Annotated in this window: 68 protein-coding genes (1 of these 68 running past the window's edge); 55 read left to right on the top strand and 13 right to left on the bottom strand. The window is 42.2% G+C overall.

The genetic code is table 11. The features are described from left to right. The 27 genes from rplC to rplQ form a co-directional block, all read left to right on the top strand. Window positions 1-581: the 3' portion of a 50S ribosomal protein L3 gene (gene rplC, locus JMY06_RS08320; RefSeq protein ID WP_201527795.1), read on the top strand. The gene continues 58 nt to the left of window position 1, outside the view; the window shows 581 of its 639 coding nt (coding positions 59-639); the start codon falls outside the window, past its left edge; its stop codon occupies window positions 579-581. A 14-nt stretch (window positions 582-595) separates the two neighbouring features. Continuing rightward, the gene (gene rplD, locus JMY06_RS08315) at window positions 596-1,198 is read left to right on the top strand and encodes a 50S ribosomal protein L4 (RefSeq protein ID WP_201527796.1); all 603 of its coding nucleotides are present in this window, start codon (window positions 596-598) and stop codon (window positions 1,196-1,198) included. Then, window positions 1,195-1,545, top strand: coding sequence for a 50S ribosomal protein L23 (gene rplW, locus JMY06_RS08310; protein WP_201527798.1), 351 nt, complete (start codon window positions 1,195-1,197; stop codon window positions 1,543-1,545). The genes rplD and rplW overlap by 4 nt, the downstream gene beginning before the upstream one ends. An 11-nt stretch (window positions 1,546-1,556) precedes the next feature. Next, window positions 1,557-2,387, top strand: a complete 831-nt coding sequence (gene rplB, locus JMY06_RS08305) for a 50S ribosomal protein L2 (protein ID WP_201527800.1) — start codon at window positions 1,557-1,559, stop codon at window positions 2,385-2,387. 11 nt (window positions 2,388-2,398) lie between these two features. Beyond that, window positions 2,399-2,674, top strand: a complete 276-nt coding sequence (gene rpsS / locus JMY06_RS08300; RefSeq protein ID WP_079690993.1) for a 30S ribosomal protein S19 — start codon at window positions 2,399-2,401, stop codon at window positions 2,672-2,674. Between the two features lie 10 nt (window positions 2,675-2,684). Continuing rightward, the gene (rplV, locus tag JMY06_RS08295) at window positions 2,685-3,014 is read left to right on the top strand and encodes a 50S ribosomal protein L22 (protein ID WP_201527802.1); all 330 of its coding nucleotides are present in this window, start codon (window positions 2,685-2,687) and stop codon (window positions 3,012-3,014) included. A gap of 3 nt (window positions 3,015-3,017) precedes the next feature. After that, complete coding sequence (rpsC, locus tag JMY06_RS08290; protein WP_201527804.1) at window positions 3,018-3,740, top strand: 30S ribosomal protein S3; 723 nt, start codon at window positions 3,018-3,020, stop codon at window positions 3,738-3,740. 3 nt (window positions 3,741-3,743) lie between these two features. Next, entirely contained in the window at window positions 3,744-4,157 is a 414-nt protein-coding gene (gene rplP, locus JMY06_RS08285) for a 50S ribosomal protein L16 (RefSeq protein WP_201527805.1), read from the top strand. Further along, window positions 4,157-4,354, top strand: coding sequence for a 50S ribosomal protein L29 (rpmC, locus tag JMY06_RS08280; RefSeq protein WP_201527806.1), 198 nt, complete (start codon window positions 4,157-4,159; stop codon window positions 4,352-4,354). Before rplP ends, rpmC begins: the two co-directional genes overlap by 1 nt. Continuing rightward, complete coding sequence (rpsQ, locus tag JMY06_RS08275; RefSeq protein WP_201527807.1) at window positions 4,351-4,626, top strand: 30S ribosomal protein S17; 276 nt, start codon at window positions 4,351-4,353, stop codon at window positions 4,624-4,626. Before rpmC ends, rpsQ begins: the two co-directional genes overlap by 4 nt. Window positions 4,627-4,808: 182 nt before the next feature. Beyond that, window positions 4,809-5,177, top strand: a complete 369-nt coding sequence (rplN, locus tag JMY06_RS08270) for a 50S ribosomal protein L14 (protein ID WP_201527845.1) — start codon at window positions 4,809-4,811, stop codon at window positions 5,175-5,177. An 8-nt stretch (window positions 5,178-5,185) separates the two neighbouring features. After that, window positions 5,186-5,503 (top strand): 50S ribosomal protein L24, encoded by a 318-nt coding sequence (rplX, locus tag JMY06_RS08265; RefSeq protein WP_201617864.1) that lies wholly within the window; start codon window positions 5,186-5,188, stop codon window positions 5,501-5,503. A 21-nt stretch (window positions 5,504-5,524) separates the two neighbouring features. Continuing rightward, a complete protein-coding gene (gene rplE, locus JMY06_RS08260; protein ID WP_201617863.1) occupies window positions 5,525-6,061 on the top strand; it encodes a 50S ribosomal protein L5 in 537 nt (178 codons plus the stop codon). A gap of 12 nt (window positions 6,062-6,073) precedes the next feature. After that, on the top strand, window positions 6,074-6,379 hold the full coding sequence (gene rpsN, locus JMY06_RS08255; protein WP_201527810.1) for a 30S ribosomal protein S14: 306 nt from the start codon (window positions 6,074-6,076) through the stop codon (window positions 6,377-6,379). Window positions 6,380-6,390: 11 nt separating this feature from the next. Then, window positions 6,391-6,789, top strand: coding sequence for a 30S ribosomal protein S8 (rpsH, locus tag JMY06_RS08250; protein WP_201617862.1), 399 nt, complete (start codon window positions 6,391-6,393; stop codon window positions 6,787-6,789). Between the two features lie 227 nt (window positions 6,790-7,016). Further along, the gene (gene rplF / locus JMY06_RS08245) at window positions 7,017-7,550 is read left to right on the top strand and encodes a 50S ribosomal protein L6 (protein ID WP_201527814.1); all 534 of its coding nucleotides are present in this window, start codon (window positions 7,017-7,019) and stop codon (window positions 7,548-7,550) included. Between the two features lie 11 nt (window positions 7,551-7,561). Further along, complete coding sequence (gene rplR / locus JMY06_RS08240; protein WP_068034619.1) at window positions 7,562-7,912, top strand: 50S ribosomal protein L18; 351 nt, start codon at window positions 7,562-7,564, stop codon at window positions 7,910-7,912. Window positions 7,913-7,914: 2 nt separating this feature from the next. Next, complete coding sequence (gene rpsE / locus JMY06_RS08235; protein WP_201527818.1) at window positions 7,915-8,430, top strand: 30S ribosomal protein S5; 516 nt, start codon at window positions 7,915-7,917, stop codon at window positions 8,428-8,430. Window positions 8,431-8,450: 20 nt separating this feature from the next. Then, window positions 8,451-8,630 (top strand): 50S ribosomal protein L30, encoded by a 180-nt coding sequence (gene rpmD, locus JMY06_RS08230; protein WP_201527820.1) that lies wholly within the window; start codon window positions 8,451-8,453, stop codon window positions 8,628-8,630. Further along, window positions 8,630-9,070, top strand: coding sequence for a 50S ribosomal protein L15 (gene rplO, locus JMY06_RS08225; protein WP_201617861.1), 441 nt, complete (start codon window positions 8,630-8,632; stop codon window positions 9,068-9,070). The genes rpmD and rplO overlap by 1 nt, the downstream gene beginning before the upstream one ends. Before the next feature lie 19 nt (window positions 9,071-9,089). Then, entirely contained in the window at window positions 9,090-10,421 is a 1,332-nt protein-coding gene (gene secY / locus JMY06_RS08220) for a preprotein translocase subunit SecY (protein WP_201527846.1), read from the top strand. 61 nt (window positions 10,422-10,482) lie between these two features. Further along, on the top strand, window positions 10,483-10,599 hold the full coding sequence (gene rpmJ / locus JMY06_RS08215; RefSeq protein ID WP_201527823.1) for a 50S ribosomal protein L36: 117 nt from the start codon (window positions 10,483-10,485) through the stop codon (window positions 10,597-10,599). A gap of 259 nt (window positions 10,600-10,858) precedes the next feature. Continuing rightward, window positions 10,859-11,215 carry a 30S ribosomal protein S13 gene (gene rpsM / locus JMY06_RS08210; protein WP_201617860.1) on the top strand — a complete coding sequence of 119 codons (357 nt, stop codon included), beginning with the start codon at window positions 10,859-10,861 and terminating at the stop codon, window positions 11,213-11,215. Between the two features lie 20 nt (window positions 11,216-11,235). Beyond that, a complete protein-coding gene (rpsK, locus tag JMY06_RS08205; RefSeq protein ID WP_201527825.1) occupies window positions 11,236-11,625 on the top strand; it encodes a 30S ribosomal protein S11 in 390 nt (129 codons plus the stop codon). A 48-nt stretch (window positions 11,626-11,673) separates the two neighbouring features. Beyond that, the gene (gene rpsD / locus JMY06_RS08200) at window positions 11,674-12,315 is read left to right on the top strand and encodes a 30S ribosomal protein S4 (protein WP_201617859.1); all 642 of its coding nucleotides are present in this window, start codon (window positions 11,674-11,676) and stop codon (window positions 12,313-12,315) included. A gap of 100 nt (window positions 12,316-12,415) precedes the next feature. Beyond that, the gene (locus JMY06_RS08195; RefSeq protein WP_201527827.1) at window positions 12,416-13,423 is read left to right on the top strand and encodes a DNA-directed RNA polymerase subunit alpha; all 1,008 of its coding nucleotides are present in this window, start codon (window positions 12,416-12,418) and stop codon (window positions 13,421-13,423) included. Between the two features lie 19 nt (window positions 13,424-13,442). After that, window positions 13,443-13,802, top strand: coding sequence for a 50S ribosomal protein L17 (gene rplQ / locus JMY06_RS08190; RefSeq protein ID WP_201617858.1), 360 nt, complete (start codon window positions 13,443-13,445; stop codon window positions 13,800-13,802). Between the two features lie 163 nt (window positions 13,803-13,965). Here rplQ and JMY06_RS08185 read toward each other — a convergent pair whose 3' ends face one another. Both JMY06_RS08185 and JMY06_RS08180 read right to left on the bottom strand, forming a co-directional pair. Then, window positions 13,966-14,586, bottom strand: a complete 621-nt coding sequence (locus JMY06_RS08185; RefSeq protein WP_201617857.1) for an L-threonylcarbamoyladenylate synthase — start codon at window positions 14,584-14,586, stop codon at window positions 13,966-13,968. Between the two features lie 388 nt (window positions 14,587-14,974). After that, on the bottom strand, window positions 14,975-15,739 hold the full coding sequence (locus JMY06_RS08180; protein WP_201617856.1) for an elongation factor P hydroxylase: 765 nt from the start codon (window positions 15,737-15,739) through the stop codon (window positions 14,975-14,977). A 189-nt stretch (window positions 15,740-15,928) separates the two neighbouring features. Here JMY06_RS08180 and JMY06_RS08175 point away from each other — a divergent pair, with 189 nt between their 5' ends. From JMY06_RS08175 to lysM, 6 genes are all read left to right on the top strand, one after another. After that, entirely contained in the window at window positions 15,929-16,525 is a 597-nt protein-coding gene (locus tag JMY06_RS08175; protein WP_201617855.1) for a YceD family protein, read from the top strand. Between the two features lie 408 nt (window positions 16,526-16,933). Next, window positions 16,934-17,116 (top strand): 50S ribosomal protein L32, encoded by a 183-nt coding sequence (rpmF, locus tag JMY06_RS08170; protein ID WP_201529707.1) that lies wholly within the window; start codon window positions 16,934-16,936, stop codon window positions 17,114-17,116. A gap of 368 nt (window positions 17,117-17,484) precedes the next feature. Next, on the top strand, window positions 17,485-18,450 hold the full coding sequence (gene fabD / locus JMY06_RS08165; RefSeq protein ID WP_201617854.1) for an ACP S-malonyltransferase: 966 nt from the start codon (window positions 17,485-17,487) through the stop codon (window positions 18,448-18,450). Next, window positions 18,450-19,178, top strand: coding sequence for a 3-oxoacyl-ACP reductase FabG (fabG, locus tag JMY06_RS08160; protein ID WP_201529711.1), 729 nt, complete (start codon window positions 18,450-18,452; stop codon window positions 19,176-19,178). The genes fabD and fabG overlap by 1 nt, the downstream gene beginning before the upstream one ends. 269 nt (window positions 19,179-19,447) lie before the next feature. Continuing rightward, window positions 19,448-19,684, top strand: coding sequence for an acyl carrier protein (gene acpP, locus JMY06_RS08155; RefSeq protein WP_201529713.1), 237 nt, complete (start codon window positions 19,448-19,450; stop codon window positions 19,682-19,684). 295 nt (window positions 19,685-19,979) lie between these two features. Next, entirely contained in the window at window positions 19,980-20,489 is a 510-nt protein-coding gene (gene lysM, locus JMY06_RS08150) for a peptidoglycan-binding protein LysM (RefSeq protein WP_201529715.1), read from the top strand. Between the two features lie 141 nt (window positions 20,490-20,630). On the opposite strand, the gene queG is transcribed toward lysM, so the two are convergent. After that, the gene (gene queG / locus JMY06_RS08145) at window positions 20,631-21,827 is read right to left on the bottom strand and encodes a tRNA epoxyqueuosine(34) reductase QueG (RefSeq protein WP_201617853.1); all 1,197 of its coding nucleotides are present in this window, start codon (window positions 21,825-21,827) and stop codon (window positions 20,631-20,633) included. Window positions 21,828-22,005: 178 nt separating this feature from the next. Between queG and JMY06_RS08140 the strand changes: the two genes are divergently transcribed. Further along, window positions 22,006-23,760 carry an NAD(P)H-hydrate dehydratase gene (locus JMY06_RS08140; protein WP_201617852.1) on the top strand — a complete coding sequence of 585 codons (1,755 nt, stop codon included), beginning with the start codon at window positions 22,006-22,008 and terminating at the stop codon, window positions 23,758-23,760. Between the two features lie 62 nt (window positions 23,761-23,822). On the opposite strand, the gene JMY06_RS08135 is transcribed toward JMY06_RS08140, so the two are convergent. After that, the gene (locus tag JMY06_RS08135; RefSeq protein ID WP_227672246.1) at window positions 23,823-24,251 is read right to left on the bottom strand and encodes a DUF4124 domain-containing protein; all 429 of its coding nucleotides are present in this window, start codon (window positions 24,249-24,251) and stop codon (window positions 23,823-23,825) included. A gap of 957 nt (window positions 24,252-25,208) precedes the next feature. On the opposite strand from JMY06_RS08135, the gene JMY06_RS08130 reads away from it, so the two are divergent. The 8 genes from JMY06_RS08130 to JMY06_RS08095 all read left to right on the top strand — a co-directional run bounded on the left by JMY06_RS08130 (window position 25,209) and on the right by JMY06_RS08095 (window position 32,943). Continuing rightward, a complete protein-coding gene (locus JMY06_RS08130) occupies window positions 25,209-26,921 on the top strand; it encodes an acetolactate synthase 3 large subunit (RefSeq protein WP_201529733.1) in 1,713 nt (570 codons plus the stop codon). Continuing rightward, window positions 26,921-27,418: an acetolactate synthase small subunit gene (ilvN, locus tag JMY06_RS08125; RefSeq protein ID WP_201529721.1), complete on the top strand. Its 498-nt coding sequence runs from the start codon at window positions 26,921-26,923 to the stop codon at window positions 27,416-27,418. The genes JMY06_RS08130 and ilvN overlap by 1 nt, the downstream gene beginning before the upstream one ends. 116 nt (window positions 27,419-27,534) lie before the next feature. Further along, complete coding sequence (ilvC, locus tag JMY06_RS08120) at window positions 27,535-28,551, top strand: ketol-acid reductoisomerase (protein WP_201529723.1); 1,017 nt, start codon at window positions 27,535-27,537, stop codon at window positions 28,549-28,551. A 286-nt stretch (window positions 28,552-28,837) separates the two neighbouring features. Next, complete coding sequence (locus JMY06_RS08115; protein WP_201529725.1) at window positions 28,838-29,263, top strand: hypothetical protein; 426 nt, start codon at window positions 28,838-28,840, stop codon at window positions 29,261-29,263. 372 nt (window positions 29,264-29,635) lie between these two features. Further along, complete coding sequence (locus JMY06_RS08110; protein ID WP_201529727.1) at window positions 29,636-29,848, top strand: cold-shock protein; 213 nt, start codon at window positions 29,636-29,638, stop codon at window positions 29,846-29,848. Window positions 29,849-30,093: 245 nt separating this feature from the next. Continuing rightward, window positions 30,094-30,681: a DUF421 domain-containing protein gene (locus JMY06_RS08105; RefSeq protein WP_201529729.1), complete on the top strand. Its 588-nt coding sequence runs from the start codon at window positions 30,094-30,096 to the stop codon at window positions 30,679-30,681. Between the two features lie 420 nt (window positions 30,682-31,101). Continuing rightward, window positions 31,102-31,851, top strand: coding sequence for an electron transfer flavoprotein subunit beta/FixA family protein (locus tag JMY06_RS08100; RefSeq protein WP_201529420.1), 750 nt, complete (start codon window positions 31,102-31,104; stop codon window positions 31,849-31,851). A 159-nt stretch (window positions 31,852-32,010) separates the two neighbouring features. Then, the gene (locus tag JMY06_RS08095; RefSeq protein ID WP_201617851.1) at window positions 32,011-32,943 is read left to right on the top strand and encodes an electron transfer flavoprotein subunit alpha/FixB family protein; all 933 of its coding nucleotides are present in this window, start codon (window positions 32,011-32,013) and stop codon (window positions 32,941-32,943) included. 152 nt (window positions 32,944-33,095) lie between these two features. Here JMY06_RS08095 and JMY06_RS08090 read toward each other — a convergent pair whose 3' ends face one another. Then, on the bottom strand, window positions 33,096-33,899 hold the full coding sequence (locus tag JMY06_RS08090; protein ID WP_201617850.1) for a TrmH family RNA methyltransferase: 804 nt from the start codon (window positions 33,897-33,899) through the stop codon (window positions 33,096-33,098). Window positions 33,900-33,966: 67 nt separating this feature from the next. Continuing rightward, entirely contained in the window at window positions 33,967-34,950 is a 984-nt protein-coding gene (locus JMY06_RS08085) for a class 1 fructose-bisphosphatase (RefSeq protein WP_201617849.1), read from the bottom strand. A gap of 399 nt (window positions 34,951-35,349) precedes the next feature. Here JMY06_RS08085 and JMY06_RS08080 point away from each other — a divergent pair, with 399 nt between their 5' ends. From JMY06_RS08080 to JMY06_RS08070, 3 genes are all read left to right on the top strand, one after another. Further along, entirely contained in the window at window positions 35,350-36,426 is a 1,077-nt protein-coding gene (locus tag JMY06_RS08080) for an aspartate carbamoyltransferase catalytic subunit (protein WP_201529428.1), read from the top strand. 120 nt (window positions 36,427-36,546) lie between these two features. After that, window positions 36,547-37,758 carry a dihydroorotase gene (locus JMY06_RS08075; RefSeq protein WP_201617848.1) on the top strand — a complete coding sequence of 404 codons (1,212 nt, stop codon included), beginning with the start codon at window positions 36,547-36,549 and terminating at the stop codon, window positions 37,756-37,758. A 1-nt stretch (window position 37,759) separates the two neighbouring features. Further along, on the top strand, window positions 37,760-38,317 hold the full coding sequence (locus JMY06_RS08070) for a DUF2127 domain-containing protein (protein WP_227672248.1): 558 nt from the start codon (window positions 37,760-37,762) through the stop codon (window positions 38,315-38,317). A gap of 146 nt (window positions 38,318-38,463) precedes the next feature. Here JMY06_RS08070 and JMY06_RS08065 read toward each other — a convergent pair whose 3' ends face one another. The 3 genes from JMY06_RS08065 to JMY06_RS08055 form a co-directional block, all read right to left on the bottom strand. Beyond that, complete coding sequence (locus JMY06_RS08065; protein WP_201617847.1) at window positions 38,464-39,741, bottom strand: cation:proton antiporter; 1,278 nt, start codon at window positions 39,739-39,741, stop codon at window positions 38,464-38,466. A gap of 154 nt (window positions 39,742-39,895) precedes the next feature. Then, window positions 39,896-41,539 (bottom strand): DUF2254 domain-containing protein, encoded by a 1,644-nt coding sequence (locus JMY06_RS08060; protein ID WP_227672245.1) that lies wholly within the window; start codon window positions 41,537-41,539, stop codon window positions 39,896-39,898. Between the two features lie 87 nt (window positions 41,540-41,626). After that, entirely contained in the window at window positions 41,627-43,168 is a 1,542-nt protein-coding gene (locus tag JMY06_RS08055) for a YihY family inner membrane protein (protein WP_201617846.1), read from the bottom strand. Between the two features lie 246 nt (window positions 43,169-43,414). On the opposite strand from JMY06_RS08055, the gene JMY06_RS11820 reads away from it, so the two are divergent. After that, window positions 43,415-43,564 carry a hypothetical protein gene (locus JMY06_RS11820; protein ID WP_227672244.1) on the top strand — a complete coding sequence of 50 codons (150 nt, stop codon included), beginning with the start codon at window positions 43,415-43,417 and terminating at the stop codon, window positions 43,562-43,564. Window positions 43,565-43,674: 110 nt separating this feature from the next. Beyond that, on the top strand, window positions 43,675-44,124 hold the full coding sequence (locus JMY06_RS08045) for a hypothetical protein (RefSeq protein ID WP_201617872.1): 450 nt from the start codon (window positions 43,675-43,677) through the stop codon (window positions 44,122-44,124). A 158-nt stretch (window positions 44,125-44,282) separates the two neighbouring features. Here JMY06_RS08045 and JMY06_RS08040 read toward each other — a convergent pair whose 3' ends face one another. Then, a complete protein-coding gene (locus JMY06_RS08040) occupies window positions 44,283-45,035 on the bottom strand; it encodes a DUF3108 domain-containing protein (RefSeq protein WP_201617845.1) in 753 nt (250 codons plus the stop codon). Between the two features lie 449 nt (window positions 45,036-45,484). Between JMY06_RS08040 and JMY06_RS08035 the strand changes: the two genes are divergently transcribed. Both JMY06_RS08035 and groL read left to right on the top strand, forming a co-directional pair. Beyond that, window positions 45,485-45,775: a co-chaperone GroES gene (locus tag JMY06_RS08035; RefSeq protein ID WP_201529440.1), complete on the top strand. Its 291-nt coding sequence runs from the start codon at window positions 45,485-45,487 to the stop codon at window positions 45,773-45,775. 178 nt (window positions 45,776-45,953) lie between these two features. After that, the gene (gene groL / locus JMY06_RS08030; RefSeq protein WP_201617844.1) at window positions 45,954-47,597 is read left to right on the top strand and encodes a chaperonin GroEL; all 1,644 of its coding nucleotides are present in this window, start codon (window positions 45,954-45,956) and stop codon (window positions 47,595-47,597) included. A 136-nt stretch (window positions 47,598-47,733) separates the two neighbouring features. Here groL and yaaA read toward each other — a convergent pair whose 3' ends face one another. Then, window positions 47,734-48,534 (bottom strand): peroxide stress protein YaaA, encoded by an 801-nt coding sequence (yaaA, locus tag JMY06_RS08025; RefSeq protein WP_201617843.1) that lies wholly within the window; start codon window positions 48,532-48,534, stop codon window positions 47,734-47,736. A gap of 273 nt (window positions 48,535-48,807) precedes the next feature. On the opposite strand from yaaA, the gene JMY06_RS08020 reads away from it, so the two are divergent. From JMY06_RS08020 to JMY06_RS08005, 4 genes are all read left to right on the top strand, one after another. Beyond that, window positions 48,808-49,344, top strand: coding sequence for an acyl-CoA thioesterase (locus JMY06_RS08020; protein ID WP_201529446.1), 537 nt, complete (start codon window positions 48,808-48,810; stop codon window positions 49,342-49,344). 102 nt (window positions 49,345-49,446) lie between these two features. After that, a complete protein-coding gene (gene iscX / locus JMY06_RS08015; RefSeq protein WP_201617842.1) occupies window positions 49,447-49,656 on the top strand; it encodes a Fe-S cluster assembly protein IscX in 210 nt (69 codons plus the stop codon). Window positions 49,657-49,711: 55 nt separating this feature from the next. Next, window positions 49,712-50,212: a GyrI-like domain-containing protein gene (locus JMY06_RS08010; protein ID WP_201617841.1), complete on the top strand. Its 501-nt coding sequence runs from the start codon at window positions 49,712-49,714 to the stop codon at window positions 50,210-50,212. A gap of 143 nt (window positions 50,213-50,355) precedes the next feature. Continuing rightward, on the top strand, window positions 50,356-51,018 hold the full coding sequence (locus JMY06_RS08005) for a hypothetical protein (RefSeq protein WP_201617840.1): 663 nt from the start codon (window positions 50,356-50,358) through the stop codon (window positions 51,016-51,018). Between the two features lie 86 nt (window positions 51,019-51,104). Here JMY06_RS08005 and dapE read toward each other — a convergent pair whose 3' ends face one another. Next, the gene (dapE, locus tag JMY06_RS08000) at window positions 51,105-52,349 is read right to left on the bottom strand and encodes a succinyl-diaminopimelate desuccinylase (RefSeq protein ID WP_201617839.1); all 1,245 of its coding nucleotides are present in this window, start codon (window positions 52,347-52,349) and stop codon (window positions 51,105-51,107) included. A 98-nt stretch (window positions 52,350-52,447) separates the two neighbouring features. After that, window positions 52,448-53,215, bottom strand: coding sequence for a 2OG-Fe(II) oxygenase (locus JMY06_RS07995; protein WP_201617838.1), 768 nt, complete (start codon window positions 53,213-53,215; stop codon window positions 52,448-52,450). A 161-nt stretch (window positions 53,216-53,376) separates the two neighbouring features. Here JMY06_RS07995 and JMY06_RS07990 point away from each other — a divergent pair, with 161 nt between their 5' ends. Continuing rightward, window positions 53,377-54,252 (top strand): 23S rRNA (adenine(2030)-N(6))-methyltransferase RlmJ, encoded by an 876-nt coding sequence (locus JMY06_RS07990; RefSeq protein WP_201617837.1) that lies wholly within the window; start codon window positions 53,377-53,379, stop codon window positions 54,250-54,252. A gap of 10 nt (window positions 54,253-54,262) precedes the next feature. Beyond that, complete coding sequence (gene pssA / locus JMY06_RS07985; RefSeq protein WP_227672243.1) at window positions 54,263-55,186, top strand: CDP-diacylglycerol--serine O-phosphatidyltransferase; 924 nt, start codon at window positions 54,263-54,265, stop codon at window positions 55,184-55,186. Window positions 55,187-55,421: the final 235 nt, after the last annotated feature.

Genomic DNA, 55,421 nt, shown 5'->3' with positions numbered 1-55,421 from the left:
GCGCGTCTATCCCTGTAACAGTGATTGAGGTCGATGCAAACCGCATTACTCAATTAAAGAATACTGATGTTGATGGCTATCAAGCCATTCAAATTACCACAGGTACTCGTCGTGACAGCCGCGTAACCGCAGCACAAAAAGGTCATTTCGCAAAAGCTGGCGTTAAAGCCGGTCGTGGTGTTTGGGAATTTCGTGCCAATGAAAGCGATCTTGAAGGACGCGAAATTGGTGGTGATATCCTAGCTGACCTATTCGAAGAAGGTCAGATAGTCGATGTCACAGGACAGAGTAAAGGTAAAGGCTTTCAAGGCGGCGTAAAGCGTCATAACTTTAGCATGCAAGATGCCACCCATGGTAACTCAGTGTCTCACCGTGCCCTAGGTTCTACTGGTCAAAACCAGTCACCAGGTAAAGTGTTCAAAGGCAAAAAGATGCCAGGTCAGATGGGTAATAAGCGTGTCACAGTTCAAGGCCTAGAAGTGGTCTCGGTTGATGCCGAAAAAGGATTACTTGTCATCAAGGGTGCTATCCCAGGCGCCACCGGTGGCGATGTCATCGTACGTCCGTCAATCAAAGCCTAAGCAAGGGGATTAACGTGGATTTAAAAACAGTTACAGGGGCGGCGGTTGAGCTTTCTGATACGGCTTTCGGTCGTGAATTCAACGAAGCATTAGTGCATCAAGTCGTCACCGCATATCTTGCTGGTGCTCGCCAAGGTACACGTGCACAAAAAACCCGTGCCGAAGTTTCAGGCGGTGGCATCAAGCCATGGCGTCAGAAAGGTACTGGTCGCGCTCGGGCAGGCTCTATTCGTAGTCCAATCTGGCGTGGGGGCGGTCGCACATTCGCGGCAAAACCACAAGATTGGTCACAGAAAGTTAACCGCAAAATGTATCGCGGTGCTATGCAGTGCATCCTAGCCGAATTAATACGTCAAGAGCGATTAATTTTGGTTGAAGACTTGACTCTTTCTGCACCTAAGACCAAAGAGCTGATCGCGAAGTTAAATGAATTAAATGCACCTCGTGCATTAATCATTACTAAAGACGTTGATGAGAACTTATACTTAGCTGCCCGCAATATTCCACACGTCAATGTACTTGGTACAAACGAAGTGGATCCAGTGAGCTTGATCGCTTTTGATAAAGTGATCATGTCAGTCGAAGCTGCGAAACAATTTGAGGAAGCACTAGCATGAACAACGCAAGACTTTATCAGGTCTTAAGAGGGCCTGTATTCTCAGAAAAATCTCAGATGCTCGGTGACTCACTTGGTGTGCAAGTATTCAAAATCGATACTAATGCTACTAAGTTAGAAGTCAAAAAAGCAGTTGAGTTAATGTTTGAAGGTGTTGAAGTCATTAAAGTAAACACTTTGAATGTTAAAGGTAAGACAAAGCGTTTTGGTAAAAACATCGGCCGTCGTAATGATTATAAAAAAGCCTATGTCACCCTAAAAGCTGGTCATGATGTACAAATGGCTGATGCTGGTGAAGAGGTAGTTGATACTACTGCTTCTACTAGTGAAACAGCGAACAACGAATAAGGATAACACTCATGCCTATCGTAAAAGCAAAGCCAACATCACCAGGCCGTCGTTTTGTTGAAAAAGTAGTGCATCCACACCTGTATAAAGGTCGTCCGTTTACAGCACTTCTAGAATCAAAAAGCAAGTCAGGTGGTCGTAACAATAATGGCCGCATTACTACCCGTCATATTGGCGGCGGTCATAAGCATCATTACCGTATTGTCGACTTCAAACGCACCAAAGACAATATTCCAGCAACTGTAGAACGTATTGAATACGATCCTAACCGTACTGCACATATTGCCTTGCTTAAGTATGCTGATGGCGAGCGTCGTTACATTATCGCTGCTAAGAAGCAAGCAGTTGGTGATACAGTATTATCAGGTGAAGCGTCTCCAATTCGTCCAGGTAACTGTCTACCGCTTAAAAACATTCCATTGGGTACTGTGATCCATAATATCGAACTTAAAATCGGTAAAGGTGCACAGATTGCTCGTTCAGCGGGTGCAAGCGTTCAGTTATTAGGTCGTGACGGTATTTATGCGATTCTTCGTTTACGTTCTGGCGAAACTCGCCGCGTACACGTCAATTGCCGTGCTGTTATTGGTGAAGTCTCTAATACTGAAAACAACTTGAAATCACTTGGTAAAGCCGGTGCTTCACGTTGGCGTGGTATTCGTCCTGCCGTTCGCGGTGTGGCGATGAACCCTGTTGATCACCCACATGGTGGTGGTGAAGGTCGTGTTAAAGGTCGTCATCCAACCAGCCCTTGGGGTCAGAAGTCTAAAGGACTTAAAACGCGTCATAATAAGCGTACTGACAGTATGATCATCCGTCGCCGTCGCGCCAAGAAGAAATAAGGAAGAATTTCATGCCTCGTTCATTGAAAAAAGGTCCATTCATAGACGCGCACCTGTTTGCCAAAGTTGAGAAAGCATTAGATACCAACTCACGCAAACCCATTAAAACTTGGTCGCGCCGCTCAATGATTCTGCCCCAAATGGTTGGCCTGACTTTATCTGTTCACAATGGCCGTACTCATGTACCGGTTATCGTAAGCGAACAGATGGTTGGTCATAAACTAGGTGAATTTGCTCCGACTCGTACGTATCGTGGTCATGGCATTGACAGAAAAGCTAAGAAATAAGGTGCTCACCATGGAAGTAACTGCAAAATTACGCGGTGCCGCCATATCGGCACAAAAAGTTAGACTCGTTGCTGATGAAGTTCGTGGCAAATCTATTGAGCGTGCTTTGGATATCCTGACGTATAGCAATAAAAAAGGCGCTGTGTTTGTTAAGAAATGCCTTAACTCAGCCATCGCCAATGCCGAACATAATCATGGTGTAGATATTGATGACCTAAAAGTCTCAACCATCTATGTCGATGAAGGCATCACGCTAAAGCGTATCCTACCACGTGCTAAAGGTCGCGCTGACCGTATAAGTAAGCGTACCTGTCACATTACTATAAAGGTAGGAGAATAAGTTATGGGTCAAAAAGTACATCCAATCGGAATTCGTCTTGGTATTGTCAAAAAGCATAACGCAAACTGGTATGCTAATCCTAAACAATACTCAGAATACCTAATTAACGACATTCAAGTACGCGAATATCTACGTAAAAAGCTAGATAAAGCGATGATCAGCAATATCATGATTGAACGTCCTACTGGTGCCGCTAAGATTACCATCGCCACCGCGCGTCCTGGTATCGTTATCGGTAAGAAAGGCGAAGATATCGAAAGACTTCAAAAAGAATTGACCAAAATGATGGGCGTACCCGCTCAGGTCAACATTGAAGAAATCACATCTCCTGACCTTGATGCTCGTCTGGTAGCAGACGGTATCGGAAGCCAGCTTGAACGCCGTGTTATGTTCCGTCGTGCGATGAAGCGCGCCGTACAAAACAGCATGCGTTCTGGTGCTAAAGGTATTAAAGTTGAGCTGTCTGGCCGTCTTGGCGGTGCTGAGATTGCTCGTACTGAATGGTACCGTGAAGGTCGTGTGCCACTGCATACGTTCCGTGCTGATATTGACTATGCGTCAATACGTGCGGAAACGACTTACGGCACCATCGGTGTAAAAGTTTGGATTTTCCGTGGCGAAATACTTGACGGTATGAACAGCGTATACAATCCCGTCAATGAAGATAAGCCTCGTGCGCCAAAACGCCGTGGTCGTGGAAACCGTCGAAACTCAGACAGAGGTTAAACTATGTTACAGCCAAAACGTACCAAGTTTCGTAAAATGCAGAAAGGTCGTAACACTGGGCTAGCTCATCGTGGAAGCACCGTTGCATTCGGACAAATTGGTCTAAAATCTTTGACTCGCGGTCGTATGACAGCGCGTCAAATTGAAGCAGCACGTCGTACCATTACTCGTAAAATTAAGCGTGGTGGTAAGATTTGGATTCGCGTATTCCCAGACAAGCCTATTTCTAAAAAACCATTAGAAGTGCGTATGGGTAAAGGTAAAGGTCCTGTAGAATATTGGGTATGCGAAGTCAAACCTGGTAAAGTGCTATATGAAATTGAAGGGGTCTCAGAAGAGCTTGCTCGCGAAGCCTTAACGCTTGCTGCAGCAAAACTGCCCTTTAAAACTACCATTGTTAAGCGGACGATAATGTAATGAAGATCAGTGAATTACGTGATAAATCATTAGAAGAACTGACCCAGTTACTTGATGAAAAGCAACTTGATGCTTTCCGTATTCGTATGGCTAAAGCAACTGGTCAGTTGGGGAATACCCATGAAGTCAGAGTCAATCGTCGTACGATTGCTCAGATTCAGACTTTGATTAACGAGAAACAACGAGGCGACTCATGAGCGATAACGATCAAGCAACTACCAACACTAGCGTATTGACAGGAAGAGTTGTCAGCGACAAGATGGACAAGTCCATCACGGTTTTGATTGAGCGTCTTGTTCGTCATCCTTTGTATGGCAAACAGCTTCGTCGTTCTACAAAAATTAAAGCCCATGATGAAAACAATGTTTGCCAACAAGGCGACCTTGTCCGCATCAAAGAAACGCGTCCAATCTCAAAAACTAAGTCATGGACTTTAGTTGATGTGGTTGAAAAAGTAGAGAAAATCTAAGTAAATTGCATTAAAAGCCAGAAGCTGTTAGAATAGCCGACTTTTTGAAGATGCTGATTGCGCCGAGCGTAGATCATTCACATTCAGAGTAAATAGCGGTTATTTATATTAAAATGCCGCCTACTCATACTGTGCTAGCGGCAGCAACTGGTTTTTATTGCTCATACGTGTGGAGTAACGCTATGATTCAGGTTGAGTCAATGCTGGAAGTTGCAGATAATAGCGGTGCAAGGCGAGTTCAGTGCATTAAAGTACTGGGTGGCTCTCATCGTCGTTATGCATCAGTCGGCGACATCATTAAAGTAACGGTTAAAGAAGCCATTCCTCGCGGTCGTGTCAAAAAAGGCGACGTGATGAATGCGGTAGTTGTACGTACCAAAAAAGGCGTTCGTCGCTCTGATGGTTCTGTGCTACGTTTTGATGACAATGCTGCAGTATTGTTGAACCAAAACAACGCGCCGATTGCAACTCGTATTTTTGGACCGGTAACTCGTGAACTACGTGGTGATCAGTTTATGAAAATTGTATCCCTAGCACCAGAAGTATTGTGAGGTAATCCATGTCAAAATTACGTAAAGGCGATACAGTCGTTGTGATTGCTGGTAAAGATAAAGGCAAGCAAGGTACTGTACAAGCTGTAAAAAATGATCGTATTAAAGTTGAAGGCATTAATATTGTCACTAAACATCAGAAGCCAAATCAGGCAACTGGCGTTGAAGGCGGTATTCTTAAGCAAGAAGCTTTTCTGCATATCTCAAATGTCGCAATTTTAAATGCGCAAACCCAAAAAGCAGACCGTATTACTTATCAGTTCAACGAAGACGGCAAAAAACAGCGTGTCTATCGTTCGAACGGTGAAGTCGTGGCGACTGCGTAAGACACTAAGGGTGTAATGGTAATGGCAAGATTAAAATCTTTATATAATGATAAACTAAAGCAGCAAATCAAAGAAGAGCTTGGTTTAGATAATGTGATGCAAGTGCCTAAAATCACTAAAATCACACTTAACATGGGTGTAGGCGGCGCGTCTCAAGATAAGAAATTGCTTGAAGGTGCAGTAGCTGATATGACCGCGATTGCTGGTCAAAAACCTGTAGTCACCAAAGCGCGTAAATCAATTGCTGGCTTTAAGATTCGTGAAGAATGGCCAATTGGTTGCAAAGTAACGCTACGCGGTGAGCAAATGTACGAATTTTTAGATCGTCTCATTGCCGTTGCAATTCCTCGTATTCGTGACTTCCGCGGTTTTTCACCTAAAGCCTTTGACGGTCGTGGTAACTACTCATTGGGTATCAAAGAACAAATTGTATTCCCGGAAGTAGAATTTGACAAGATTGATCGTATCCGTGGTATGGATGTGACTATCACCACGTCAGCTGCTACTGATGATGAAGGTCGTGCTTTGCTTAAAGCATTCGGCTTCCCATTCAAATAAGGTAAAGACGTTATGGCAAAAAAAAGCATGATTAATCGCGAATTGAAGCGCGAAAAAGCAGTCGCTAAATACGCTGACAAGCGTATGAAGCTAAAAGAAACTATCAGTGATATGAATGCAAGTGACGAAGTGCGTATGGACGCGATGTTAGAGCTTCAAGGCCTACCACGCAACTCATCGCCAGTTCGTCTACGCAATCGTTGTGCTATCACAGGTCGTCCTCATGGCTACTTCCGTAAGTTTGGCTTATCGCGCAATATGCTGCGTGAACGAGTCATGCAAGGAGATGTGCCTGGTGTTCGTAAAGCAAGCTGGTAAGGAGTAACTACATGAGTATGCAAGATACCGTTGGGGATATGCTAACCCGTATTCGTAACGCACAAATGGCTAATAAAGTATCCGTAGCTATGCCAAGCTCGAAACTACGTAAATCTATCGCTGATCTATTAGTCAGTGAAGGTTATGTGGCTAATGCTGTTGTTAATGCTGAAGAGAATAACAAAGCAACGCTATCTATTGAGTTAAAATATTTCGAAGGCAAAGCTGTCATCGAAACTATTCAACGTTTTAGCCGTCCTGGTTTACGCCAGCATCGCGGCAAAGACGCTATCCCTACTGTCAAGCAAGGTATGGGTGTTGCTATCGTATCTACCAGCCAAGGTATCATGAGCGATCGTGCTGCTCGCGCTGCTGGTATCGGTGGCGAAATCGTTGCATTTGTTGCTTAAACTGCAGTTTGTTGCTTTAAGTAATGAGACGATAGAGTCTATTTGTACCCTGTTAAACTTACTTGAATCTTATAGAAATTCATTGTAAGTTTAACCTTATTCAAACACGTAGTAATTTCATGAAAATTGGTTAGTGTTTGACAGGGTCAATTGTGCTAAACTAGCAGGCTTTTTAGCCTGTTAGTTTTTTCGCTAATAACAGTTTTAATTTTTTAAGGAATATTCCTATGTCTCGTGTGGCTAAAGCCCCAGTGACGCTGCCTAACGGCGTAAGCGTTACTTTGAACGATCGGCAGGTCGAAGTGAAAGGCAAGAACGGTAATTTGTCTTTACGCCTGCATGATTTGGTCGAGCTGAAACAGGAAGATGATGTTGTCACTCTCTCACCTACAGCCGATTCAAAAGAAGCCATGATGCATACTGGCACCATCCGCGCTCTATTAAATAATTATATTATAGGCGTGAACGAAGGCTTTGAAAAACGTCTTCAATTGATCGGTGTTGGTTATCGCGCACAAGTTACTGGCAATAAAGTAACCTTAAACGTTGGTTACTCGCATCCAGTAGAATATACGCTACCTGAAGGTGTATCAGCTGAAACCCCAACGCAAACTGAAATTGTTTTGAAATCAAACAATAAACAGCAGCTTGGTCAAGCAGCGGCTAAGATCCGTGGTTTCCGCCCACCAGAGCCTTATAAGGGCAAAGGTATTCGCTATAGCGACGAACATGTGATTCGTAAAGAAGCTAAGAAAAAATAAGGTGAGTTGAAATGTTTGATAAAAAAGCAGCTCGTCTGCGTCGAGCTAAGAAAACCCGCGCGCATATCCGTTTTTTAGGCGTTCATCGTTTAACGGTTAATCGCACACCAAAGCACATCTATGCCCAGATTATCTCTCCGAACGGTGGTGAAGTGATTGCTCAGGCATCTACCTTAGACGGCAGCTTGCGTTCAGGCGCTACTGGTAATGCTGATGCAGCGACGTCTGTAGGCCAAATGATCGCAGAACGCGCAAAAGCAGCTGGCATTACTAAAGTTGCCTTTGATCGTAGTGGTTTCAAATATCATGGTCGAGTAAAAGCTTTAGCTGAAGCAGCTCGCGAAAATGGATTGGAGTTTTAATCATGGCTAGAAATGATAAAAATGATAAAAATGAACAGACTGACGGTCTAGTAGAACGCTTGGTTACCGTTGATCGCGTTGCTAAAGTAGTCAAAGGTGGTCGTATCTTCTCTTTCACTGCTTTAACAGTAGTAGGCGACGGGAATGGTCGTGTTGGTTTTGGTCGCGGTAAAGCACGTGAAGTGCCAGCTGCTATTCAAAAAGCTCTAGAAGCTGCCAAGCGCAATATGATTACTATTGAGCTTAACGATGCAACTTTGTTTCATCCTATCAGCGCACGTCATGGTGCAAGTAAAGTCTATATGCAGCCTGCGTCTGAAGGTACTGGCGTAATCGCTGGTGGCGCAATGCGTGCCGTATTAGAAGTTGCTGGTGTCAAAGATGTTTTGACTAAATGTCATGGTTCTACCAACATGGCTAACGTTGTACGTGCAACATTCAATGGTTTACGTGATATGTCAACTCCAGAAAAGATGGCAGCCAAACGTGGTAAATCTGTAGACGAAATTTTGGGCTAACTTAGACTAGGTGAGTTACGATGAAGACAATGAGAGTCACTCAATTAAAATCAGGTGCCCATCGCCTCAAGAGCCACAAAGCGAGCTTGAAAGGATTGGGTTTACGCCGTATCGGTCATACCGTTGAAGTTGAAGATACTCCTTCAACCCGTGGCATGGTACATCGCGTCAACTACATGGTAAAAGTGGAGGAAGCGTAATGGGACTTAGATTAAATGAATTATCACCAGGTGTTGGCGCAAAGAAAACTGCCCAACGTCGCGGTCGTGGTATCGGTTCAGGTCTTGGTAAGACTGGTGGTCGTGGTGTAAAAGGTCAAAAGTCACGTTCAGGTTCTAGCATCCGTGCAGGATTTGAAGGTGGACAAATGCCACTATATCGTCGTCTACCAAAATTCGGCTTTACCAGTAAAATGGCAATGACGACTGCAGAAGTCCGTTTGTCTGAACTGAACAAAGTTGAAGGCGATGTAGTTAGTGTTGCAACGCTAAAAACCGCAAATCTTATTCGTCACGATATGAAGCGTGCTCGTATTATTTTGTCAGGCAATGTCACTAAAGCTTATACCTTCCAAGGTGTAAAAGTGACCAAAGGCGCCAAGCAAGCAATCGAAGCTGCTGGTGGTAGCATCGAGGAGTAGTATCGTGTCAAAGCAATCGATGTCATCGTCTGGTATTCCGCTCAACCCTTTTGCATTTATACGTAAGTATGATGAGCTTTGGTCGCGCTTACTGTTTTTGATCGGCGCATTGATTGTTTATCGTTTTGGGTCACATATTCCAGTACCGGGAATCAATCCGGTTAATCTGGCTGATTTGTTCTCACGCAACGAAAATACTATCTTGAGCATGTTTAACATGTTCTCAGGTGGTGCGCTTGAGCGAATGTCTATTATGGCGCTTGGCATCATGCCGTATATTTCAGCGTCGATTATAGTGCAGATGATGTCAGCAGTATTGCCATCGCTTGAAGCTCTCAAAAAAGAGGGTGAAGCAGGGCGGCGTAAACTGAACAAGTATACCCGTCAAGGGACACTTGCTTTAGCACTGGTACAGTCATTAGGAATGTGTGCTGGTCTCATCAGCCAGAATCTTACTTTAACTGCCGGTCTTACCTTTTATATCCCAGCCGTTACTTCATTAGTAGCGGGTGCTATGTTCTTAATGTGGCTTGGTGAGCAGATTACAGAACGCGGTGTGGGTAACGGGATCTCAATGCTGATTTTTGCCAGTATTGTTGCCGGTACGCCAGGTATGATTTCGCAGTCTATCGAACAGGTCAATCAAGGTCAGATGAACTTGATTGTGTTATTTATATTTGTAATATTGGGTGTCGCAGTTACTGCAGGTATCGTTTATATTGAGCGTGCCCAGCGCCGTGTCCCTGTAAACTATGCACAAAAGCAACAGCAAGGTCGCAAAATATACGCTCAGCAGCAGTCACATTTGCCGCTGAAGATTAATATGGCAGGGGTTATTCCTGCTATTTTTGCCAGTTCGTTGTTGTTGTTTCCGGCAAGTTTGGGACAATGGGTGGGTCAATCAACAGATCCTACTTTTATACAGAAAATACTACAAAATATGGCATTGGTGCTGTCGCCAGGACAGCCGTTATATTTAGTTCTGTTTGGCGCGATGATTATTTTCTTTTGCTACTTTTATACGGCATTAGTGTTTAGTCCGCGTGAAGTTGCTGAAAACCTTAAGCGTAGTGGTGCGTATATCCCAGGTATCCGCCCGGGACAACAAACACAGCGTTATCTCGATCATGTATTAAACCGGCTGACGTTTATCGGTGCGATATATATGACAGTTATTTGTTTAATGCCGATGATTGTCCAGTCGTCATTTGGTGTGCCGTTTCATTTAGGTGGTACGTCACTACTGATTATGGTGGTTGTGGTAATGGACTTCATATCGCAGATACAGGCGCATTTGATGACCCATCAATATCATGATCAGACGTTAATTCAATCGCCCACGCAATCTTAAATACTTAGTTTTATAAATACTTAATTTTAAATGATTAGGGCGATTTTCCAAGGAGCATGTGATGAAAGTCCAAGCATCAGTTAAGAAAATTTGTGGTAGCTGCAAAGTGGTACGCCGTAAAGGCAACGTGCATATTATTTGCACCGCAGAACCTCGCCACAAACAGCGTCAAGGTTAATCAATATTTAGTACAGGACATTATGTCTGGACTATAAATTGAATTAATACTTGAAAAATAACGGCGGATGCGATATCATCCGCCACTTGCCGTAGTTCATACTGAATTTTTTATAATTTGAAATCATCAGTCAATTTGCGTAGCAAGATGGCATGGTAGTAATAATAATAAAAAATTAGGTATTAACAGCAAAAAATCTGAATAACAACGCATTATTGATTATTAATAATGTTTGTTTTTCTTTAATGGAGAGAAATCAATGGCTCGTATTGCCGGCGTCAATATTCCGGATAATAAGCATGCTGTTATTTCACTAACTTACATCTTTGGCGTAGGTCGTACCACTGCTCAGAAAATTTTAGAAGCAGTTGGCATTGCCCCTACTACTAAAGTCAGTCAGTTAGATGATACACAGTTGGATGCTATCCGTGCACAAGTTGCAAACTTTACGACTGAAGGTGATCTTCGTCGCGAAGTATCAATCAATATCAAGCGTTTAGTTGACCTAGGTAGTTACCGTGGCATCCGTCATCGTCGTAACTTACCAGTTAGAGGTCAGAACACCAAGAACAACGCTCGTACTCGTAAGGGTCCGACACGCCCTCTCAAAAGATAATTAACTTAGGAAGCTAAAAGATGGCTAAAGACACTCGTAGTCGCAAGAAAGTGACTCGTCGTTCAGTATCGGAGGGCGTAGCCCATATCCATGCGTCTTTTAATAACACCATTGTTACGATTACCGATCGTCAAGGTAATGCACTGGCTTGGGCCACCTCAGGTGGACAAGGCTTCCGTGGTTCACGTAAATCTACACCATTTGCAGCGCAGGTTGCAGCTGAAGTCGCCGGTAAAGCGGCTCAAGAATATGGTGTTAAGAATATCGATGTTTTGGTCAAGGGACCAGGACCGGGTCGTGAGTCTGCGGTAAGAGCACTAGGTGCATTGGGTTATAAAGTTAACAGCATCTCAGATGTAACCCCAATTCCACACAATGGTGTACGTGCGCCGAAAAAGCGCCGCGTCTAATATTAAAGACGAAGCTTTTCGTCCCAAAGGCTTACAGGAGACATAAATATGGCCCGCTATATTGGACCAAAACTTAAATTATCGCGTCGCGAAGGTACAGACTTAGGTCTTAAGTCTGGCGTTAAACCTTATGACGTAAAAACGAAGAAAGCTGGGCGTCCGCCTGGTCAACATGGCGTTAGCCGTAATAAGACTTCAGAATATGCATTACAGCTGCGTGAAAAGCAGAAAGTGAAGCGTATTTATGGTGTGTTAGAACGTCAGTTTGCTAACTACTATAAAGAAGCCGCTCGTAAGCGTGGCGCTACTGGTGAAAACTTATTGGCTATGCTAGAAAGTAGGCTCGATAATGTGGTATATCGCATGGGCTTTGGTTCAACACGCGCCGAAGCACGTCAACTAGTTAGCCACCGCACTGTTATGGTAAAAAGAGCCGGACGTGATGAGTTTGTTCGTGTGAACATTCCATCTATTCAGCTGCAAGATGGTGATGTCATCGCTATCCAAGAGAAGTCTCGCGAACAGCTACGTATTAAAAACGCTATTGAACTGGCGACACAACGTGGTATTCCAGAATGGCTAGATGTTGACCACAGCAAGTTGCAAGGCACGTTTAAACAAGCGCCTGATCGTATTGATCTGCCTGCTGAAATTAACGAAAGCTTGATCGTTGAGTTGTACTCTAAATAACTGACGTTACGACTGATTTTAATACTGATGTGAATAAATATTGATATCAGTAAATATAAGTAACGTTAATTAAACCAGTTAAATAAATCGAGGTGACATCATGATGCTAAATGCAACTGAGTTTCTAACGCCGAATGCCATTAACGTGGACACGGTCAATGAAACGATTGCGAAAGTCACGCTCGAACCGTTAGAACGCGGCTTTGGACATACCCTCGGGAATGCCTTACGTCGTATCTTGTTATCTTCATTACCTGGTGCTGCAGTCATTGAAGCTGAGATTGATGGTGTTGACCATGAATACTCAACGCTTGAAGGTCTGCAAGAAGACGTACTTGACCTACTTTTAAATCTAAAAGGCTTGGCAATTACTCTTCATGACCAAAATGAAGTATTTTTGACCTTAGATAAACAAGGTCCGGGCACCATTACTGCCGCAGATATCGCGTTACCGCATAATGTCGAGATTATCAATCCAGAATTGGTATTGGGTACATTAAGCGACCGTGGTCATCTTAAGATGCGTCTGCGTGTAGTTATGGGTCGTGGATATGAGCCAGCAAATCAGCGCCGTGAAGATGGTGACACCAAAGCAATTGGTCGCTTAAAGCTTGATGCAAGCTTTAGTCCAGTGCAACGAGTCGCTTATCAGGTTGAGAACGCACGTGTAGAACAACGTACCGATCTTGATCGTCTTATCGTCGAGCTTGAAACTAATGGCACTATTGATCCAGAAGAAGCAATTCGTAAAGCAGCGACTATTTTGCAACAACAGATTTCTATCTTTGTTGACCTAGAAGCTGAAGAAGCGCCTGAGCCTGTGAAAGAAAAAGAAGAGGTCGATCCGGTGCTATTACGCCCTGTGGACGATCTTGAACTAACGGTTCGCTCAGCCAACTGCTTAAAAGCTGAAAACATTTACTATATCGGTGATTTGGTCCAGCGTTCAGAGACTGAACTACTTAAAACCCCAAATCTTGGTAAGAAATCATTAACGGAAATCAAGGACGTACTATCGTCTAAAGATTTAGAGCTCGGTATGCGCCTAGATAATTGGCCACCCGCTGACTTACGTGTTGATGATCGTTTCTCTTATCGTAGCCGTTAAACTTTAAGGATATTTGACCATGCGCCATCGTAAGAGTGGAGTCAAGCTGGGTCGTACCGGCAGTCATCGTAAAGCAATGTTCCAGAACATGACTAACTCGTTATTTGAGCATGAACTGATTAAAACAACATTGCCAAAAGCTAAAGAATTGCGCCGCGTTGCTGAGCCGCTAATCACTATGGCTAAAGACGACAGCGTTGCTAATCGTCGCCTAGCATTTAGTCGTATGCGTAGCAAATCTATGGTAGGTAAACTATTTGGCACGTTAGGTCCTCGTTACCAAACGCGTCCAGGTGGCTATCTGCGCATCGTAAAATGTGGTCATCGTGACGGTGATAATGCGCCCATGGCTTATGTAGAATTAGTTGATCGTGACTAATCATGTACGCTATCTGTATTTTGCATAAAAAAGCTCCAATAAATTGGAGCTTTTTTATGCGTTTGATATTTAAAATATTAATTATCAGCATTAATTATTAGTACCGTACTTTTCTTTTATATCAATTATCTACTCATGCTAATTTTCTCTATAACAATAACATCTATAATAATAGTGAGCTTACATCAGCGGCGCCTTGTCTAATAATCGTAGGCTGACCGCTGGTCATATCGACGATAGTAGTAAGCTTAGTAGTCTTGATACCGGCATTGATTAAGGCGTCTATTTGATTGCTCAATAGCTCTTCAATATCAAATGGGTCATCTATTACATGGTCATGCATAGGTAGTATCAATGAACTGGTCAAGATGGGCTCATCCATCGCTGTTAACAATGCTTGGGCGATAGGATTACTGGGTACACGAATACCAATGGTCTTTTTCTTAGCATGAGCCAGTTTCTTCGGTACATCTTTAGTTGCGTTTAAAATAAAAGTGATGGGCGCTGGTGTATGTGCTTTCAGCTGCTTAAACTGAACATTGTCTACTGCCGCATAAGTAGCAATCTCGCTTAAATCGCGGCATAGCAAGGTAAACTGATGCTTATCATCAAGTTCGCGAATTTGTTTAAGCTTATCGAGAGCATCTTTAGCTCCTAGACGGCAGCCAAAGGCGTAGCTGGTATCGGTAGGATAAATAATCAGCTTATCATTGCGCAGCAATTCAGCCGCTTGTTCGATGAGGCGTGGCTGTGGATCTTCCGGATGAATATAAAATGTTTGCATAATGAATCCTTATTTCATAAGTTTTGATTGTTTTATTAGTCTTATATTCTCGGTGCTGTACTTTTATCGTTATCAATTAGATATTGATATTAACGTTGCGAGTGTTATTAAATATATCCTTTCATTTTTTCATTTGCCAATATAAATATTGGCTACACCTTTAGTATAGCGATAAGTGAGAGAGGGGATATAGTAGTAAGGCGTTACTATTGTAGGGAAACGTTAATAGTAGGGAGTCATTAAATAGGTTAAACGAGATTAAGCAGATGGCAATTTGATATAGTGCTTAGCTTGCAGATGCAATTGTTTATACCAGTAAATTGTTATTAATAAAGCACCGTTAGTAAATCAATCTTATTAACTCTTCATTAGTAAACTATTATTACTATCAGCAAATCATCAACAATGCTCGTAACAATGTTTGTGCATCATTAGGCAGGGTTTGCGGTCTGGTAATATAATGGGATGCTTGCTGATAGACGTCCTTGGCAAATGTGCTGTGACTGGTATCAAAATCTGCAAACAAGTTGTCCTGTGAGACCTGAAAGGTGCGCTTACAGGCAAGAGTAAATAAACATTCTAAAGCTTGGGGTCTAATCTCTACGCGTTCAAAGGTTTGCTGCTGAGCACTGCTACGACCATCAGGAGCATACCAGTAACCAAAGTCCGCCAGCTGCCTGCGTGTACTACCTGCTACGCACCAATGGCTCGCTTCGTGCAAGGCACTGGCAAAAAAACCATGAGCAAACTCAACACGTGCAGGATGACCATTATAAGCAGGAAAGTATTCTGGTTCATGCTCACCGCGAACCAATTGCACATGATGCTTAGCGAATAGAGTATTAAATAGGTTCATTAGCCAGTCAGTAGCTGCTTGCTCGCTATGGTCAACTAGAACATCACCATTTATATTGTTTATACCGTCTGTAATGGCACTGTCACTATTTTTTTGTTCTTCAGCTTGGTCACCGTTAGTCAATTGCTGCCATTGTGGTTTTAAATATTCTAGATACTCCTCTACCTGAGCACCTGCCGACCCATCAGACTCATTTGTTGCTTTATTATTCAACTTAATCAGACGTTGCAATAATAATTCCTTATTATTGCCAACGAACAAGGTAGTGAAATCAGGAGAGGTATTATTAGACATCATAAATACAAAAGTAACCGAATAAAAAATGAGTTTATTAACATAAGGTTTTATTGCTTTAACCGTGAATAATAAGACTATTCACGCTGCTAGATAACAAAAATATTAACATACTAGGGCTAGCGTCATACTGAGGTTTCCGTTAATATAATAGCCAATATTATACACCGTTTCTGACTAATGAGGTCGCGTATGTCAAGCACTCCAGCCAGCCAGCCATCAGCTATTCACGATGATGTTACTCAAGCGTCTAACTCAGTAATCATGCCTGAGCATATTTCTTTAGACAAGTGGGCTGATAGTGGTTTTGAGTGGACAGGTGAAGTGGCGCCAACGTCATTTGAACGTCTAGTCACCCAATTGACCACAGAGCATGAACAGCCAAATCTGCAAGTTGAGACGGATCTATATCGCCGCAATAATGTCCTACATCTCGCCTTTAAACTCACAGGTGAAGTATGGCTCACTTGTCAGCGATGCTTGCAACCTATCGCCATCGACTTAACAGATGATTATGATATTGCACTATTAGATAATGATAGCCAAGTGCGCTTGGTCAATGAAGAACAAGATTATTTGTTACTAGATGAGATAGTTAGTGATCAAACTCCTGAGCGTTTATTGCCATTTAAAAACCTAATTGAAGATGAGATATTACTTAAGGCACCTATGGCGCCGAAGCATGATGACTGTGAGATGGTGGTTGATCAGGTTGGCGAAATTCCTGAAGAAGAAAACGAAAATCCTTTTGCCGCTCTTGCTTCACTAAAAGGCAAACTGTCTAAATAATGGATATTAATATAGTGCTCATCTAGTAATAACTAACCTAGTGTTATAACTAATTGTGAGTAATAGGTGCTAAACAGGCGCTAAAATAAGTTTTATAAGCTCATACATAGGTTGTTAATAGTAATCTTTTATCAGCTTTGTACATAAGAGCGAGAAGCAGGGCTTTATTAATCTTTTAAAGATGCGTATAATATTCGGTTTATTGCATTCTAGTAACATGCTGCTTGCTCTTAGAAAGACGATTGAGCGAATTATCCATAGATTTTAGACTTAATCAGTATTTTAATAAGTAAGTGGTACACTATTTAATGATGCGTAAGGCCTAGGTTGTTGTGATTATATGGCCTATGTCAGTATCGATTAAAGCTGAATTTTCAAGCTTATCCCTTTAAGTATAGGAGCTATATCATGGCCGTTCAAAAAAGCCGCAAAAGCCGTTCTCGTCGTGACATGCGCCGTTCACATCACCATATGACTGTGGCTGAGCTCAGCGTAGATGCCACCACTGGCGAAAAACATCGTCGTCATCATATGACTAAAGATGGTTTTTACCGTGGTCGTCAAATGTTTAAAGTCAGTCAAGACGCATAATTTACTGTCTTTTTGAAAATTGATTTGGGACTATTATAGTGGCAATAAGCCGCTACAGTGTTCTATACGATTATCATCAGGCAGTAAGCGTTGGGTTAACAAAAGCCAAGTTATTTTGCTAATATATATTATGTAGCCGAATAACTTGGCTTTTTGTTATTTAGTTTTTGTAGGGCAGTTACTAATTATAATAGACAACCCCCAACTATAATAATAAGCTGCAGCCGTGTATAGTTTAGTAATAATCAGCTATTATTGATTTCTTCTTAAAATAATATCTTAAAACGTACCTAATTCTACAACACGATTCTAAAATAATACCCGATTCATTCTAGGGACATTTCCAATTTACTTAAGGAATATTGGCTATGGCATCTGCACCCGATATGACAATAAAACAGCCACTACGTATTGCAATTATCTTTCCTGGACAAGGCTCGCAAGCGGTTGGTATGACCTCTGAGCTTGCAGAAATTTATCCTGAAATTCGCGCTACTTTTGCTGAAGCCAGCGCCGCACTTGGTGAAGACTTGTGGGCAATTTGCCAAGATGAAGAGCGATTGAACCAAACGCAATATACACAACCAGCATTGTTGACTGCTAGCATCGCCATTTGGCGTATCTTGCAAGACAAGTTAGACAAAGCGCCTCTTTATCTAGCGGGTCACTCTTTGGGTGAATACAGTGCCCTTTGTGCGGCTGGGGTGCTCTCTTTCGCTGATGCAATACGCTTAGTTCACAAACGTGGTCAGTTGATGCAAGAGGCAGTGATTGGTGTTGATACGGCTATGGCCGCCGTATTAGGGTTAGAGGACCACCGCGTTGAGACCTTATGTGAGCAAGCGACTGAACACGTCGATGGAGCAGTCGTCAATGCGGCGAACTTCAATAGTCCAGGCCAAGTGGTGGTATCGGGTAATGCGGCTGGTGTGACTGCAGTAATTGATAAAGTGCAAAATACCGGTAAAAAAGCCATTCCTCTAAAGGTTAGCGTCCCTTCGCATTGTGCGTTGATGCAGCCGGCGAGTAGTGCGCTTGCTGAAGCCTTAGCTGCTATCAAGTTTGATCAGGCTCATATCCCTGTCATCCAAAACCGTCATGCCCGCGTTGAGACCAGCACGTTAGGTATCAAGCAAGCATTAACTGAGCAGCTGAGCGAACCTGTATTGTGGTCCCAGACCATGCAGGAGCTGGCTGATAAACAGATTAATCTTTTAATTGAGTGCGGCAATGGCAATGTGCTAACCAATCTGGCCAAGCGCCAAGCGCATCCTATTGTCAGCTATCCGGTAGACAAGCCTGCCAGATTAGACAAACTAATAGAGGTATTATAATGAGTCGGACAATTACTTTAGTGACTGGTGCCAGCCGAGGTATTGGGAAAGCGGTTGCCAAGCGTTTTGCAAAAGAAGGACATTTTGTCATTGGCACTGCGACGACTGAAAAGGGCGCAGCGCTCATTGATAGCTATTTGCACGATTCAGGGGGCATTGGACGTGTTTTGGACGTGCGAGATAGCGCGCAGATTGATAAGCTGTTCGAAGAGATTGAAAGTGTTTACAGTGCCGTGCAAGTGCTGGTCAATAATGCGGGTATCACCCAAGATGGTTTATTGATGCGCATGAAAGATGAAGACTGGGAGAATGTGGTTGATACCAACTTATCATCCGTATACCGCATGAGTAAACGCGCTGTTCGCGGTATGATGAAAGCCCGTCGCGGTCGTATCATTAATATCAGCTCTGTGGTTGCACAAATGGGCAATGCCGGACAATCGAACTATGCTGCGACTAAAGCTGGTGTCGAAGGATTTAGTCGTACGCTAGCACGTGAAATCGGTTCTCGACAAGTGACTATTAACTGTGTCGCTCCCGGTCTTATTGAAACCGATATGACCGATGAGCTTGACGAGCGCTTGCTCAACTCTATGCTAGATGCGGTACCTATCGGACGACTTGGGCAACCAGAAGACATCGCCGCCGCAGTATTGTTCCTAGCGAGTGATGAAGCCAGCTATATTACTGGTGCTGTCATTCCCGTCAACGGCGGTATGTACATGTAGCATGAATAAAAACGTTACATCTGTATAATGAAAATCTGTGTGAACGAGTGTAAACTCTAATAAAGAGTGTTATAATGTTAAATGCTTTTATGTCAAAGACCTGTATTATAATCAGTCTTTATCCGACATTAAATAAAATTCAACGCTCGTTATGGTGTATTAAAGCTGTAAAGCTGACATAATGTATTGCGTTCTATATAACGCTATCAGCTCAAAAAGCGTCCAGTTGATAGTTTTTAAAATTAATAGATAAAAAGGGAGTTATTTATATGAGTAATGATACTGAGCTAAGAGTAAAATCTGCGGTTGCAGAGCAATTGGGTATGAATGTTGAAGACATCAAAAATGAGGCTTCTTTTATGGAAGACTTAGGTGCTGATTCGTTAGATTTAGTTGAACTAGTTATGTCATTTGAAAGTGATTTTGGTATCACTATTCCTGATGAAGATTCAGCTGAATTGACTACGGTACAAAAAGCAATTGATTACGTACAAGCCCAATTGTAATGAATAGTTGCTATAGCAGATAGTGCTAAGCCGCTTATCTTTATAGATAGGCGGTTTTTTTATGTCTATCACTTAGCTAAATAACCTCAGCTGTCATAAGTTTAAAATATTAGTATTAAAGCTTTATTAACATAAGCCACATCAAATCAACATTACTCAACATACGCTTACTATGCAAATTCTGCACCTTTGTTATACTCATCACCAGTGGTAATCGATACTTTTTTATTGCCATGATAATCAACACTTTAACAAAAGTGGCATTACTAATAATAATATTCAAAGGAGCATTTATATGGGCGTTTTCAGTTTTGCAAAAGATATTGGTGATAAGATTTTTAATCGTGACGATGATAAACATCAGGCTAAAGTTGAAACTAAAGCTGATGTAAATACACCAGTGAAAAGCACCGAACCTTCTGCACAGTCAGTTGCTAATATTTTATTGAGCCGTATCCAGCAGCAACATCTAAATATTAGTAATCTGAAAGTTAAGTACAATGGTTCAACAGATACTGCAGAAATTAGTGGTTCTGCTAAAACTCAAGCGGATCGAGAAAAGGCTATTATTGCTATCGGTAACGTACAACATGTAGCAAAGGTTATTGACAATATTAGTATCGAAGAAGATGCTCCAGAATCAACCATGTATACCGTAAAATCTGGCGATAGCTTGTCTAAAATCGCCCAAAACGTTTATGGCTCAACTGATGACTATATGAAGATTTTTGAAGCCAATAAGCCTATGCTGTCTGATCCGAATAAGATTTACCCTGGTCAAGTATTACGTATTCCTAAACCATAATTCTCTAAGTGATAATTTTAACGATTAGCTAAGCTTAGTTAAAAATAGTAAATAGTAAAAATAAAAACGTCCTTTAATATTTAAAGGGCGTTTTTTTATATGCCTGATGCCTAAATAGCTGATGTCCAATTTTGTTAGTAGCTATTCACTAATATTGCACAATTTACCTTGCTGCTCATCTATTGCCCATTGAATATGCTCATCCAGCATATCACTGTGAAAGCCTAATCTAGTGTGCAACTGGGTAATGATGTTAAAGCTAGCATTGGCATTACCAAGTCCGATAGTAATGTTACGCAAAAAATTAACGTAGCCGGTACGCCTAATGGGACTGCCTTGCGTCTTCTGTAAGAATTCTTCTTCAGTCCACTGCCATAACTCCAGCAAGCTGCTGTCATCAAGATTGTGCCTGGGCGCAAAATCGTCTACTGATGTCAGCTTGGCATAGCGATTCCAAGGACAAATCAGCTGGCAGTCATCACAGCCAAATACGCGATTACCGATAGCGCGGCGATACTTATGATCTATAGCTCCTTCATGCTCAATGGTTAAATAAGAGATGCAGGCAGCAGCATTCAGCTCATGGGGCGCGACAATCGCTTGAGTCGGGCAAATATCAATACAAGCGCTACAACTGCCGCAGTGCGCCTCAATGGGTCTATCCTCAGGTAGCTCTAAGCTGATAAACAGCTCACCCAACACGAAAAATGAGCCGGCTTGTTTATTGAGTAGTAAGGTGTGCTTTCCTGTCCAACCCAGCCCAGCCGCATCCGCTATTGGCCGCTCAAAGATAGGGGCAGAGTCACTAAATGGCCGAAAGACAAAATCTGCACTATCGCCAATATCTAGATGTTGCCATTCAGGTAAGATAGCCTCAATCTGTAGCGCTAATTGCTTGAGACGGCCACGCATAGTTTTATGATAATCACGGCCACGCGCATAACGGGCAATAATGCCATTATTGGGACGATTATTGTCTTCTACCGTTCGTGGTTGCGGTGCTTCGGTCAGATAATCCATACGCACACTGATGATGGTTTTTGCGCCTTCTACTAATTGTTCTGGATGTGCCCTTAGATGATGGTTGTTATGCATAAACTGCAATTGACCTTCATAACCCTTGTCCAGCCACTTTTGTAGTTGCTGCATTTGTTGCGCAAATAAAGGGTGATGTACCGATAAAAAGCCGCAATCAGCAAATCCTAATGCTTGCGCTTGCGCTTTAATCCAGTATTTAACGTCCTCTGGGGTCGCAAACGTAGAAGTATTAACCATTGCAATACTGTTTGTTGAAAAATGGTTTGCTGAGGAGTCGTTTTCTGCAGTTTTTGTATTCATAAGTGACAATAAATGATAGCGTGAATATCACTATGATAAGCCAGATAACACAGCACGCAAGTATAAAGAATAAATTAACAGTGCTTTGGTATTGATAACGATACATAGTGCTAAGCAAACTTTTGCTACGCTTATAATAATAAAACCAATAAATGGCAAAAATAACAGAGGTTGAGTTATGCAAATACAGAATTATTCCCTTTTATCACAGTCAAATATACCTATCGCTCTATATAGCAGCAAGCAAGTTCATGCCATGGAGCAAGCATGGTTTGCGCATGGGCATGATAGCTTTGCGCTGATGCAACAAGCGGCATGGCAAATGGCGCAGCAAATTATTCAGCTTGATGCTCAGAATTATCAGGATTCATTAGGTTCTTCAGCAAACTGCGACAAACTTTATGGTCAACATCACAGACAATCACGAGTAAGTATTTGGATCGGTCACGGTAATAACGGCGGTGATGGTTGGTTGATAGCCCATTATCTACAGCAAGCGGGCTGGCAAGTACAAGTCACGACTGTTGGCCTTAATATCGATATCGACACTGATGCAGCAACTGACGCGTTATCTGATGCAATGAAGGCACAGCAAATGGCTGCTGCTGCATGTTCCTATCGGCGTTTTGAGGACAGTGAGTTAGCTCGAAATGATCAAAACCCCAAAACTTCGCAAGCTCACTGTCCGGCTGCAGATATTTATGTCGATGCGTTATTCGGAATTGGCTTTGATCGTGCAGCGACAGGAGTTTATAAAAAGGCTATTCATGCCTTTAATCACTCTGCTGAAGCTAGCAGCGCGTTGGTGGTTGCTGTTGATATTCCGAGTGGATTGGTTGCTTCTACTGGACAGGTATTTGACCAGGTAGCGATTCAAGCTGATGTGACTCTATGCCTAATTGCGCGCAAGTTTGGTCTGCATACCAAAGATGGAATGGATTATGCTGGAGAAGTGTTTGATATTCCGTTGATACCTTATGCGCCAGTAGTGCCGGCTGCGACTCTATTAACGAGTGCGCATGGCTTATCTGCACGTCGGCAAAATAGCTATAAAGGCAGCTATGGACACGTATTGGTTATTGGGGGGAATCAGATTGACGGTTCACAAGGAATGGGCGGTGCTTCTATATTGGCGTCTGCTAGTGCGATGGCGATAGGGGCGGGTAAAATTACAGTGGCTTGTCATCAGGCTTTTCACGGGGCATTATTAACGTCATTACCCGATGCGATGACGATTAACTTACATGATCAGGATGGTGTAAAAAATTTGATTGAAGATGCCAGTGTGATTGCTATTGGTATGGGACTTGGACGTGATAAAACCGCAAAAGAGTTGTTTATTAGCTATGTTCAAGCGGCTATGGCACACGATAAATCGATAGTGATAGATGCAGACGGTCTATATCATTTGGCATCACTACAAGCGGATAAACATGAACTGGTTGCTCAGCTGCGAGAATATAGCAACGTCCATCGAGTTTGCTTGACGCCGCATAGTGGTGAAGCCGCTAGATTGCTTGATCAAGAAATAAATGAAGTAGAGAGTGATAGATTGACTACTATAAAACACGGTGTAGAATTATACGGTGGCGACTGGGTACTCAAAGGGGCTGGCTCCTTGGTACTAGAGCAGGTATTAAAACAGGAGCAAGTGTATGTCTGCGGCGTCGGTAATGCTGGTATGGCAACGGCTGGCATGGGTGATGTATTGTCAGGGGTTATCGCGGGCTTGTTAGCGCAGCAGGATTTAGAAGACGAGCAGCATAGCTTACACCAAGCGGTACTCATTCACGGTTTGGCGGGAGATATCTTAGTCAATCAGCCGTCGCATGCTGCCGATAGAAATACTCAGCTATTTATTGGACAGCGCGGCCTACAAGCACAAGATATGCCTGCAGCCATTCGCCATGTCATGCAATTAATTACAATATAGTATCAGCTGGATAAAAGTCGGGCGGCATTAGCAGTAATATTAATAAAAGCTTAGACCTTAAATTAACTACAATATTGACTAATGGCTTGCTGGACGCGCTCACGTTTTATCTCAATTTCGCGGCTATCAAGATACTGGCGTTTACCGCTGGTATCCATCTCGTAGATACGCCCGCCAACATTGAGATTGGTTAGGTTGTTACGTAGAGACTGACAGCGTTGCGCATTCGCGTTGGCTTCTTGCTCTTGGATACGAGCTTCTAGTTGCGCTACCCGCTGCTGTTCAGCATTTTGGTTATTATTATTCTGGTTGGCTTCAGTCTTACCGGCCAATTGCCCCGTATCCGTTTGGCGGCCATCGCTACGAAATTCAATGACTTCGATGTTTTTACCGTTTTGCGGTAGATACTGACTATATTTTACCTCTCCATGCGCCCCGATAGATTTATAGACCTGAATAGCATGACTAGGATTCATAGTGAGTGCTAGCATACAGATGGTGCTGATTCTAATCAGAAGCTTAGTGACAGTATTTATCATAGTTGAATGTGCGATGATAGCAAACATTTTAATCCATAAAAAAGATGAGTGTTGATATGTCAGCGTGAACATTCTGTAGTGTCTATAGAAGGACGTATTCAAGAGACGTCTACAAATGGCAAAACAGCTGTCGATATGGTAGGTCTAATTTTAACAAAAAATACTTATAAATGTATATTGTTCCATAACCATTAGTTAGGGATGGGCTTTATAAGTTTGTCTTGACAATAATGCCCAAACCACCGACTATAATGATAGTTGATTGGTCAGTGAGCGGCTTTTATGATATTGCCGTAGCACTTGAAGGTAAAACCTACCTCGCTACTTATCATTAGCTGAGCGTGGTTTACTTTCTTTGTGACAATAGCTTAACAACGATAGTAATTATAATGATGGCTATTATTGTTTGAGTTGGTTGTTTCCGGACTTATCGGTCTACAACGACTAAGATAAACTTATTATTTTGATATGCTAAATTGATACGTTAAATATAGTGTCTATGCTAGTTGCAATGTGACGTGCGAGCCTGATAATGGTTGGCTACTGTTAATTGTGCGGTTAATAGTGTTAACCCTTATTTAATTTCTCAATTTGATTGCACTTTTAGAAACTGCAATGTCATTCATGATAAGCCTCTTTTATAAATGCGCTCGCATTTAGTCATCGTATATCGATAACCTCCTATCACAAAGCTAATCCCACAAATTTCTGTGTTTAAGGCCCATGCTGTCTCATAAAGCAGCTGCACTTTGACATAGTGAGCATACATTCTTGATATGGATAAAGGTGACGACAGTGACGCAAACTACGCAAAGTCCGAACATGACTGGACATACCCAAACGGCTAATGCCGCTAAGAATTTTGATAAAAAACAACAACTGCTTGCTGAAGACAGTACGCAGCCGGTGATGCTAACAGGTGCTGAAATGTTGGTACAAGCCCTCACTGACGAGGGTGTCAAATATATCTTTGGCTATCCAGGTGGCGCTGTTCTGCATATCTATGACGCCTTATTTCAGCAAGAAAACATCGAGCATATCTTAGTTCGCCATGAACAAGCAGCTGGGCACATGGCAGATGCTTACTCACGTGTAACCGGTAACACCGGTGTAGTGCTGGCGACATCAGGTCCTGGCGCTACCAACACGGTCACTGCTATTGCTACGGCCTTTATGGATTCAGTGCCGATGGTTGTAATCTCAGGACAGGTACCGAGCAGCCTAATCGGCGAAGATGCCTTCCAAGAAACAGACATGATTGGGGTGTCACGCCCTATTGTCAAACATAGCTTTCAAGTGCGTCATGCCAGTGAAATCCCGATGATTGTCAAAAAAGCCTTTTATATAGCTCAGGCTGGTCGTCCAGGTCCTGTCGTCATTGATGTCCCTAAAGACACGACTGCTCCCAATGAAAAATTCGCCTACGAATATCCAGAAGAAGTCTTCGTACGTTCTTATCAGCCTTCAATGAAAGGTCATGGCGGACAAATCAAAAAAGCAGTCGAGACTTTACTGGCATCGAAGCGTCCGGTAGTTTATGCCGGTGGTGGCGTCATTTGGAGTAAAGCTCACAAAGAGCTAACCGAGCTTGCTCATCGCTTAAATCTGCCTGTGACCAATACATTAATGGGGTTGGGAACTTTTCCTGGTTCTGATCGTCAGTTCTTGGGAATGCTAGGCATGCATGGCACTTATGAGGCCAACATGAGCATGCATCATGCCGATGTTATCTTGGCCGTTGGTGCGCGTTTTGATGACCGCGTGACCAATAATGTTAAAAAATTCTGTCCTAATGCGACCATTATTCATATTGATATTGATCCCACTTCTATCTCGAAAACTATCTTTACTCATATTCCTATCGTTGGCGATGTAAAATCGGTACTGACTGATATGTTAGAGATCATTGGTGAGGATAAAGAACTAGAGCAGCCGGCACTATTAGACTGGTGGTCACAGATTAATGAATGGCGTAAGCGTCATGGCTTGCGTTATGACACCAGCACTGAGCATGGTATTAAGCCGCAAAGCGCGGTACAAGCCTTATGCAAAGTAACCAATGGTAATGCCATTATTACTAGTGACGTCGGTCAGCATCAGATGTTTGCTGCCCTTTATTACACTTATAATGAGCCGCGCCAATGGCTTAACTCAGGCGGTCTTGGTACTATGGGCGTTGGCCTGCCGTATGCGATGGCCGCTAAGCTTGCTCATCCGGATCGCGATGTGGTTTGTATTACAGGGGAGGGCTCTATTCAGATGAATATCCAAGAGCTATCAACTTGCTTACAATACAATTTACCGGTCAAGATCTTGAACTTGAACAATGCGCAGTTAGGTATGGTCAAGCAGTGGCAGGACATGCTATATGAAGGTCGTCATGCGCACTCGTATATGAACTCGTTACCAGACTTTGTCAAATTAGCTGAGAGCTATGGTCACGTCGGTATCAAAATTACTGACCCTGAAACCATGGAAGCACAAATAGCTGAAGCGATGGCTATGAAAGATAAACTGGTATTTATTGACGTTTATGTCGATCGTAATGAGCATGTGTATCCAATGCAAATCGCTGGGCAAACGATGCGCGATATGTGGTTATCAAAAGGGGAGCGTACCTAATGCAACAACAACATCTGATTTCGGTATTAATGGAAAACGAAGCGGGATCGTTGTCGCGATTGGTCGGCCTATTCTCCCAGCGTGGTTATAACATTGAGACGCTGAATGTTGCGCCTACAGACGATCCGTCCATCTCACGCCTGACGCTAACCACGATTACCTCACCTGAAAAGATTGAACAAATTACTAAGCAATTACATAAGCTTATTGAAGTCGTTAAAGTATTAAATCTATCGGATACAGTACACGTCGAGCGCGAACTAATGCTGATTAAAATTCGGGCGACTGGCAGTACTCGTGAAGAGATTAAGCGCAGCGCTGATATTTTTCGGGCGCAAATTGTTGACGTCAATGCGAACTTATACACCATTCAAATCGTCGGTGACACTGCCAAGCTTGACGGCTTTATCGATATTATTGGCAGCGAGCGTATTTTAGAAGTAGTACGTTCAGGTGTCATCGGTATTGCTCGCGGTGAAAAAACGCTAAGCGTATAAAATCATTCATTCCAAACTTAACAGGACGCTTATAGCGTTAATCATTCTTATGTAATGATGGCCTATAAGCGTTAACTACCCATGGCTCTCCATGATTTAGGAAAAGGACTCTACCTATGAAAGTATTTTATGACAAAGATTGTGACCTATCTATCATCCAAGGCAAAAAAGTTGCTATTATCGGTTACGGCTCACAGGGTCATGCGCATGCGCTAAACCTGCAAGAGTCTGGCGTTGAGGTGACCGTTGGTCTACGTGCTAGCTCAAGCTCATGGAAAAAAGCTGAAAATGCGGGCTTAAAAGTTGCTGAAGTAGCAGACGCGGTAAAAACAGCTGACGTGGTTATGATTTTGACTCCTGATGAGTTCCAAAAGCAGCTTTATAGTGAAGTGATTGAACCTAATATTAAAGAGGGCGCGACTTTAGCCTTTGCTCATGGTTTTGCCATTCACTATAACCAAGTTGAGCCGCGTAGCGATCTTGATGTTATTATGGTTGCTCCAAAAGCGCCTGGTCACACAGTTCGCTCTGAATTCGAGCAAGGCCGCGGTATCCCTGATCTTATTGCAATCTACCAAGATGCTTCAGGTCAAGCCAAGCAATTGGCACTATCTTACGCTGCAGGCGTTGGTGGTGGTCGTTCAGGTATTATCGAAACTACCTTTAAAGATGAAACTGAAACTGACCTATTTGGTGAGCAAGCAGTCCTTTGTGGCGGCGCTGTTGAGCTAGTGAAAATGGGCTTTGAAACTCTAACCGAAGCCGGCTATGCTCCAGAAATGGCTTACTTTGAGTGTTTGCATGAGCTTAAGCTTATTGTTGACTTGATGTATGAAGGCGGCATCGCTGACATGAACTATTCAATCAGTAACAACGCTGAATATGGCGAATATGTGACCGGCTCTGAAGTTATCAATGAGCAATCACGTGAAGCCATGCGTAATGCCCTAAAACGCATTCAGTCTGGCGAATATGCGAAAATGTTCATTAACGAAGGTATGACTAACTATCCATCAATGACTGCGCGTCGTCGTAACAACGCTGAGCATGAAATTGAAATCACTGGTGCTAAATTGCGTGGTATGATGCCTTGGATTGGTAGTAATAAAATCATCGATAAAGACAAAAACTGATCTAGCTAACTGCTTGTTGATTTATAGCCAACAATGATTATTACCCATGTTATCGTATAGATAGCATGGGTTTTTTTAGATCAGTTTTTAGACTAGTTTGTATATGCGGGCTAGTCGTTATATCGCCCTGCCATTAGAACAGGTAATTTAACCCTGCCATTAGAACAGGTAATTTAACTTGAAAAGTAATTAAGGCCGCCTCATATAAAACTCCGGTACAGTGCTTAAACAGCGGACTGCTGCTTCATTTATTCTTTCTTATTCTTTAAATAATAGGTTGTGTGTTGTGCAAATATCTTTTCCAGACTGGCTGACGCCGCAATTTGCCTATATTGTCCTCAGCGCCGTAGTTGCCGTTCTGATTTGGATAGAAGGCGATATGCTCAAGCGTACCGCGGGCAAATTACCAAAGTCATCATTTTTTCAGTTCAGCTCCTTAATAGACACCGCATGGTTTTTTGTCTCTACAGTCATGTTATATGCTATCGACTTTGAGCCCTTAGCTATCGCTGTACCTGCGGCCTATGGTATCTATACCGTATTTGGTTGGGTTTATGGCACACGTTTGCTCAAGCGCCGTGGTATTCCAGACTCTCCAGAAGATTTAATCGTACCGCCCAAATACATTGCTTATAGTCAGTCATTTGCGCTGATATTTTTTGCGCTATGTTTACTGGTATTGGCCGCGCCTTGGTTACCGTCGCTGAACTAAGTAAATGATCGTATTAAAGCCAATAAAGCGTCTGTTTTTAAAAAGCAGCTATTCTTTTAATAAGATTTATTAGTAATTTAATAATAAAGAATTTGCTCGTAATCAATAGTAGAGGGGTCGAAAATAAGCAAACTTATTTTTGATTAAATCTTAAAGATTATTTACAAATCTCTCCGATTTGAGCTTCTATTGGTCCTAAAAGCTGTTATACTACGCGTGTACTCATAGGATTTGAGACGAGAATAGTAAATTACCGTTAAGATATAGTAACTATTCTAGCCTAGGCAGTTAGTCAACAAGTTATATGCGGTATTTATCAATTAATCGGTGACGACACACGTCTCACCAACAGTTAAAGAGTTAGGAAAATTTATGTCAGATAAAGTTGAAGGCACTGTAAAGTGGTTTAATGAAGCTAAAGGTTTTGGTTTTATCGCTCAAGACAACGGCGGACAAGATGTATTCGTTCACTATAGCGCTATCCAAGGTAACGGCTTCAAAACTTTAGCCGAAGGCCAAAAAGTGTCTTTCATCTTAGGTGATGGCAAAAAAGGCCCACAAGCTGAGCAAATCGAAGCTATCTAGTTTTAACTGCTAATAAGTATGACCGATCTATCAGCCAGGCTTATTGCATTGAAATTATTAATACGTATTGATTGCTTTGTTTGTTAAAACAAAAAAATATTGTCTAGACTGTACCCCAAAAGCAACCTCTCATCAGGTTGCTTTTTTTTGTCAATTAAATAGGCTCAAGCTTGGTATCAAGTACACCCGATTAGAGGTGAGCGACTAGGTACAAGGTAACAGACGTACAAAAGGTAGAAAACGATATGAGGTGGCAAGCGTGGTTTGCAATTGAATGGCAACAGGTGTTCGGTATTTCCTTGTCCGCTTTGGGTTTTTATTTGGGGCTGATGTTATTTACGCGTTTGATGGGACTACGTAGTTTCTCAAAGCTGTCAAGTTATGATTTTGCGATGACCATCGCTATCGGTAGTATCTTAGCATCGACGGTAACATCAGACTCACCATCATTGCTCCAGGGATTGCTGGCAGTTGGGGTACTGTTTGTCATTCAGGCATTTATTTCAATGATCAGACGCAAAGTTAAACCCATAAAAACACTGCTTGATAACCAGCCCGTTATCTTAATGGCACATGGTGAGTACTTTGGGGATAATTTAAAAGAAGCCAATTTAAGTCCTAGCGATGTGCAAGAGGCATTGCGCAAAAATGGTATAAAGTCGAAAACTGAGGTGTTTGCTGTCATTATGGAGACCACGGGGGATATGAGTGTGATTAAAACTAATGACGTGACACCAGATCGGTCACTATTTAATGACATTCGTGACAGTGAGTTATTGTTTGCCCCTATCCCAGATTTATCAAAACCTTCAGTATCAAAAAAGGTAACGTAGCGATAAATAATAACAAAACGTTAAGCAACTATAGACTTAGCAATGCTATAAAGGTAATAATATTCTAGACTGTATAAATAATGAGACTACAAATTTTTAAGTCAATATTCTATTTTTTAAGAGTGTGTTAATAAATTTATGACGCATTATTCACGGCATAGTCTTGACCTTATAAGCATGGTCACGCAAGATAGTTAAGTCTAATAAATAAGGGTAGGCTTGGATTTGGCAGAGATACTGGGTATCAACGCTTATGTTGATATATTTTATTTCACTATTTTCTCATAAGTATTTTTAATAGATTCTTGCTAACTAAGTCATAAATTTATCAAAGCTTTTAAGTAAAACTTTGAACGACAATTATCCCTTGGTTCTTAACTAATAAACTTTTAATTCATAACATTAATAAAAGAGGAACGTATGAAAGCATTAGTCGCGGTCAAGCGTGTCATAGATTATAACGTAAAAGTTCGTGTCAAAGCGGACGACTCTGGTGTGGATTTATCTAACACTAAAATGTCTATTAACCCTTTTGACGAAATCGCCGTTGAAGAAGCGGTACAGTTAAAAGAAGCGGGTGTTATTGATGAGATTATCGTAGCTTCAATCGGCCCAAAAGAATCACAAGAACAGATTCGTGCAGCCTTAGCCTTAGGCGCTGATCGTGGTGTACTTGTCGTATCTGATGACAAGCCTTATCCGCTACAAGTTGCCAAAATCCTCAAAAGTATCGCTGAACAGGAAGGTACTGAGATTATCCTACTAGGCAAACAAGCCATTGATGATGATAATAATCAAACCGGTCAGATGCTAGCGGCACTAATGGGTATTGGTCAAGGTACTTTTGCCTCAGAAGTTAAAGTCGAAGGTGATAAAGTTAACGTCACTCGTGAAGTAGATGGTGGTTTGCAAACGGTTGCTCTTGAGTTACCTGCGGTCATTACTACCGACTTGCGTTTGAACGAACCACGCTATGCCAAATTGCCAAATATCATGAAAGCGAAGAAAAAACAGATTGATGAAAAAACTCCGGCAGACTTTGGTGTTGATATGACCTCTAAGCAACAGATTACTAAAGTTGTGCCACCTGCTGAGCGTAAAGCTGGTATTAAAGTGGGCTCGGTGGATGAATTGGTCGATAAGCTAAAAAATGAAGCAAAAGTAATCTAATATCTTGCGATAGCGTAGGGCGGTCATTGTTGTGCGGACTGCCCTTTGAAGACGGTACCAAGCAATGGACGATATGAGATAGCGCCTACGCTTATAAATAATAATGCAAATAAACGATTATGCGAACCTATATATGCAAACTTATAAAGGATAAAAACAATGGCAATTTTGGTATATGCAGAACATGACAATGCCAGTCTAAAAAAGGCAACCTTGAACACTATTGCTGCTGCTAAGCAAATGGGTGACGACATCCATGTGTTAGTCGCTGGTAGTGGTAATCAAGCTGCCGCTGACGAAGCTGCAAAAGCGGCAGGCGTTAGCAAAGTATTACTTGCTGATAATGCTGCTTACGAGCATCAAATGGCAGAAAACATCGCGCTATTGGTTGCTGATGTTGCTGGCGACTATAGCCATATCATAGCACCTGCAACTACCACCGGTAAGAACTTCATGCCACGTGTGGCAGCTCTACTTGATGTTAGCATGATTTCAGAGATTACCGCTGTTATCGACGCCCAGACTTTTGAGCGTCCTATCTATGCGGGTAACGCTACCGCTACGGTCAAAACGACAGAAGATAAAGTTGTGCTGACTGTACGTACGACCGCTTTTGATCCTGTTGCTGCTGAAGGTGGCTCTGCGTCAGTTGAGACTCTTGATAATATACAAGATTCTGGCAAAGCTAGCTTTGTTAATGAAGATATGGCCAAATCTGACCGTCCTGAATTAACTTCTGCTTCTATTGTAGTTTCTGGTGGTCGCGCTTTAGGCAATGGTGAAAATTTCACTAAATATATCGATCCTTTGGCTGATAAATTAGGTGCTGCTGTTGGCGCATCACGTGCCGCTGTTGATGCTGGTTATGTTCCAAACGATATGCAAGTTGGTCAAACTGGTAAAATCGTTGCCCCAGATCTTTATATCGCCGTTGGTATTTCTGGTGCTATTCAGCATTTAGCAGGCATGAAAGATTCTAAAGTTATCGTTGCTATCAACAATGACCCAGAATCACCAATCGCTAGTATCGCTGATTACTTTTTGGAAGCGGATCTATTTGATGCGCTACCTGAACTTACTAGCAAAATCTAGTAGTCGTTAGAAGTTTAGCGACGTCAGTATTAAATAGTTTAAGTAATAGTTAGTTTATTAAGCACAAAAAAATCCCGCTATCGATGATGGCGGGGTTTTTTTATGCTTAAAGGCTTTATTGTCAAAAAATAAGACGTTAGAAATAAGACGTTCTAAGAATAATTACGCTGGCGTAAAGTCTCATATAAACAAAGTGAACCTGCGATAGCCACATTCAGACTTTCCTGACCATTAGGCTGTGGCAAGGCGATGGGAGTAGCACATTGCATTAATTCTGCGCAGACACCTTGACCTTCATGGCCCATAATCCAAGCGACAGGCGCTTGCAAGTCATGCTCATAAATTAAAGTATCGGTATGCGAGCTGGTCGCTAATAATGGTACTTTAACATAATCAAGCACATCGGCTACGCTAAGGTTCTCATAAGTAGTCAGCGCAAACTGTGCGCCCATGCCAGCACGTAAAGTCTTAGGTGACCATGCTTGTGCCGTAGCGCTGGTACAGAGTACGGTCTTAATGCCGACCGCAGCGGCAGTTCGTAATAAGGTTCCGACGTTACCACTGTCTTGTACATCATTTAAAACTAAGCAGTCACTACTAATCGTTGATAGCTTTGGTGTGGGGATATTAACAATTGCCATAATATCAATGCCAGCCCCTAAGCTCCGAATAGCTTGATACAACGCATCAGACAAGACTAAAATAGAGATATAAGTGGGCAGACGGGTTAAAATCCGCTGCACCTCAGCATGAGTATGCGCCGACTCTGCTAGCAAGATATGCACAAATGGATAATTGCTACGTAGGGCCGCATCAATTAAATGCGTGCCCTCGAGTACCGTTTGACCTTGTTTTTTGCGCTGGCGGGCTTGGGTCAGTAAGGCTTTCGTCAGCTTTATCGTTTGGTTTTTATCTGAGGTAACTATAGTAGTGAGCTCATTGGTGTTCGATGTCATAGTAGACCGTCTAAGAGTAAGTATTAAGTAAAAACCACTTATAAAAATGCTTTATAAAGAATGGGTCTTATTTACTAGCATGTTGCATATGCAAGTCTTTGACATAACTGACTTCGTTTTTGCTACCCAGTACTACAGGAACGCGTTGATGAATATCGGTGGGCTCAATATCAAGAATACGATTAACCGCATCCGTTGCGCTGCCGCCAGCACGTTCAATGAGCAAGCTCATGGGATTGGCTTCGTACATCAGGCGCAGTTTACCGGCTTTCTTGGCATCTTTCGTATCAAAAGGATAAGTAAATAAACCACCACGGCAAAGAATACGATGGACATCACCTACCATAGCAGCGACCCAGCGAGTGTTAAAGTTACGACCACGAACGCCATCTTTACCCGCGATCAGCTCGTCAATATACTGCTGCATGGGGGCGCACCAGTAACGATAGTTGGAGCCATTAATAGCATATTCGCTGGTGTCAGCATCGATTTGAACCTTATCTTCTATCAATACATAGTCGCCGCTATCTGGGTCCAAGCTAAACATGAGCACATTGTCATCTACCGTCAATGCCAGCATAGTGGAGGTGCCATATAATAAATAACCTGCGGCTAACTGTTGATTACCGGCTTGCAGAAAATCCTCATTTTCACTATCCTCACCTTGACGTTGATAAGGTAGAATAGAGAAGATCGTTCCAACTGCCATATTGATATCAATGTTTGATGAGCCATCGAGTGGATCGAATAGCACCAATAGACTACCATCAGCATTGGCAGGGGTAGCGTTATCAAGCTCTTCTGAGGCCACACCGGCGCAATGTGAGTTTTGAGCTAAGGCATCAAGCAGCAAGTCATTAGCCAGTACGTCAAGCTTTTTTTGGTCCTCACCTTGAATGTTTTGATTGCCCGCTTCCCCAAGAATATCTGCCAATGCGCCTTTTCTAAGTAACTGCGAGATGGTTTTGCCAACCTCAGTAATAGTAGTAATTACGTCACTTACCGCAGGATTGGCTGTATGGTCGTTTAGGTAGTGTGTTAGGGTCGTCATAAGGTTTCCTAATAAATGGGACTGAAAGCTAAAGAGCGCTGAACATCAGAAATAATACTCAATAGGTCAGTCTAAACGCGCGAAAAAACATAAGATCAAGAGAAATGAGCTACTAAATTAGCGAATATTCAAATAGCCTGTACGGTAACTTTGTACTGACCATAAAATCAGCTACACTAGCTCTATTATTATTCTTAGTAGTCAACAAAGCAGCCGACTGCATTTATGCCACTTGTTCTGTGCCACTTACTTTAGGCCGCTGTAACCGCTGCGGTAAAGTGTAGCAAATTAGCAGCAAAATGTCCCTGTCTCTATACTTATAGCTATAAATGAATCAGCAATTATAATCAATACAATATAAACTAAATTAATATAAACCGACAATAAAGACTCGCCATTATGTCAAATTCTATAAATAGCAGTTCAAAAAATACGGTTTCGCCGTCTGCCTATGCTAAGTTCGACCCCGATACAATCCATCAAAGGCTTAATACCTCACTAAGTCGACCACAGCTCAATAGCGACGGCAGTATTCGGCACTTTTTGGGTGTAGAAGGTCTAAATAAAGCGCAGCTAAAAGCTATTATTGCCAAAGCGGAAACGTTTTTTGATGATAACGGTCAGCTTATTAATAGCCCTGAGCTTGACGGTTATACGGTAATGAATCTGTTTTTTGAGCCATCAACGCGTACGCGAACGACCTTTGAAGTGGCCGAAAAGCGTCTAGGCGCAAATGTACTCAATATTGATATTGAGCGCTCTAGTACTAAGAAAGGCGAGAGCCTACGCGATACGCTATGGAACTTGCAGGCAATGACCGCTGATATCTTCGTAGTACGGCATTCAGCGTCAGGTGCTGCGCATTTTATGGCGACGGAAGTCACACCAGATATTGCTATTATTAATGGCGGTGATGGCTGGCATGCCCATCCAACGCAAGGAATGCTGGATATGCTGACCATTCACCGTGAAGCACCACGCCCATTTGAAGAGCTGTCAGTTGCTATTATCGGTGATATTAAGCATTCACGAGTAGCCCGCTCAGACATTAGTGCTCTGCAGACATTAGGGGTAAAAGACATTCGTGTCATTGCGCCACGCACCTTATTACCCAAAGGTATTGAGCGTTTTGGCGTAAAAGTCTATGAAGATATGAACCGCTGCGTGACTGACTGTGATGTCATCATGGGGCTAAGAATACAAAACGAGCGTATTGGCTCACCGCTGCTCGCTTCATCTAGTGAATATTATAAGCATTATGGTATTACCCCTGAGCGGGTAGCGCTGGCTAAGCCTGATGCGCTGGTTATGCACCCGGGCCCAATGAACCGCGGCATTGAGATTGCCTCAAGCGTGGCGGATGGTGTGCAGTCGGTTATTTTAAAGCAAGTGAATAACGGTATTGCCCTTCGTATGGCAGTATTGTCGCTGGTGATGGAAGGGCAACGGGCTCACCAAGCTGCGACAGCACCTTAATAGTTAATACTAAATATAGGTGATAAAATTAGGCGCTTAACGCACCTTTTAGCTCTTTGCACCTGATGACTTAAATAACTTAAATATTTTATTTTAATTATTAATACGGTAATAAAGCTCATGACCAACACCCTCACTACCGATGCGCAGATCATCAATTTACTGCCCAAAGCCTTTAGAAAACCATTACCCAGTGCAGCTATAAATAAGCTTACCAATCTAGAGGCTGGCCGCGAGATGTGGCTACTACCACCTTTAGTAGATCTGTGCGCGCGCTTGCGTGAACCTGGGCAACAGCAGCATGGAACGCTGGCTTCAGAAGGCAAAGCGGCACGCGCTAATGGCTTCTTGCACGTGGTCATACCGCCAGATACCAGTCCTATTTTAGAAAACGGCTCGTTACTTAAAGGTTTGCGCGAGCGCGCGCTGGAGGATGGCGGCATTTATTTATATATCCTTGGCGCATTGACCGCAGGATTAGAAGGTGAGCGCCCTTCTAATATTGCCGGACTCAAAAAAGGAGGTTGTATTGCGGTCTCTAACGCACGCCAGCCTTTTACCAATGATTTGGTACTGCTGCGGACATTGGAGTACGCAGCGACTTTTGGGATGAAGGTGTTCTTTTATCCTGATGAGCCCAGCTTATCAAAAGATGGGGTCGCGCACGAAGGCTATATCGCCTCGTATCATGGTCTGCAGGGTATTCCGTGGATTGCTGAGACTGTGGCATTATCCACTCAACTATTGATGGTAGAGGAGACCGGCATTGCCGCTCACTTTAGCCAATTATCATGCAAATCCTCTGTGGAGCTCATGCGCTGGGCGAAGAATAAAAAACTGCCTGTAACTTGTGATGTGGCCATGCATCAGCTGTATTTAACCGATGACAATCTAGAAGGCTTTAATGCTATGGCCTATGTATTGCCACCACTGCGTAGTAATACGGATCAAAAGGCGCTACGTCGCGGTTTAAAAGATGGCACTATTGATGCTATATGTAGTCATCATGAGCCCTTAAATGCCACGGCTAAAAAAGCACCGTTTGAAGACAGCACGCCGGGTATTTCTAACTTCGATACTTTTATGGCGCTGGCGTGTCAATTGGTACACGATGAGGTATTAACCTTAGAGCAACTGGTAGATAAAATTTGCTTCAATCCTGCGAAAATCGCCGGTATTACTTCCCAATATGAAGATATCGGTGGCGCAGTATTGGTCGATCCCAATCTTGCCTGGCAAGTAACCGCTGAAACTATGCAGTCCAGCGGTAAAAACACGCCCTTCTTTAATCAGCAATTGCAAGGTCGTGTCGTGGAGACTTTCTTTGGCTAAGGTGCCCCGGCAGGATGGTCGCCAGCAGCCATCCCGCGCGGGTCAACAGCAAAAGCTAGCAAATAGTGATAGTTATAAGAGTAGCCCGCGGCATCAAGTAAGTGAATCCAGCGAATCTATCAAAGCGGTCGCGATTTACGAGGTTGTCAAAGGCATTGGCGCGCTGATAGGCGCGGTGGCATTATGGCAGTGGCATGCGGATATGGAGCGTTGGCTGTCGACTGCTACCCACTCTTGGCGGCAATATTTCGGTCAACTGCTTGCTCCACAAGTTGAAAGTACGGTACAGATTGCCCAGCAAGCCAGTAAAAACTGGACGCTGTTTTTATTATTAATATTCGCTTATGCCAGTCTGCGTTTTCTTGAAGCTTACGGGTTATGGCAAGATAAAACGTGGGCTTACTGGTTTGGCGTGTTGGGTTATGTGATATTTATTCCCATCGAGCTGTATTACCTGATTGTGAGCCCATTTGACTGGTTTAAACTGGGTGTTTTAACACTAAATATTATTATTGTAATTGTGGTTTATCGCAATATGAAACGAAAGGGTTTGATATAGAATAAATTCTCATAAAGGATTTTACTAAGCGATGATACTTTGACGACAATAATAAAAGCCAGCATAAAGAGGTTATCTTTAGTGCTGGTTTCTTATTACTTGAAACTACCTTTCATTTTAACTTAAAGTACAATATTATTGTTCCTCTAAACCTCTAATGGTTTTTCTTCAGGCGGACAAATCGTCTTGGCCACTTTACCAATACTCAACCCTTGAACTAAGATAGAGAATACTACCACCGCGTAAGTGAGAGCCAATAGAATATCGCGCTCCGTTCCTGTTGGTAGCTGGAGTACTAGCGCTACGGAAATACCACCGCGCAGTCCGCCCCAGGTTAATACTTTCCAAGCGCCCGTTGGTAAATCAAGCTGATAGCTAAAGGTCTTCGTGGTCATACCGACTACGATAAGACGAGCAAGTAGGGCAATGATAATAGTCAAACCAGCGGCAATAAATAAGTTTCCAGAATAGGCAATCATCACCACTTCAAGACCGATTAAAACAAACAAAATTGCGTTTAAAATTTCATCAATTAATTCCCAAAATAAATCAATATAATGCCGAGTTTTGTCACTCATCGCCAGCTCGCGTCCGCGGTTACCTACCATTAAGCCCATCATCACCATTGCCAGTGGTCCTGATAAATGCCAATGACTGGCCAATGCATAACCGCCTATCACGCCCGCTAGTGTTAATAGTACCTCTTCTTGGTAGCTATCAATGCTCTTAAGCAGGTAATATAAAATGGCACCCAACACTAAGCCAAATACAATACCGCCACCAGCCTCGACTGCTAGGGTGTGTGCCACATAGTTCGCGGTTGGAATATCGCCACTAGATAAAATCCCCAGTAGTATCACAAAGATAACCACGCCGATACCATCATTAAACAACGACTCGCCAGCGATGACGGTTTCGATGCTTTTGGGTGCACCCGCTGAAGCTAAAATTCCCATCACCGCAATCGGGTCGGTAGGCGATATTAAAGCACCGAACAATAAACACCAAATGAAAGGTAAACCAAAGCCAAGTAGCGGCAGCATAAAGTAAAGTGCCGTGGCGATGAGTACCGCTGATACGACTGTGCCAATACATGCCAGAATACCAATCGGTAGTTTATAGCGCTTTAAGTCGCTAATATTGACATGTAATGCTCCCGCAAACAGTAGCATGGAGAGCATGCCATCAAGTAATACCTCGGTAAAATCCAGCTGGTCTAACAAGCTGACTTCATAATTGATCAGCTGATCAAACCCTAAAAACCCTAAAAATATTGCCATAATAGACAGCAATATAGAGATAACCATTACTCCGATAGTGGTCGGTAGTCCAATAAAGCGATGATTAACATAGGTTAATAAGGAGGTGATCGATAAGAATATGGCGCTGATTTCAAGCATGGTCAGGCTGGTTGCAGATGCCATAGAGGGAGTCTCAGGTTAATATAAAAAATTGTCATAAGGCTAACGGCTGCAAAAGTCAGGTACAGTAATAATTTTGTTATTTTACTTATATTGCAGACTGTAGAGTCTATATATAGACTCTAATTTACAGACAGGGCCTTAATAACATAAAAAACTAGCTGGATTCAGTTTGGAGCTCTTTTTCGATATGGGCGGAAAACTCGCTAATATACTCAAAATATTGGTGCTGAGCGTTGTCATCATGAATAAACTGCCGTGCTTGCTGACACATGGCAACCAAGTCTGCTACTAATTCGCGATAACCAAGATTCTCTGCTCCTGCACGCTCAATTAACGCCAGCTCGTGCAGTAGCGTCTGTCGTTGGGCGTTATTTATTCGTGCATAATTAAGGTCGGTCAGCGCTTTACAAAGCGCTTTTAATACCATTAAATCAGCGGTAGCATAGCGGCGTATCTCACCCAGTGAGGTATCGATAAAGTCAGCTATAGTAGGCGTTTTAGTAATGACCGCTAATATAGCAATGCGTGGCTGCTTAATAGTCGTATCAGATACCGCACTGTCATGCGGGGGGATATAAAAATGATAAGGACTGGGTGGCTGCCGGCGTAACATTACGCTGAGGCAAGCTGTTAAGGACTGTACGCAGTTCACAGCCGTTTTAGGATCATTAATCCCTGGTGATAGCGCCCGTACGGCAATCTCAGTCATTTGTCCCAAGCTATACGCAATATCATTAGAATGGACTGGACGATTTTCAAGTTGAATACAACTGGCAAAGCGCTGCCAAAATAGCCCATCGGGCGGGCGCGATATAGTAGCTAGATTTGGCGTTTTGTTTTTTTGTCGATTGCTGGCATGATTGGCAGGGCGCTGGTAAAAATAACCTATAATATTTCGATCCGTGACAAAGTTGCCAAGATTGCTATGTATCTGTACTACACTGCTATAATCTTGTGCTAGCGCCATTAGCGACTCAATATAAATCTGCTGTAGATAACCGGATTTTGGAGCATATATAGGCGTTGCCGGCCAGTGCTGGTATTGTTTAATATCGTGGTGCGCCACATCACGCTGATGCTGAATCTCGCAATTGTCACTATACCAATAATGAATATTTTTGATCGCATCATTACTGGCATCTTGAATAACGTGCGACGCTTGAATGGCGTGTACCATGTGCTGGACGAAATATACTAGTAGTAACGCGCAAATAATGGCCATGATAATGGCAAAAGTCACTGCCAATTGTGGCACACCAAAATCAACATCTTGCTTATGTATAGACTTTAAAACCAACAAGCTGTAGCTAAAAGTACCAATGAAGGCTCCAAGTACAAACTGGTTTGGGGTATCGGTCAAAAAGTTACGTAGCAGCCGTGGTCCAAACTGTGAGGAGGCCATCGATAATACGGCAATGGTAATCGAGAAAGTTGTCCCAGCTACGCCCAGTACCGCCCCCGCAATAGCAGTCATGATAGCGCGTGCTGCATTGTCATCACCGGTGAATGCGAAGCTAATCTCTTTTACGGTTGCACGATCAAACTGCTGGTCAATAGTGACTAAAATAGGTGCCAACATTATACCGAGTAGCACACATGCCGTCGGTATAAACCAGTAGGAGCCAATCAATTGCTGCCACAAGTTTTTTAGGCGTTCAGGTAAGCTGGCTAAGGTCTGTAGCGACCATAGATGCACAAACCGCCTGATCCAGTCGAGGATTGTCATTACTGTGCGTTTCGGCAGATTAACTTTAGACACATTGCGTTCCGGCATATTACTCTCATCGTTGTTACGCACGGCCATAAGCTCCGAAATAGTTGCAGATTTTTCTATTGCTAATACGACTTAACTAACTTTTATACTGGCATACTGATTTTATAAACACTATTTATTTGCTTCTGGATTGTCAGCTTCAGTAATGATATTGCGCTTATCATCATTTTTAATATAACTTTCTGTCTGCTTATGACTGTTACTATCGTTATTGCTATCGCCATCCGGAATTAAGGTTTCATGGTTGTTATTATCACGCTCAATAGCACTGTTTTTATCATAGGCAACGGCATCAAAGCGCGGCGTGCTTTTATCCTCTGAAACGTTGTGCTTGCTAATTTTAAGTTTGCTATGGTGTTGCTTTGCTTCATCTTGATAGTCATCAGATGATTTTTTGCGCGGCTCACTATGGGCAAAGATAGCTGCTAACGGTAAATTAAGCTGCTCTTTAGCACAAGCTTCTGTAGTCTCAAATCGATTTACCAACAAGCCTAGCCACGGCTTTTGGTCTTCACTTTTCATCTCTTTAAGCTCATCTTTAATCGGTAGCGGATAAGGTAGCGTCCGATAAAAATCCCATAAGGTCATTTTGCTCAAGTCTTTTTTAAGCACATAACCATTATCTTCGGTCATGGTAATTAAATTGCTGTCTTTAAGGTAGTTAATATAGGTGTACCATTTTGGTAATTCTTTACGACCCAACACATTGCGCAGCTCTTGCTCACCAACCGCAGTGCCTTTTAGATGATGGATATACACCAAATTAAGCATATCCAGCAAACTGAGTAGCGGATGACGGGGATAAACTTCCTCGGTTTCAAAAATCGTTAGGGTATAGCTAATCTCGACGCCTAATAGGATTAAATTCCACGACAGATAAATCCATAATAAGAAAATCGGTATGGCAGCAAACGCACCATAAATAGCCTCATAGCTGGTAAAGTTAGTCATCACGGTACCGAAGACATGTTTGAGCAGCTCAAATATAATTGCCACAAAAACCCCAGCAATAACAGCACTTTTCACCGGTACACGTGCTTTCGGGATAAACCAATACATACCGACGAAGCCGGCTACCGTTATCCCAATCGATACCATTTGTACCCAAAATGACCAATCAATTCCATAACCGGCAATTTGCCGGTTTAAAAAACTGAGACTCTGTACCGCACTTGAGGCGAGAAATGCCGAGGCCAGTACCAATGGCCCCAAGGTAACTATCGTCCAATAGCGCAGCATACTTTTGATGCCACCCGAACGACCTTCCACTCGCCAAATCTGATTAAAGGCGCGCTCAATAGTGGTCAAAGTCATGATGGTGGTGACAAATAGAAACGTCACCCCAATCGCGGTCAGATTAGTCGATTTCTCAGCGAAACTATTAATATATTTACTGACTTGAAGGCTTGATTGCGGTATCAAGTTGCTATAAATAACTTCATAAATCTGCGCTCTAACTGAAGCCAGTGCCGGAACCGAAGATAAAATCATCAATAATACGGTCAACATCGGCACAATTGACAACAAGGTGGTATAGGTAAGGGAGGCAGCTTTTTGTTGGCAGTTATCTTCCAGAAAATGCCGCGTTAAAAATTGTAAAAACTGAAACCAGCGCTGCTGTGCAAAAGGGAGTTTCTTTAATAAGTTTTCCATGTCGTCCATTTAAGAGGATAAAAGTAGCCATAGTTTAACAAAAATATACTGGCGGCATCTGCCAATTATTTGTGTCAAAATACTTAGCATTGTCAATAATAGTGCTGCCAATAACAGTCCTGCTAATAATAGTCTTAGTCAGCTATGTTTGCATGTCGGCTGGTGAGTCGGGCATAATGTGCTTATGAATGTTAACAATAAGTATGAACGATGTTATCAAAATTAGTTTATAAGGAAGCGGTACCAATGAGCCAAACCACCTCTTATGTATTGGTGCTTTATTATTCTAATCATTGTACGACCGAGACGCTAGCTTATGCCATTGCCCAAGGTCGTCGTCTTGCTATCGGTACTACAAGTACCACCGTACTAACGCAAGCAGACTGGAATCGCTAAGCGAGAATAGTCTGTTTATTCCAGTCCCATTTGTATGTCTAAAAACAATATCCTAAATTAGGAAATACCCCCCTCTAATGCCGAACAATCCTAATCGTGCTACTAGCCAAATGCCGCCAAATAAATTGGGTAAGCCTGTGAAGCGCAGTAAACCTATTGCCCCAATGCAGCAGCGCTTAATGCTGACGTGGTTAGCTTGGCTAGTCTATCGCTTGCTAGGACTGCCTATTTTAATCAGTATTTTTAACCCGATGAATCCCGATATCATTGGCGGTATCGTATGGCAAGCGCTGTGGCTAGTACCGGCATTTATATTAACGCCGTGGATGTTACGTGGCCGCTCACCTTATGCGCTGTTGGTCGGTAGTATGTTGACCTTAGTATATTTGGGGGCTAGCGGAGTGGTATTATTTACTCGTGTTTACGGTAGTAGTTGGGCTGAAATTTCGGTTTATCTGCTTGATTTTGTATTGTTATTATTGATTAATACATGGTTGTTTTTGCTATTAAAGCGTTTACCATCGATGAATAATGTCGTTAAGCAGCCGCGTTCTCGCTAAACAATTAGATGGTCGTCAATACTGGGTAATGCTTTACTTTCAACCAATAAAAAGCTGCGCCTTATTTTTAGGATGCAGCTTTTTTATTTATAAGGGTTTTTAACTATCAAAATTAAGTTAGTTAGATTCAGGTCGCTCTAAGCTAAATTACTTATGAATTAATTAACTTTGGTCAATTCTAAGTCCATTTTTTTACCACCATTTATCTGGCTTACTTTCACTGGCAGATAATCTAAGCTTGGCGCTAACCAAAAGCTGGTCGAGCGGCTATTGTCATCATGGATACGGTCAACGCGGACAGTATCAAAGGTGCCAGCGGGGACAGTCACTCTAGGGTTGCCTGATTTTTTAAAAGGCGTTTTTTCAATTTTATCTTTTTTCGCCATATAGTAATTACCAGAGAATTTACCATTCAATAAGTCTTGGCGAATTTGAACCTCAAGGCTTAAATCGTCAAATGCTTGCTGAGCCATATTTAGATTGATTGATTTGCCTTTATAAGTACTGATCACTTGTTTTTTACCGCCATTAAAATTGAGGTTATGGGTGCGGCCGATACCGAATATTTTATAAGTAGTGCTAGCTTGAGTGGGGGATACATTATCGCCGACTATTGCAAAGTTGCTGCTTTGCGCGGCACTAGCGACACCTGCGACACGAGCTTTAACATTATATTTCCAGACATTACCTGATTTACTCAAGGTACGGGTCGCCGTGCCTTTATATTTATCTTCAACGGTAAAGTTGTAATTAGCACTTGATGGTTGAACGGTTTTTGCGCTAGCAATAGTGGGGGCGGTCATACTCAAGGCTCCAATAGCAGCAATGCTAGCACCCATTGTCAAGGAGGATAAGAGCTTGTTGCGAGGTTTTGTATGTGTAAAGTGAGTTTCTGGTGCTGATAAGTTCATGGATATTCCTTAATTGATGTACCTGTTACGTTTTTAATATACTAGCGTTTTTTGCATAATATTATTTAGGCTGTTGTTATCGCTGGTTCATTGTTCATTAAGTTGCTGTAGTGGTCAATTGTCTATAATGGTTATATCTTGTTACCTTTTCAAGGATGATAACAGCAGAAGCCGTTTGGGTTTTGTTGTCAGTGTTGCCACCCGCTACCGTGTTGTTACGCATTATTAATAACAGCTGATTATTAGCACTTTCTATGCAGTATTATTGTAATTTTTCCGGCTTTGGGCTTGAAGCTATTTCACCTTGGCCCCACTGTTGGGGACAAGCTCAATGATTATCTTTAAGGTAATTGTTTTTTAAGATAGTGCACTTTCTTGAAGATATTGGAATTGAGTTTCTTAAATTTTAAAAACCCTCAAACTAACTAATAATTTTTGGAGTCATATCGATGAACATTCGTCCTTTACATGACCGTATTGTCGTCCGCCGCATAGAAGAAGAGAAAAAAACTGCTGGTGGTATTTTGTTGCCTGGTTCCGCTCAAGAGAAACCTTCGCAAGGTGAAGTCTTAGCGACTGGTAACGGCCAGATTCGTGACAATGGCGACACGCGCGCCTTAGATGTCAAAACTGGTGATAAAGTGTTGTTCGGTCAATATGCTGGTCAAACTGTTAAAGTTGACGGCGAAGAGCTACTAATTATGAAAGAATCTGATGTGTTGGGCGTTTTAGAAGGCTAAGGAATAATGAGACTGTTCTCTATAAAAACATCCTCATCATTTAAGGATAAAAATTCTTATAGAGAGGTATTAAGGGTTTAAAACTAAAGTCGCGCCCTTATAACAACAGATAACTTATTCAAGCGTATTCTTAACAATATTATCAACTCATTCAAATATATTACTGGAGTAATTTACCATGGCAAAAGACGTAAAGTTTGGCAGCGATGCCCGCAAACAAATGATGGATGGCGTAAACATCCTAGCAAACGCAGTTAAAGTTACTTTAGGCCCTAAAGGTCGGAACGTAGTTATTGATAAGTCATTTGGTGCTCCGACCATCACTAAAGATGGTGTGTCAGTAGCCAAAGAAATCGAGCTTGAAAACAAATTTGAAAACATGGGCGCACAGTTGGTTCGTGAAGTGGCTAGCCGTACGAATGATGTGGCTGGTGATGGTACGACTACTGCAACCGTATTGGCGCAATCAATCTTGCAAGAAGGCATGAAATCAGTTGCCGCTGGCATGAATCCAATGGATTTAAAGCGCGGTATTGATCAAGCCGTTCGCGAAGGCGTTAAACAAATTCATCTGCTATCTACTTCAGCTGACGACGAAAAAGCCATTGCCCAAGTCGGTTCTATCTCTGCTAACTCAGACCCTAAAATCGGTGAATTGATTTCGCAAGCGATGCAAAAAGTCGGCAAGCAAGGCGTTATTACCGTTGAAGAAGGTTCAAGCTTTGAAGATACCTTAGAAGTTGTAGAAGGTATGCAGTTTGACCGTGGTTATATCAGCCCATATTTTGCTAATAAGCAAGACAGCTTAACGGCTGAATTTGAAAACCCATATATCTTGCTCGTTGATAAAAAAATTAGCAATATTCGTGAAATCGTACCTTTACTTGAGCAAGTCATGCAGCAAAGCAAACCTTTGCTGATCATTGCTGAAGATGTTGAAAACGAAGCATTGGCCACTTTGGTTGTGAATAACATGCGTGGCGGCTTAAAAACTTGTGCGGTAAAAGCACCAGGTTTTGGCGATCGTCGTAAAGCGATGCTCCAAGATATCGCCACTCTTACAGGCGGTACCGTTATCTCAGAAGAAATTGGTCTGAGCTTAGAGACGGCTACTCTTGAGCAGCTTGGTACGGCTAAAAAAGTCACTGTCGGTAAAGAAAACACCGTTATCGTTGATGGCGCTGGTAATAAAGCAGACATCGATGAGCGCGTTGAATCTATTCTTCGTCAAGCTGAAGAGTCAACATCTGACTACGACAAAGAGAAGCTTCAAGAACGTATGGCAAAACTATCAGGCGGCGTCGCAGTTATCAAAGTTGGTGCGGCTACTGAAACTGAAATGAAAGAGAAGAAAGACCGCGTTGACGATGCCCTACATGCAACCCGTGCTGCGGTTGAAGAAGGCGTTGTACCTGGCGGTGGTGTTGCATTAGTTCGTGCCATGAATGCACTTGCTGAGCTTAAAGGCGATAACGATGACCAAGACGCGGGTATCAATATCTTACGTCGCGCGATGGAAGCACCACTACGTCAAATCGTAACTAACTCAGGTGAAGAAGCTTCAGTTGTCGTTAACGAAGTGAAAAGTGGTAGCGGTAACTATGGTTATAATGCTGCTTCGGGTGAATATGGCGACATGTTAGAGATGGGTATTCTTGACCCAGCGAAAGTTGCGCGTTCAGCACTAGAAAACGCGGCTTCTATTGCCGGCTTGATGCTTACTACTGAGGCCATGATTACTGACCTGCCAGAAAGCGATGACGGTATGGCTGCTATGGGCGGCGGTGCTGGTGGTATGGGCGGAATGGGCGGTATGATGTAAACTGTACTAACCCTTAAGTGTTCCCGTTAGCTGAAAGTCATTAATGATATCTGTTTTTGATAACAGCTAAGAAAAAGCCCCGACTTAATTGAGTTGGGGCTTTTTTTGTATTCATCTAATAGACTTAAAGATTTTATTATTGGTCAGCTACATCTCGTCTAAACGTCCACATCTTATCATCAGACGCGTCTTTGCAATAATAGTACCCTGCTAGATTAAATTTCTTAAGCTGCTCAGCGTTAGTAAGCTTATTATCAGCCGCGTATTTCACCATTAGGCCACGTGCTTTTTTGGCATAAAAGCTAATCACTTTGTACTTTCCATTCTTCTCATCTTCAAAGCGTGGCGTGATAATTTCTGCATCCAGCGCTTTTTTTTTGACTGCTTTAAAGTATTCATTTGATGCCAGATTAATCAAAATGTTATCGTTACTATCTGACGGTGCTGTTTTGATACGTTCATTCAATAAGTCGGTAATTTGTTCGCCCCAAAAATCATATAAATTATCGCCGCGCTCATTTTTAAGTTTAGTGCCCATCTCTAGCCTGTACGGTTGCATCAAATCTAATGGTTTTAGCACCCCATACAATCCTGATAAAATCCCCAGATGTTCATTTAAATAAAGTATAGCCTCTTTATCCATGCTATAACTATCGAGTCCAGTATAGACATCACCATCGAATAGATAGCTGGCAGGTTTGGCATTATCAATGGTAAATGGCAGCTGCCACTCTTGATTGCGCGCAGCATTTAAAGTAGCAAGCTCGGCTGAGATGCTCATTAATTCTTGTAAATCTAGCGGATCTTTACTTTTGAGGCTCTTCATTAGCTGAGTTGAGTTGTCAATGAATGCTGGCTGGCTATAGTGATTACCAAGGTTTAAAGGCACAGCATCATTCTCATTTAAGGCTTTGGCGGGGGAAAGTACAAAATACATCGTTTATTCCTTATTATTAATACAGCAAATTTTTTCGGTATTATGAAATCTCATTCAGCGTACCGTAAACTAACCGCTGGCGTCTAGGTTGTTAACTGTTGAGAATAAATAATGATGCTAAAATATCTATAAGAGTATTTCTCTTTAGAGCTATTCAGACATACTAAAAGCTACTGAGGTGGCTTTTTTCGTTAAGTCAATTTACCTTTGTCTTTTTTAAAACCTGTTATCCATCATTACTTTTAACAGTTGCCATCTAATAAGAGAGTTGCCATGAATATGTTACTGCGGTTTTTTATCATGACCAGCTTGCTTACGCAGCAACTTAAACTGCAGTCGGTTTACAAGCAGCTCAGTATAGAGATGCTAACATCGCCTATTGTGCGCAGCTACCGCGTATTGCCTCATGATATGGGCTTTCGTAATCATTTGCCCAATTATCGCTATTTATCCTTCATTGAACTTAATGTCACGCGCTGGTTGCTGACGTGTTGTCATCAAAAAGGATTGGAGCCCTTGCAATGGATTATTGCCATGCAGGAAATAGTTTACCTTAAAGAAATTAAGTTTTTAGATAAAATGGCTGTGAATAGCACCCTTGTTGGTTGGGATCAAAAGTACGTTTACTTTGAGCATCGTTTTTTGGTAAAAAGCCAGCTAATGGCGGTTGGCATGACTAAGTTCGTATTGATGGATAAACAAGGTAAATGTGCGCCAAGCTGTCTGGATATGAATGATACCAAGCTAACCGATGTCATCACTTCATGGAATACACACCAAACAGCTATAAAATCTGCGCCAAATCAATAACACTTGTAAACTTTTATACTTGGCTATACATCATCAGGATAAGTTTGCTACGATACAGCGTATTGACTTGATCATATTCATATTTAATTTTAAGGAGCAATTATGACCCCGCAACCATTAAAATGGACAGATAGCTTAGATGTTGCTATTGAGCTTTATGAGAAATTCCCTGAGACCGATCCACAATACGTTCGTTTTACCGATTTGCATCGCTGGGTCACAGAGCTTGAAGGCTTTGATGATGACCCAAACAAATCGAACGAGGGCATCTTAGAGTCGATTCAAATGAATTGGATTGATGAGGCCGACTAGTTCAATTCTTCTACTTTAACCATGACCTTAGATAAAAAACAGGACAGGCAGCATCATGACTTCACAAATTAAAGAGCTAACCGAAGCGCTAGCTTGTAAAGGCATTGGCATTTGTACGACCAATATCGCTGAAACCAGCCATGAAACTGCCAAGTTAGGTAGATTATGGCAAAATTTCTATCAAGGTCATGTGAGTCATCTTGAAGAAGGTGAGGATATTTATGGTATTTATCATAACTATGAGAGCGATGATGATATTGGCGCTTTTGATGTAGTAGCCAGTTGGAAGACTAGCAGCCAGCAAGCTCAGTTAGGTAATGACGCTATTCCTAATGTTAGTAATATGGTGACAGTGACCATTCCTACAGGAAAGTATTTGGTATTCTCTGAACAAGGTAACATGCCTAATACGGTGATGAATGCTTGGGAGAAGGTTTGGGAATATTTCAATGATCCAAGCTGTGAGCACACCCGAGTTTACGATGTCGATTTTGAGCGTTATATCGATGGTAATCTAGAATACGGTCAAGTTGATCTTTATATTGGTATTGAGTAGAGCTATTAAGACATGAAACTGACACTTAAAAACTAAACGAAAGCATTTTATAGTCTATTTAAAAGAATAGAGTTAATGAGGTGGACTAGTTAAATAAAGTGACTTTGACAATATTAAGTTTCAGCTATTATTTTGGATTAATAATGAATCCATCAAAACCAAACTCTAATGATAGGTTGGTTAGTGTTGCTAAAGCAGTAGCAGGTACACTTCCATATATAGGAGCTTTAGTTTCAGAACTGCTTGATAACGTTGTGCCAAACTTGAGGTTTGAACGTATAGTAGTTTTTCTGCAAGCACTTGATTTAAAAGTATCTCAAATCGATGATAAACTCGAGTACTTTAAAGTAAATTTGGCTAGTGAGGAAGGTATAGATTTATTAGAAGAAGGGATGCTGCAAGCTTCTCGCTCGATAAGTCGTGAACGTAAAGAAAGACTAGCTTCTATTCTTGGAAAATCTTTAGGCGAAGAAACTCTAAAATATGAAGAGTCAAAGAAAATTCTTAATATATTTAGAGAGCTAACTGATCCTGAAGTCATTTGGTTGATATATTATTCTCTTGAACCAATACTGGGGCAAGGACCGCATTATGATTTGGCTCAACAATATCCAGAAATTCTGCATCCGATATCTAAGGCTTTTACTGGGTTAAATGAACAATTAGAAAATGAACAACTAGAGAAAGCTGCTTTACAAGATAGTTATACAGATACATTGCTACGTTTAGGTCTAATTCAAAGGAACGGGGACACAACTAGCATGACGACCCTAGGTGAAATGATTATTAAGTATATTAAAGATTGAGAGTAGTTTTAACTGTATTTATTCATAATAAAAAAGCGCTAAACCTGAGTCAGGTGGCGCTTTTTCACATCCTAAATTAATATTTTCTAATCAAGCAGTAAGTTCTCTAGAATCCCCTCATATATCTGTGCTAATTGTCCTAAATCATCAACTTCTACTTTTTCATCAACTTGGTGAATAGTGGCGTTACGTACGCCCAGCTCAACGACTTGCGCACCCGTTGGGGCAATAAAACGTCCGTCTGATGTACCACCAGAAGTTGATAAGGTAGTATCAGTTCCAGTCACTGACTTAATCGCTCGCTGGCATGCCGAAACTAATTTACCTTCTGGGGTTAAAAAAGGCTCACCGGAGAGCTTCCAATTAATCTCATAGCTAGCTTTACTGTCTTTGAAATGCTTATCAAATAGGGCATGGGTTTTAGCCTTTAGCTCATCTGCCGTGGTTTCAGTCGAAAAACGAAAATTGAATACTACTTCTAGGGTTTCAGGAATGACGTTGGTTGCACCAGTACCGGCATTAAGATTTGATATTTGTAGAGAGGTAGCAGGGAAATAGTCGTTACCAGCGTCCCAAGATGCTCCAGTCAGATCTGTCAACGCTGGTAGGGCGGCATGAATAGGGTTGGATGCTAAATGCGGATAGGCAACATGACCTTGTGTGCCAGTTACGGTTAAGACGGCACCCAATGAGCCGCGACGGCCATTCTTGATGATATCGCCTAAGGTATCGGTACTCGATGGCTCACCAACCAAGCAGTAAGTAATCTTTTCATTACGTGCTTCTAACGTTTCGATGACTTTAACCGTGCCATTAATTGACGGCCCTTCTTCATCGGAGGTAATTAAGAATGCAATAGAGCCTTTATGTTGTGGGTGATTACGCACAAAGCGTTCGGCAGCAACGGTAAAGGCGGCAATACCAGTTTTCATATCAGCAGCACCGCGCCCCCACAGATAACCATCAGCAAGCGTTGGGGTAAATGGCGGATAGGTCCAATTATTTTCATCGCCGGTAGGTACCACGTCGGTATGACCGGCAAAGCAAATAACGGGTTCAGTCGTTCCACCCCGCGCCCATAAATTTTTGACTTCAGCATGTTCACCGCTTTGGGCTTTGTCACCGAAGTACATAAACTCGCAGTCAAAGCCTGCTTGCTCGAGTCGCGCTGACAAGATATCTTGGCAATCAGTATCGTCAGGCGTTACCGAAGGACGTTCCATCAGCGCTATGCTCAATTCCAAAGTCGCTTGCTGATGAGTATCTGTCTCAGAGTTTTTTATACTTTCGTTATTATTAGCCGTTTTTACTGTTGCGTCATGATTTGACATTGGGAACCTTTTTTAAAGTTAGAAATGATTAAGGATAAGGAGTGGTTATGCTAATGGTTTATTATTTGAATTATTTTCAATATTAGGTGTTTTTAGTATTAAGTATCTTCAACGAAAGGCACTAAGCCATCACGGCGCATCCAAGTCGCAATAGAGTAACGTCGTCGATTGGCAATCTGCACTTGATGTTGCAGATTGCTATCAAATACTATTAAGCGATTGGCAGCCGGCATGACGTTATGATGTTGGCCATCATTATCAATCACTTCTAACGCGCCTCCATCTTCTGTCGCCCATTCATCATTAAGATAAAAAACTGCTGAGATGATACGCTCATTGCGGCCAGCAGGATTGTCGCTATGCCATTGATAGCCAAAGCCGACTGGATACCAAGCATAATGCGCCTCACTGTGACGAACGCCGGCGAATAAGCTGCGATTAAACACGGTAGCCAGCGCATTAATACTTTGAAGATAATAAAAGCCTGCAAAAAAATTCTGGGTAATCCAGCGTATTTTATCGCCGCGAATGTCACTAACATGAATACCAGCAGTGAGCGCTGCATCTCGATAATCAATAAAGCCGCTCTCTGTCTGCAATGCTAATAGCGCTTTTTTATTAAAGACATCGTCAATAATAATCCAGCCATTATTAGTCAAGTCATCAAGCAGTGCATCAGTAAGCCTGTCTTCCCAATTAACGTCGAAATCAGAAGTTTGCAGCTCGTGTTGATTAAGCGTACTTCCAACTGCTTCATTAATATGAGAAGTTAGTAGTGGCGGGTTATGCTCACCTATCAGACTGTCAGCGTCTAATTCTGTTAGGCTTAAGTCTGCTACGTCAAGATTGCTAATAATCTCTGTCATTTCATACCTTATTGACTTTGTTGCAGGGCTTATATGCATCTTATTGATAGTTACCTTTGTCTATCAGTTATCAATCATGCCTTTTTACCAAAACCATCGTTATCTTTTACTAATCCTATGCTACCATAGATGCAATTTTTCTTATTTAAACTTTTGAACTTATGAATTATAAACACGCCTATCATGCCGGTAACTTTGCTGATGTGGTCAAACACATTTTATTGGTACAATTGCTCAATCAATTAGGCCAGAAGGAAAAGCCTTTCTATGTGCTTGACGCTTATGGCGGTCGTGGACTGTATTCACTTAGTAGTGAAGAGGCGCGCAAAACCGGTGAATCTAAAGGTGGCGTCCAAGCCATCATGAAGGCCGATACCGAAAAAGCACCCGCTGCCATCAAAGAATATGTGGAAGGTATCAAGCAAGCCCGCTTCACTTACGACAATAAAGTCTATCCTGGTTCACCGTGGTGGATTGCCCATCATGTTGAAAAGCATCCTGAAGCTAGCGTTCGCGGTGAAGCATTTGAAGCCAAAGCCAGTGAGTATGATGCGCTAAATTATCAATTGCATAAATTACCAATCGGTATTCATCATCGTAATGCCTTTGAAGGTATTGCTGCGGTCATTCCTCCAAAAGAGAAACGTGGTTTAATTTTACTTGATCCGCCTTATGAGCAGGAACACAAAGACTTTACGCGTTTGATTGATTTATTGGTGCATTCTTATAATAAGTGGCCACAGGGTACTTATGCATTATGGTTCCCGATTAAGAACATTGATGCCGTCGAGCTTTTCTATAAAAAACTGAAACGTACTGAGATGAGACGCCAACTGGTTTGTGAGCTCAATATTTATCCTAATGATATTGCTGTCGGTCTTAACGGTACCGGTATGTTGATCATTAATCCGCCTTGGCAGTTTGATAACCACGCGCGTGAAATCTTACACTTCTTACAACCGATACTAAAAGTTGCGGATGCGCCAGACTTATCTCCTGATAGCGCCACCAATGTGCGCTGGTTAGTTGGCGAATAAGGACACTGTTATGAAGACTGAGCAATCACCTAATAGCTTAAATAACAATCGTACAGAGGCTAGTCATCTGAACGACGGATTATCAAAAGAACCTCTATTACAAGACAGTGCTGCTACCCAGCCGCCCTTTGCGAATGAGCATGACTTTGATATTCGCTTAGCAGATAATGATAGCTATGATGGTCTAACCTTTGAGGTGATTGAAGCGGAAATCACAGAAGGCAAACGAGTGGTTAGCCGTGGTGTTTATTTAGCACCCAATCTGATTACTACTTTGTCGCTGTTATCTGGCTTTTACTCTATCTTAGCCAGTACTCAAGGTGAATTCTACAAAGCTTCACTAGCAATTTTTTTATCGGCTATTCTTGATGGTGCAGATGGTAGGGTTGCGCGAATGCTGAATGCGCAAAGCCCATTTGGTGAGCAATATGACTCATTAGCAGATATGCTGGCTTTTGGTATTGCTCCAGCTATTTTGATTTATAGCTTTGCGCTAGAACCATTAGGTCGCATCGGACTTGGGTGTGCTTTTGTCTTTACCGCTTGCGGTGCTTTTCGTTTAGCCCGTTTTAACGTCCAGGTTGGTACAGTGGATAAAAAGTACTTTGTTGGTCTTGCAAGTCCGCTTGCTGCTATCTTAGTGACGTCTGCTGTTATGGTTGCTGTCGATCATAACCAGTGGGTAGGTCAATATGATGCGCTAATTACGACCTTATTTGCCGCGTGGGTAGTCATTTGTGGTTTATTAATGGTCAGTAACGTCAAGTACTATAGCTTTAAAGAGTTCGATAAAAAGAAAGTTCCTTTCGTCGCCTTAATTGTGGGCGTATTGGTTATGAGCGTAGTACTGTATGATATACCCGTTGGTATCTTAGCGATTGGTATCATTTACGCTTTATCAGGCATTGTTACTACGTTGAAAAGTAAAGTGTAGAGATAGAGGTTACATATAAAATACAGACTCAAACTCATATAAAGCTTATAGGTGGCATAGCTTCCGTCTTCGATCCTAAAAAGAGCCACCCTATTTATGGTGGCTCTTTTTTTATCTCTAACTTTAACTGGGATTAAAAGACTATCAATTATTTAAGCTCCAAAACTCCTTGACCCCTACTTCAAACTGCGTATAATACGCCCCTATCGAAACAGAGCTGCTTCAAATAATATAG

This window comes from Psychrobacter urativorans (assembly GCF_904846675.1).
GTDB classification, from domain to species: Bacteria; Pseudomonadota; Gammaproteobacteria; order Pseudomonadales; family Moraxellaceae; genus Psychrobacter; species Psychrobacter urativorans_B.
The sequence above is the reverse complement of the archived record's forward strand: the minus strand, read 5'-3'. Positions and strand labels throughout refer to the sequence as shown.

What these genes read in the sequence shown, in the direction of transcription:
- rplW (WP_201527798.1), top strand. Translation starts at nt 1,195, where the DNA reads ATGAACAACGCAAGACTTTATCAGGTCTTAAGAGGGCCTGTATTCTCA.
- rplB (WP_201527800.1), top strand. Translation starts at nt 1,557, where the DNA reads ATGCCTATCGTAAAAGCAAAGCCAACATCACCAGGCCGTCGTTTTGTT.
- rpsS (WP_079690993.1), top strand. Translation starts at nt 2,399, where the DNA reads ATGCCTCGTTCATTGAAAAAAGGTCCATTCATAGACGCGCACCTGTTT.
- rplV (WP_201527802.1), top strand. Translation starts at nt 2,685, where the DNA reads ATGGAAGTAACTGCAAAATTACGCGGTGCCGCCATATCGGCACAAAAA.
- rpsC (WP_201527804.1), top strand. Translation starts at nt 3,018, where the DNA reads ATGGGTCAAAAAGTACATCCAATCGGAATTCGTCTTGGTATTGTCAAA.
- rplP (WP_201527805.1), top strand. Translation starts at nt 3,744, where the DNA reads ATGTTACAGCCAAAACGTACCAAGTTTCGTAAAATGCAGAAAGGTCGT.
- rpmC (WP_201527806.1), top strand. Translation starts at nt 4,157, where the DNA reads ATGAAGATCAGTGAATTACGTGATAAATCATTAGAAGAACTGACCCAG.
- rpsQ (WP_201527807.1), top strand. Translation starts at nt 4,351, where the DNA reads ATGAGCGATAACGATCAAGCAACTACCAACACTAGCGTATTGACAGGA.
- rplN (WP_201527845.1), top strand. Translation starts at nt 4,809, where the DNA reads ATGATTCAGGTTGAGTCAATGCTGGAAGTTGCAGATAATAGCGGTGCA.
- rplX (WP_201617864.1), top strand. Translation starts at nt 5,186, where the DNA reads ATGTCAAAATTACGTAAAGGCGATACAGTCGTTGTGATTGCTGGTAAA.
- rplE (WP_201617863.1), top strand. Translation starts at nt 5,525, where the DNA reads ATGGCAAGATTAAAATCTTTATATAATGATAAACTAAAGCAGCAAATC.
- rpsN (WP_201527810.1), top strand. Translation starts at nt 6,074, where the DNA reads ATGGCAAAAAAAAGCATGATTAATCGCGAATTGAAGCGCGAAAAAGCA.
- rpsH (WP_201617862.1), top strand. Translation starts at nt 6,391, where the DNA reads ATGAGTATGCAAGATACCGTTGGGGATATGCTAACCCGTATTCGTAAC.
- rplF (WP_201527814.1), top strand. Translation starts at nt 7,017, where the DNA reads ATGTCTCGTGTGGCTAAAGCCCCAGTGACGCTGCCTAACGGCGTAAGC.
- rplR (WP_068034619.1), top strand. Translation starts at nt 7,562, where the DNA reads ATGTTTGATAAAAAAGCAGCTCGTCTGCGTCGAGCTAAGAAAACCCGC.
- rpsE (WP_201527818.1), top strand. Translation starts at nt 7,915, where the DNA reads ATGGCTAGAAATGATAAAAATGATAAAAATGAACAGACTGACGGTCTA.
- rpmD (WP_201527820.1), top strand. Translation starts at nt 8,451, where the DNA reads ATGAAGACAATGAGAGTCACTCAATTAAAATCAGGTGCCCATCGCCTC.
- rplO (WP_201617861.1), top strand. Translation starts at nt 8,630, where the DNA reads ATGGGACTTAGATTAAATGAATTATCACCAGGTGTTGGCGCAAAGAAA.
- secY (WP_201527846.1), top strand. Translation starts at nt 9,090, where the DNA reads ATGTCATCGTCTGGTATTCCGCTCAACCCTTTTGCATTTATACGTAAG.
- rpmJ (WP_201527823.1), top strand. Translation starts at nt 10,483, where the DNA reads ATGAAAGTCCAAGCATCAGTTAAGAAAATTTGTGGTAGCTGCAAAGTG.
- rpsM (WP_201617860.1), top strand. Translation starts at nt 10,859, where the DNA reads ATGGCTCGTATTGCCGGCGTCAATATTCCGGATAATAAGCATGCTGTT.
- rpsK (WP_201527825.1), top strand. Translation starts at nt 11,236, where the DNA reads ATGGCTAAAGACACTCGTAGTCGCAAGAAAGTGACTCGTCGTTCAGTA.
- rpsD (WP_201617859.1), top strand. Translation starts at nt 11,674, where the DNA reads ATGGCCCGCTATATTGGACCAAAACTTAAATTATCGCGTCGCGAAGGT.
- JMY06_RS08195 (WP_201527827.1), top strand. Translation starts at nt 12,416, where the DNA reads ATGATGCTAAATGCAACTGAGTTTCTAACGCCGAATGCCATTAACGTG.
- rplQ (WP_201617858.1), top strand. Translation starts at nt 13,443, where the DNA reads ATGCGCCATCGTAAGAGTGGAGTCAAGCTGGGTCGTACCGGCAGTCAT.
- JMY06_RS08185 (WP_201617857.1), bottom strand. Translation starts at nt 14,586, where the DNA reads ATGCAAACATTTTATATTCATCCGGAAGATCCACAGCCACGCCTCATC.
- JMY06_RS08180 (WP_201617856.1), bottom strand. Translation starts at nt 15,739, where the DNA reads ATGATGTCTAATAATACCTCTCCTGATTTCACTACCTTGTTCGTTGGC.
- JMY06_RS08175 (WP_201617855.1), top strand. Translation starts at nt 15,929, where the DNA reads ATGTCAAGCACTCCAGCCAGCCAGCCATCAGCTATTCACGATGATGTT.
- rpmF (WP_201529707.1), top strand. Translation starts at nt 16,934, where the DNA reads ATGGCCGTTCAAAAAAGCCGCAAAAGCCGTTCTCGTCGTGACATGCGC.
- fabD (WP_201617854.1), top strand. Translation starts at nt 17,485, where the DNA reads ATGGCATCTGCACCCGATATGACAATAAAACAGCCACTACGTATTGCA.
- fabG (WP_201529711.1), top strand. Translation starts at nt 18,450, where the DNA reads ATGAGTCGGACAATTACTTTAGTGACTGGTGCCAGCCGAGGTATTGGG.
- acpP (WP_201529713.1), top strand. Translation starts at nt 19,448, where the DNA reads ATGAGTAATGATACTGAGCTAAGAGTAAAATCTGCGGTTGCAGAGCAA.
- lysM (WP_201529715.1), top strand. Translation starts at nt 19,980, where the DNA reads ATGGGCGTTTTCAGTTTTGCAAAAGATATTGGTGATAAGATTTTTAAT.
- queG (WP_201617853.1), bottom strand. Translation starts at nt 21,827, where the DNA reads ATGAATACAAAAACTGCAGAAAACGACTCCTCAGCAAACCATTTTTCA.
- JMY06_RS08140 (WP_201617852.1), top strand. Translation starts at nt 22,006, where the DNA reads ATGCAAATACAGAATTATTCCCTTTTATCACAGTCAAATATACCTATC.
- JMY06_RS08135 (WP_227672246.1), bottom strand. Translation starts at nt 24,251, where the DNA reads ATGCTAGCACTCACTATGAATCCTAGTCATGCTATTCAGGTCTATAAA.
- JMY06_RS08130 (WP_201529733.1), top strand. Translation starts at nt 25,209, where the DNA reads ATGCTAACAGGTGCTGAAATGTTGGTACAAGCCCTCACTGACGAGGGT.
- ilvN (WP_201529721.1), top strand. Translation starts at nt 26,921, where the DNA reads ATGCAACAACAACATCTGATTTCGGTATTAATGGAAAACGAAGCGGGA.
- ilvC (WP_201529723.1), top strand. Translation starts at nt 27,535, where the DNA reads ATGAAAGTATTTTATGACAAAGATTGTGACCTATCTATCATCCAAGGC.
- JMY06_RS08110 (WP_201529727.1), top strand. Translation starts at nt 29,636, where the DNA reads ATGTCAGATAAAGTTGAAGGCACTGTAAAGTGGTTTAATGAAGCTAAA.
- JMY06_RS08105 (WP_201529729.1), top strand. Translation starts at nt 30,094, where the DNA reads ATGAGGTGGCAAGCGTGGTTTGCAATTGAATGGCAACAGGTGTTCGGT.
- JMY06_RS08100 (WP_201529420.1), top strand. Translation starts at nt 31,102, where the DNA reads ATGAAAGCATTAGTCGCGGTCAAGCGTGTCATAGATTATAACGTAAAA.
- JMY06_RS08095 (WP_201617851.1), top strand. Translation starts at nt 32,011, where the DNA reads ATGGCAATTTTGGTATATGCAGAACATGACAATGCCAGTCTAAAAAAG.
- JMY06_RS08090 (WP_201617850.1), bottom strand. Translation starts at nt 33,899, where the DNA reads ATGACATCGAACACCAATGAGCTCACTACTATAGTTACCTCAGATAAA.
- JMY06_RS08085 (WP_201617849.1), bottom strand. Translation starts at nt 34,950, where the DNA reads ATGACGACCCTAACACACTACCTAAACGACCATACAGCCAATCCTGCG.
- JMY06_RS08080 (WP_201529428.1), top strand. Translation starts at nt 35,350, where the DNA reads ATGTCAAATTCTATAAATAGCAGTTCAAAAAATACGGTTTCGCCGTCT.
- JMY06_RS08075 (WP_201617848.1), top strand. Translation starts at nt 36,547, where the DNA reads ATGACCAACACCCTCACTACCGATGCGCAGATCATCAATTTACTGCCC.
- JMY06_RS08065 (WP_201617847.1), bottom strand. Translation starts at nt 39,741, where the DNA reads ATGGCATCTGCAACCAGCCTGACCATGCTTGAAATCAGCGCCATATTC.
- JMY06_RS08055 (WP_201617846.1), bottom strand. Translation starts at nt 43,168, where the DNA reads ATGGAAAACTTATTAAAGAAACTCCCTTTTGCACAGCAGCGCTGGTTT.
- JMY06_RS11820 (WP_227672244.1), top strand. Translation starts at nt 43,415, where the DNA reads ATGAGCCAAACCACCTCTTATGTATTGGTGCTTTATTATTCTAATCAT.
- JMY06_RS08045 (WP_201617872.1), top strand. Translation starts at nt 43,675, where the DNA reads ATGCCGCCAAATAAATTGGGTAAGCCTGTGAAGCGCAGTAAACCTATT.
- JMY06_RS08040 (WP_201617845.1), bottom strand. Translation starts at nt 45,035, where the DNA reads ATGAACTTATCAGCACCAGAAACTCACTTTACACATACAAAACCTCGC.
- JMY06_RS08035 (WP_201529440.1), top strand. Translation starts at nt 45,485, where the DNA reads ATGAACATTCGTCCTTTACATGACCGTATTGTCGTCCGCCGCATAGAA.
- groL (WP_201617844.1), top strand. Translation starts at nt 45,954, where the DNA reads ATGGCAAAAGACGTAAAGTTTGGCAGCGATGCCCGCAAACAAATGATG.
- yaaA (WP_201617843.1), bottom strand. Translation starts at nt 48,534, where the DNA reads ATGTATTTTGTACTTTCCCCCGCCAAAGCCTTAAATGAGAATGATGCT.
- JMY06_RS08020 (WP_201529446.1), top strand. Translation starts at nt 48,808, where the DNA reads ATGAATATGTTACTGCGGTTTTTTATCATGACCAGCTTGCTTACGCAG.
- iscX (WP_201617842.1), top strand. Translation starts at nt 49,447, where the DNA reads ATGACCCCGCAACCATTAAAATGGACAGATAGCTTAGATGTTGCTATT.
- JMY06_RS08010 (WP_201617841.1), top strand. Translation starts at nt 49,712, where the DNA reads ATGACTTCACAAATTAAAGAGCTAACCGAAGCGCTAGCTTGTAAAGGC.
- JMY06_RS08005 (WP_201617840.1), top strand. Translation starts at nt 50,356, where the DNA reads ATGAATCCATCAAAACCAAACTCTAATGATAGGTTGGTTAGTGTTGCT.
- dapE (WP_201617839.1), bottom strand. Translation starts at nt 52,349, where the DNA reads ATGTCAAATCATGACGCAACAGTAAAAACGGCTAATAATAACGAAAGT.
- JMY06_RS07995 (WP_201617838.1), bottom strand. Translation starts at nt 53,215, where the DNA reads ATGACAGAGATTATTAGCAATCTTGACGTAGCAGACTTAAGCCTAACA.
- JMY06_RS07990 (WP_201617837.1), top strand. Translation starts at nt 53,377, where the DNA reads ATGAATTATAAACACGCCTATCATGCCGGTAACTTTGCTGATGTGGTC.
- pssA (WP_227672243.1), top strand. Translation starts at nt 54,263, where the DNA reads ATGAAGACTGAGCAATCACCTAATAGCTTAAATAACAATCGTACAGAG.